The organism is Oceanobacillus profundus (assembly GCF_003515705.1).
Taxonomy (GTDB): Bacteria; Bacillota; Bacilli; order Bacillales; family Amphibacillaceae; genus Oceanobacillus; species Oceanobacillus profundus.
The window spans coordinates 1-57671 of the sequence record NZ_QWEH01000021.1 but is presented as its reverse complement, the minus strand read 5'-3'; the positions used below and the strand labels follow the sequence as shown (position 1 = coordinate 57671).

The 57671-nt window shown below is 35.3% G+C and carries 51 protein-coding genes and 2 pseudogenes; 42 read left to right on the top strand and 11 right to left on the bottom strand.

Annotated features, from left to right (window positions below):
* Positions 1-114: 114 nt before the first annotated feature.
* On the bottom strand, positions 115-741 hold the full coding sequence (locus D1B32_RS20955) for a YesL family protein (RefSeq protein ID WP_187393186.1): 627 nt from the start codon (positions 739-741) through the stop codon (positions 115-117).
* 418 nt (positions 742-1159) lie between these two features.
* Between D1B32_RS20955 and D1B32_RS20950 the strand changes: the two genes are divergently transcribed.
* From D1B32_RS20950 to D1B32_RS20860, 19 genes and pseudogenes are all read left to right on the top strand, one after another.
* Positions 1160-2791: an extracellular solute-binding protein gene (locus tag D1B32_RS20950; RefSeq protein ID WP_118890357.1), complete on the top strand. Its 1632-nt coding sequence runs from the start codon at positions 1160-1162 to the stop codon at positions 2789-2791.
* 323 nt (positions 2792-3114) lie between these two features.
* Positions 3115-4065, top strand: coding sequence for an ABC transporter permease (locus D1B32_RS20945; protein WP_095311484.1), 951 nt, complete (start codon positions 3115-3117; stop codon positions 4063-4065).
* An 11-nt stretch (positions 4066-4076) separates the two neighbouring features.
* Complete coding sequence (locus tag D1B32_RS20940) at positions 4077-4955, top strand: carbohydrate ABC transporter permease (protein WP_095311441.1); 879 nt, start codon at positions 4077-4079, stop codon at positions 4953-4955.
* A 95-nt stretch (positions 4956-5050) separates the two neighbouring features.
* Positions 5051-6150 (top strand): annotated as a pseudogene (gene uxuA / locus D1B32_RS20935) (mannonate dehydratase).
* Complete coding sequence (locus D1B32_RS20930) at positions 6129-6974, top strand: SDR family oxidoreductase (protein ID WP_379600549.1); 846 nt, start codon at positions 6129-6131, stop codon at positions 6972-6974. The pseudogene uxuA and the gene D1B32_RS20930 overlap by 22 nt, the downstream one beginning before the upstream one ends.
* A gap of 123 nt (positions 6975-7097) precedes the next feature.
* Positions 7098-7748 (top strand): ThuA domain-containing protein, encoded by a 651-nt coding sequence (locus tag D1B32_RS20925; RefSeq protein WP_118890356.1) that lies wholly within the window; start codon positions 7098-7100, stop codon positions 7746-7748.
* A gap of 33 nt (positions 7749-7781) precedes the next feature.
* Positions 7782-8861 (top strand): Gfo/Idh/MocA family protein, encoded by a 1080-nt coding sequence (locus D1B32_RS20920; RefSeq protein WP_187393185.1) that lies wholly within the window; start codon positions 7782-7784, stop codon positions 8859-8861.
* 39 nt (positions 8862-8900) lie between these two features.
* On the top strand, positions 8901-9869 hold the full coding sequence (locus D1B32_RS20915; protein ID WP_118890355.1) for a sugar phosphate isomerase/epimerase family protein: 969 nt from the start codon (positions 8901-8903) through the stop codon (positions 9867-9869).
* Positions 9866-11029 (top strand): Gfo/Idh/MocA family protein, encoded by a 1164-nt coding sequence (locus tag D1B32_RS20910; protein WP_095311489.1) that lies wholly within the window; start codon positions 9866-9868, stop codon positions 11027-11029. The genes D1B32_RS20915 and D1B32_RS20910 overlap by 4 nt, the downstream gene beginning before the upstream one ends.
* Positions 11030-11540: 511 nt before the next feature.
* A complete protein-coding gene (locus D1B32_RS20905) occupies positions 11541-12965 on the top strand; it encodes an MFS transporter (RefSeq protein ID WP_095311449.1) in 1425 nt (474 codons plus the stop codon).
* Between the two features lie 113 nt (positions 12966-13078).
* Complete coding sequence (locus D1B32_RS20900) at positions 13079-14128, top strand: aldose epimerase family protein (RefSeq protein WP_095311451.1); 1050 nt, start codon at positions 13079-13081, stop codon at positions 14126-14128.
* A gap of 133 nt (positions 14129-14261) precedes the next feature.
* The gene (locus D1B32_RS20895) at positions 14262-15512 is read left to right on the top strand and encodes a serpin family protein (protein ID WP_095311453.1); all 1251 of its coding nucleotides are present in this window, start codon (positions 14262-14264) and stop codon (positions 15510-15512) included.
* Between the two features lie 412 nt (positions 15513-15924).
* Positions 15925-16830 (top strand): hydroxymethylglutaryl-CoA lyase, encoded by a 906-nt coding sequence (locus D1B32_RS20890; protein ID WP_095311455.1) that lies wholly within the window; start codon positions 15925-15927, stop codon positions 16828-16830.
* 122 nt (positions 16831-16952) lie between these two features.
* Positions 16953-17522 (top strand): type II toxin-antitoxin system RelB family anti-toxin, encoded by a 570-nt coding sequence (locus D1B32_RS20885; protein WP_095311457.1) that lies wholly within the window; start codon positions 16953-16955, stop codon positions 17520-17522.
* Positions 17523-17772: 250 nt separating this feature from the next.
* The gene (locus D1B32_RS20880) at positions 17773-18969 is read left to right on the top strand and encodes a D-alanyl-D-alanine carboxypeptidase family protein (RefSeq protein WP_118890354.1); all 1197 of its coding nucleotides are present in this window, start codon (positions 17773-17775) and stop codon (positions 18967-18969) included.
* A 188-nt stretch (positions 18970-19157) separates the two neighbouring features.
* On the top strand, positions 19158-19835 hold the full coding sequence (locus D1B32_RS20875) for a DUF3889 domain-containing protein (RefSeq protein ID WP_095311460.1): 678 nt from the start codon (positions 19158-19160) through the stop codon (positions 19833-19835).
* Positions 19836-20272: 437 nt separating this feature from the next.
* Positions 20273-20701 carry a VOC family protein gene (locus D1B32_RS20870; protein ID WP_095311461.1) on the top strand — a complete coding sequence of 143 codons (429 nt, stop codon included), beginning with the start codon at positions 20273-20275 and terminating at the stop codon, positions 20699-20701.
* A gap of 146 nt (positions 20702-20847) precedes the next feature.
* The gene (locus D1B32_RS20865; protein ID WP_118890353.1) at positions 20848-22386 is read left to right on the top strand and encodes an AbgT family transporter; all 1539 of its coding nucleotides are present in this window, start codon (positions 20848-20850) and stop codon (positions 22384-22386) included.
* Positions 22387-22404: 18 nt separating this feature from the next.
* On the top strand, positions 22405-22818 hold the full coding sequence (locus D1B32_RS20860) for an OsmC family protein (protein WP_118890352.1): 414 nt from the start codon (positions 22405-22407) through the stop codon (positions 22816-22818).
* A gap of 41 nt (positions 22819-22859) precedes the next feature.
* On the opposite strand, the gene D1B32_RS20855 is transcribed toward D1B32_RS20860, so the two are convergent.
* The 4 genes from D1B32_RS20855 to D1B32_RS20840 all read right to left on the bottom strand — a co-directional run bounded on the left by D1B32_RS20855 (position 22860) and on the right by D1B32_RS20840 (position 27347).
* On the bottom strand, positions 22860-24422 hold the full coding sequence (locus D1B32_RS20855; protein WP_095311494.1) for a flotillin lipid rafts scaffold protein FloT: 1563 nt from the start codon (positions 24420-24422) through the stop codon (positions 22860-22862).
* 151 nt (positions 24423-24573) lie between these two features.
* The gene (locus tag D1B32_RS20850) at positions 24574-25119 is read right to left on the bottom strand and encodes an NfeD family protein (RefSeq protein WP_118890351.1); all 546 of its coding nucleotides are present in this window, start codon (positions 25117-25119) and stop codon (positions 24574-24576) included.
* A gap of 361 nt (positions 25120-25480) precedes the next feature.
* On the bottom strand, positions 25481-26434 hold the full coding sequence (locus D1B32_RS20845) for an ABC transporter permease (RefSeq protein ID WP_095311497.1): 954 nt from the start codon (positions 26432-26434) through the stop codon (positions 25481-25483).
* A complete protein-coding gene (locus tag D1B32_RS20840) occupies positions 26427-27347 on the bottom strand; it encodes an ABC transporter ATP-binding protein (protein WP_118890350.1) in 921 nt (306 codons plus the stop codon). Before D1B32_RS20840 ends, D1B32_RS20845 begins: the two co-directional genes overlap by 8 nt.
* A 211-nt stretch (positions 27348-27558) precedes the next feature.
* Here D1B32_RS20840 and D1B32_RS20835 point away from each other — a divergent pair, with 211 nt between their 5' ends.
* Positions 27559-28566: a serine hydrolase domain-containing protein gene (locus D1B32_RS20835; protein ID WP_118890349.1), complete on the top strand. Its 1008-nt coding sequence runs from the start codon at positions 27559-27561 to the stop codon at positions 28564-28566.
* A gap of 322 nt (positions 28567-28888) precedes the next feature.
* Here D1B32_RS20835 and D1B32_RS20830 read toward each other — a convergent pair.
* The 4 genes and pseudogenes from D1B32_RS20830 to D1B32_RS20815 form a co-directional block, all read right to left on the bottom strand.
* Positions 28889-29488: pseudogene (locus tag D1B32_RS20830) on the bottom strand (YitT family protein); the annotation flags it as partial.
* Between the two features lie 672 nt (positions 29489-30160).
* A complete protein-coding gene (locus tag D1B32_RS20825; protein WP_240033867.1) occupies positions 30161-30979 on the bottom strand; it encodes a CsxC family protein in 819 nt (272 codons plus the stop codon).
* A 397-nt stretch (positions 30980-31376) separates the two neighbouring features.
* Positions 31377-32198 (bottom strand): CsxC family protein, encoded by an 822-nt coding sequence (locus tag D1B32_RS20820; protein WP_240033866.1) that lies wholly within the window; start codon positions 32196-32198, stop codon positions 31377-31379.
* 125 nt (positions 32199-32323) lie between these two features.
* Positions 32324-33157 carry a BC_2427 family protein gene (locus tag D1B32_RS20815; protein WP_118890348.1) on the bottom strand — a complete coding sequence of 278 codons (834 nt, stop codon included), beginning with the start codon at positions 33155-33157 and terminating at the stop codon, positions 32324-32326.
* Between the two features lie 539 nt (positions 33158-33696).
* Between D1B32_RS20815 and D1B32_RS20810 the strand changes: the two genes are divergently transcribed.
* The 17 genes from D1B32_RS20810 to D1B32_RS24485 all read left to right on the top strand — a co-directional run bounded on the left by D1B32_RS20810 (position 33697) and on the right by D1B32_RS24485 (position 51677).
* Complete coding sequence (locus D1B32_RS20810; RefSeq protein ID WP_095314460.1) at positions 33697-34239, top strand: hypothetical protein; 543 nt, start codon at positions 33697-33699, stop codon at positions 34237-34239.
* A gap of 21 nt (positions 34240-34260) precedes the next feature.
* A complete protein-coding gene (locus D1B32_RS20805) occupies positions 34261-34629 on the top strand; it encodes a hypothetical protein (RefSeq protein WP_118890347.1) in 369 nt (122 codons plus the stop codon).
* A 291-nt stretch (positions 34630-34920) separates the two neighbouring features.
* Complete coding sequence (locus tag D1B32_RS20800; RefSeq protein WP_118890346.1) at positions 34921-35403, top strand: hypothetical protein; 483 nt, start codon at positions 34921-34923, stop codon at positions 35401-35403.
* 905 nt (positions 35404-36308) lie between these two features.
* Positions 36309-37307, top strand: a complete 999-nt coding sequence (locus D1B32_RS20795) for an SDR family NAD(P)-dependent oxidoreductase (protein ID WP_118890345.1) — start codon at positions 36309-36311, stop codon at positions 37305-37307.
* Positions 37308-37325: 18 nt separating this feature from the next.
* Positions 37326-38885, top strand: a complete 1560-nt coding sequence (locus D1B32_RS20790) for a hypothetical protein (RefSeq protein WP_118890344.1) — start codon at positions 37326-37328, stop codon at positions 38883-38885.
* A gap of 71 nt (positions 38886-38956) precedes the next feature.
* Positions 38957-40396: a CDP-glycerol glycerophosphotransferase family protein gene (locus D1B32_RS20785; protein WP_118890343.1), complete on the top strand. Its 1440-nt coding sequence runs from the start codon at positions 38957-38959 to the stop codon at positions 40394-40396.
* Between the two features lie 551 nt (positions 40397-40947).
* On the top strand, positions 40948-41535 hold the full coding sequence (locus D1B32_RS20780; RefSeq protein ID WP_240033865.1) for a class I SAM-dependent methyltransferase: 588 nt from the start codon (positions 40948-40950) through the stop codon (positions 41533-41535).
* Positions 41536-41636: 101 nt separating this feature from the next.
* Entirely contained in the window at positions 41637-43064 is a 1428-nt protein-coding gene (locus tag D1B32_RS20775; protein ID WP_118890342.1) for a CDP-glycerol glycerophosphotransferase family protein, read from the top strand.
* Positions 43065-43718: 654 nt separating this feature from the next.
* Positions 43719-44663: a dTDP-glucose 4,6-dehydratase gene (locus D1B32_RS20770; protein WP_095314466.1), complete on the top strand. Its 945-nt coding sequence runs from the start codon at positions 43719-43721 to the stop codon at positions 44661-44663.
* 15 nt (positions 44664-44678) lie between these two features.
* Entirely contained in the window at positions 44679-45887 is a 1209-nt protein-coding gene (gene pseC / locus D1B32_RS20765; protein ID WP_118890360.1) for a UDP-4-amino-4,6-dideoxy-N-acetyl-beta-L-altrosamine transaminase, read from the top strand.
* Between the two features lie 202 nt (positions 45888-46089).
* Positions 46090-47199 (top strand): polysaccharide pyruvyl transferase family protein, encoded by a 1110-nt coding sequence (locus D1B32_RS20760; protein WP_118890341.1) that lies wholly within the window; start codon positions 46090-46092, stop codon positions 47197-47199.
* 208 nt (positions 47200-47407) lie between these two features.
* The gene (locus D1B32_RS20755) at positions 47408-48139 is read left to right on the top strand and encodes a cytidylyltransferase domain-containing protein (RefSeq protein ID WP_118890340.1); all 732 of its coding nucleotides are present in this window, start codon (positions 47408-47410) and stop codon (positions 48137-48139) included.
* A gap of 12 nt (positions 48140-48151) precedes the next feature.
* Positions 48152-49240: a UDP-2,4-diacetamido-2,4,6-trideoxy-beta-L-altropyranose hydrolase gene (gene pseG / locus D1B32_RS20750; protein WP_118890339.1), complete on the top strand. Its 1089-nt coding sequence runs from the start codon at positions 48152-48154 to the stop codon at positions 49238-49240.
* A 2-nt stretch (positions 49241-49242) separates the two neighbouring features.
* Entirely contained in the window at positions 49243-49797 is a 555-nt protein-coding gene (gene pseH, locus D1B32_RS20745) for a UDP-4-amino-4,6-dideoxy-N-acetyl-beta-L-altrosamine N-acetyltransferase (protein WP_095314445.1), read from the top strand.
* Entirely contained in the window at positions 49797-50846 is a 1050-nt protein-coding gene (pseI, locus tag D1B32_RS20740) for a pseudaminic acid synthase (protein WP_095314442.1), read from the top strand. Before pseH ends, pseI begins: the two co-directional genes overlap by 1 nt.
* A gap of 63 nt (positions 50847-50909) precedes the next feature.
* Positions 50910-51089, top strand: coding sequence for a hypothetical protein (locus D1B32_RS20735; RefSeq protein WP_095314440.1), 180 nt, complete (start codon positions 50910-50912; stop codon positions 51087-51089).
* A 456-nt stretch (positions 51090-51545) separates the two neighbouring features.
* Complete coding sequence (locus tag D1B32_RS24485; protein WP_262366405.1) at positions 51546-51677, top strand: hypothetical protein; 132 nt, start codon at positions 51546-51548, stop codon at positions 51675-51677.
* A gap of 96 nt (positions 51678-51773) precedes the next feature.
* On the opposite strand, the gene D1B32_RS20730 is transcribed toward D1B32_RS24485, so the two are convergent.
* Together D1B32_RS20730 and D1B32_RS23915 are read right to left on the bottom strand one after the other, a co-directional pair.
* The gene (locus D1B32_RS20730) at positions 51774-52190 is read right to left on the bottom strand and encodes a M67 family metallopeptidase (protein ID WP_158586306.1); all 417 of its coding nucleotides are present in this window, start codon (positions 52188-52190) and stop codon (positions 51774-51776) included.
* Between the two features lies 1 nt (position 52191).
* Complete coding sequence (locus tag D1B32_RS23915; protein ID WP_158586305.1) at positions 52192-53268, bottom strand: hypothetical protein; 1077 nt, start codon at positions 53266-53268, stop codon at positions 52192-52194.
* A 301-nt stretch (positions 53269-53569) separates the two neighbouring features.
* Between D1B32_RS23915 and D1B32_RS20725 the strand changes: the two genes are divergently transcribed.
* From D1B32_RS20725 to D1B32_RS23910, 5 genes are all read left to right on the top strand, one after another.
* Positions 53570-54256, top strand: a complete 687-nt coding sequence (locus tag D1B32_RS20725) for a BMQ_0737 family morphogenetic spore coat protein (RefSeq protein WP_095314438.1) — start codon at positions 53570-53572, stop codon at positions 54254-54256.
* A 66-nt stretch (positions 54257-54322) separates the two neighbouring features.
* On the top strand, positions 54323-54892 hold the full coding sequence (locus D1B32_RS20720; protein ID WP_118890338.1) for a hypothetical protein: 570 nt from the start codon (positions 54323-54325) through the stop codon (positions 54890-54892).
* The gene (locus D1B32_RS20715) at positions 54885-55199 is read left to right on the top strand and encodes a hypothetical protein (RefSeq protein ID WP_118890337.1); all 315 of its coding nucleotides are present in this window, start codon (positions 54885-54887) and stop codon (positions 55197-55199) included. The genes D1B32_RS20720 and D1B32_RS20715 overlap by 8 nt, the downstream gene beginning before the upstream one ends.
* A gap of 77 nt (positions 55200-55276) precedes the next feature.
* Positions 55277-56554, top strand: coding sequence for a surface carbohydrate biosynthesis protein (locus D1B32_RS20710; RefSeq protein WP_158586304.1), 1278 nt, complete (start codon positions 55277-55279; stop codon positions 56552-56554).
* A 647-nt stretch (positions 56555-57201) separates the two neighbouring features.
* Positions 57202-57351: a hypothetical protein gene (locus D1B32_RS23910; protein WP_158586303.1), complete on the top strand. Its 150-nt coding sequence runs from the start codon at positions 57202-57204 to the stop codon at positions 57349-57351.
* The last annotated feature ends 320 nt before the right edge of the window (positions 57352-57671 follow it).

Here is a 57671-nt window from a genome sequence, read left to right as displayed (position 1 = left end):
TTAGAAAAAATAGAAGGCTGAATTAGAATGGAGCCACCCAATCGCTGGTCATTGGTGTATGGACACATGCAGATTTAGAAAGACGTATGTCCTGAGATAGGGTGGCCATTTAGATTAATTGACCCTTTTTTCTGCTTTAATAAAGGAAAGGTTTGCGTACCACGTAAGTACTAAACTAGAACTTGCTACTAAGAAAAAAGGAATAAGCCCAGGGATTTTCTCCATGACCAGACCAATAATAAAAAGAGATATTAGCATAGAAAAAGTAATGAATGGAGAAGAAAAACCAAGTATAAATGCATTTTTGTAGTATTGGAATATATTCTTGAACTTAAAATGAACATAGGTTGGAAAAATATAAAGTATAGTAATTAAATATAAAATGAGAATATTAACAAACACTACTAATAAAACAAAAAACAGCTGACCATCTACTAACATTATATACTGATAGTCAATATACAATATGTAACCAGCTATAAGTAATGGCCAAATAAGTAGATTCGATTTTACAAATTCTCTTTTATACGTGTTCCAAAAAATAGGTAGTATTTTATCATCCGTATTTCCCTTCAACCACTTTCGTGTAAGTGTAAACATAGAAGTTGTTGCAGGTGCAAATCCAGTAACAATCAAACCAAGAACAGTAAATAATACCCATAGAATATTCAAGTAGGCAATCCTGGTTATCCACTCCATTGTAAGATATATGATACCTAATATGCCTTTTCTTTCTATCATCATCATCACCTCTATATTATTTTAACACTTTGTTCGTCCATTCGATAGACTAAGTTGAAATTTTATGTTAAAATCCCTTTGAAAGGTGAAAGAATATTGTAACAAATCTAAATGATAGACTTCAGCAGTACTTAAATATTGAAACTATTTTCATATACTTGGTGCTTTGTGATCAGGCTTCCATTTAATTTGATAGCTAACGAAATGGAGAATCTTCGCCTAAAGTAATCACAATTATGTAAACGCTTTTATTTGTGAGGCTGTCGAGCAAAATTGGAAATTAGCGACAGCATTTTTGACCCAGAAGAAATATGAAAGGAAAAAAGTATTGGAAAGGGGGGATGGAAGAAGCTGCAGGTTAGTAGGTTGGTTTTAGTTATAGAGAACATCGAACTATTTATTAAAGGGAGGAAACCAGATGTTTAAAAAGTCATTTGCTTTAATTGGAATTACGATAATTTCAATGTTACTTATCGCAGGATGTATGCAAAAACAAGAAACAGAAACCGAAGATGGAAATCCTATTATTACGACAGTTCGTACGCTTGATGATGGGACCGTTTTTAAAGACGGGGAGGATGTCAACAATAATGTTGTTACTCAATGGGCTGAAGATGAGCTTGGCATAAAGTTTAACACTTTATGGACACGGCCAAATGATGAGCAATATAATCAGCAGTTGCGTTTAGCAATGTCTGCGAACGAACCATTACCGGATGTTTTCCAGGTAACAGATGCACAAATGATTTCGGATTTAATTGAATCTGGAAGAGTGATGTCAATTGATGATGCGATTGAAGAACATGCTTCCCCTAGACTGAAAGAGTTATTTGAGCAATTTCCAGAAGCATTCTATCAGGCAACGGTAGATGGTGTACGATATGGAATACCTCGTCTTTCGGGAGGGAACGGATCCGATACAGTGATGTATGTACGTCAGGATTGGCTAGATGAATTTAACTTAGAAGCTCCAAAAACAATTGAAGAACTGGAAGAAGTCATGGAAATTTTCGTTCATGAGGATCCGGATGGAAATGGAGCAGACGATACTATTGGAATTACCCTATCAGCTGGTGACGTTGGTTTTGGACGTACTAATGTAGGGGATACATCTTTTATTTTCGGATCATATGGTAATTTTATGCCAGGTTTGTGGAGTGAAGCAGAAGATGGTTCCATTCAATATGGTTCTATCCAGCCAAATATGAAAGATGCTTTAGCAAAACTAAATGAATGGTTTGAAAAAGGATACCTATCAAAAGAAATTGCTATTGAACCTGAAGACCAGGCACAGCAAAGCTTTATCGCTGGAAAATCCGGGATTATTATTGCACCCCCATGGGCTTTCGACTATCCAATTGGTGATTTATTCTCGAATAATCCAGATGCGGTTGTAAAACCATATGCTCTTCCAGAAGGAATAGATGGTGAGGCAGGGCGAAAAGGTGAACGATTGATGACAGGATCTTTCTTATTCAGCACTGAGTTTGAGCATATGGATAAATACTTCGAATATCTGGACGCAATATATGGATATACATTTGGTGAATCAGATTATTTCGAAAATGGTTTATTTGAAGGCTATGATTATGTGATGCAAGATGGTGATCCTGTTTATGATGCTGCAGGTATAGAAGAAATCACGGGTGAGCAAAAGGTTGACCCCGGGCGCTATTTCTTACCAACCAATGTTCCTGCTATACCATATCAAATGTACGGTATTTTAGAAGAATTTCATGAGACAGAAAGAGCTCCAGAAAGTGCATATGAAGCTAGTCTGGCTGGAAGAGAACCTGAATATGTAGAAGCAGCTGCACTTGTAAACCAGCAAAATGATATACGTGTTGAAAATTTGTTTACTGGTCCTCCAACAGAAACAATGATTAAGAGCTGGGAGAATCTGGAACGAATGGAACTAGAAATATTCGCAAATATTGTTTACGGCAACGAATCGATAGATGCTTTCGATGACTTTGTTGAAAGATGGAAAAGTACTGGCGGAGAACAAGTTACGACAGAAGTAAATGAATGGTACAATTCCGTTCAATAAAATTGCAGATAAATTTTAGGTGCGAACTATATAAAAACGTCACTGATTGATAATCTCGAGAAAATAAAAGGTGCGGACGGACGTATGATGAGGTTGGAACATTAACCGATTGCTTAAAGATTGAAAGTGAACGTTGCAAAAGCTTTGCTTAGGAAGTGTGCGTTTTCTTTTTCCCTTCCTCAGTTTTAAAAAATGCGTATACGCACCAAACCTTTCTAATGGATGTAGATTATAGTTCGAACCTTCCTTTATACAACTAGTAACAGTCTAGTAGAGGAGGAGTTAGTATGGAGGTTAAGGACACAGCAATTAAAGAAAGTCATATGAAAGCAAAATTAAAGCTGGCTCCAGAAAAACAGAAAAATAAAAAGAGGAAACAAAAATGGGCCTTCCGGAACAACTGGCCATTGCATGTATTATTAATACCTGGAGTAATTTTAGCGCTTGTTTTTCAATATGGACCCATGGCAGGTATTGTCATGGCATTCCAGGATTTTAAGCCATGGCTTGGATTTTTTGGTTCCGAGTGGGTCGGGTTCGAACATTTTAGAGCAATGTTTGAGTTTGATTATGCGAGACAAGTTATTTGGAATACATTAATTATTTCTGTAATGAAATTAATTACAGGAATCATTGTTCCGATTACGATCGCATTACTGCTGAATGAAATCTATCGAATGAAATTTAAACGCACAATTCAAACGGTTATCTATCTGCCATATTTCCTTTCTTGGGTTATTTTGGGCGGTATTTTGATTGATATTTTGTCACCAGATGGTGGACTTATTAATAATGTGCTGGGGTTATTTGGTATAAACCCAATCTTTTTTCTTGGAAGTAATGAATGGTTTCGCTCAACTATTATTATGACAGATATTTGGAAGGAGACTGGATTCAATACCATCGTATTTTTGGCAGCGATAACAGCTGTTAATCCGAATCTCTATGAAGCAGCTGCAATTGATGGGGCGAATCGATGGAAACAAACACTTTATGTCACTTTACCTGCAATGCTGCCAATTATAATTGTCGTTGGGACAATATCACTGGGAAATATCCTTAATGCAGGATTTGACCAAATTTTTAACCTTTATAATCCGCTTGTATATGAAACTGGTGACATTATTGATACTTATGTTTATCGAGTTGGTTTAATTGATGGGAATTTCAGTTATGGTGCGGCAGTAGGGTTATTTAAATCCTTCATTAGCTTGATCTTAATTGTTATTGGTTATCGGTTAGCTTATAAGTATGCAAATTACAGGATTTTCTAGGAGGGTGAACGATGCAATACAAAACAAAAGGGTACAAGATTTTTACGGTATTCAATTATACGTTTCTATCAATCTTTGCATTGCTATGTATGTTGCCGCTTATTCATATTTTTGCAGTTTCTTTAAGTGGCAGTGCAGCTGCTTCTGGAAACCTTGTTACATTATGGCCTGTTGACTTTACTTTGGATGCCTATGAAAAAACAATCGGGAATAGTAACTTTTTGAGGTCATTTGGGTTATCGGTGGTTCGTGTTGTTTTAGGCACAGCAATCTCCATGGGTGTCTTGCTTTGTGCTGCATATGCATTAGCCAAAGATGATCATGAATTCAAAGGCAGAAAAATATATATGTGGTTTTTTGTGTTCACGATGCTATTTAATGGCGGGTTAGTTCCAACCTATATTCTTGTGACGAACTTGGGGCTGACCGATACGATATGGGCGCTCGTTTTACCAACAGCAATTAATGCATTTAACTTAATATTACTAGTAAATTTCTTCCGCACTTCTGTTCCAAAAGCATTGGAAGAATCGGCATTTTTAGATGGCGCAGGACATTTCACGATTTTTTTAAAAATTTATCTGCCGATTGCTGTACCAGCTATTGCAACAGTTACCTTGTTCACAATGGTGTTCCATTGGAACCAGTGGTTTGATGGAATGATTTATATGACAAATGAAGCAAATTATCCCCTGCAAACATTTTTGCAATCGATTGTTGTAAAGAAAGATCTGAGTAATATTGCAGATCCGGAAACATTGCGAAATATGTCCCAGCGTACGGTCGAGGCTGCGCAAATTTTTATAACAGCATTGCCGATGTTAATTGTGTATCCATTTCTGCAAAAGTATTTTGTTAAAGGGATTGTATTAGGGGCAGAAAAAGAATAATTTCCTTAAATAAAATCGTGCCGATACATGCTGATTATCTTGTTTAGTGATGATAAAACAAAGATGTCTAACAACGTATAAAGGAGGATGTAAAAATGAAGATGGTATTTCGCTGGTTTGGTGAAGGAAATGACACCGTCCCATTAGACTATATCAAACAAATACCTGGTGTCGAAGGAATTGTTTGGGCACTTCATGATCTTCCAGCAGGAGAAGTCTGGCCGCTTGAAAAGATACTGGAAGTAAAACAGCAGACAGATGATGCTGGACTTCATATGGATGTGGTCGAGAGTGTGAATATTCATGAAGATATTAAGCTTGGGCTGCCTTCAAGAGATATGTATATAGATACTTTTATTCAAACAATTGAAAACCTATCACAAGCTGGTGTTAAGGTTATCTGCTATAATTTCATGCCGGTATTTGACTGGGTGCGAACAGAATTGTCTAAAAAGCTTGAAGATGGATCAACTGCACTTTTTTATGAACATCATAAAGTTGCTGACTTGGATCCGATGGAATTGGTGAAGACTATTTCTCACAATTATGAGTTTACGATGCCGGGCTGGGAGCCAGAGAGACTGGAACTGCTATCGGATTTGTTTGAACAGTATAAAGAAGTAACCGAGGAAAATTTATGGAGAAATCTGCAATACTTTCTCGAACGGGTTATCCCAGCTGCAGAAAAAAGTGAAATCAAGCTCGCCATTCATCCTGATGATCCACCATTTACTGTGTTTGGATTGCCGAGAATTATTACGAACAAAACAAATTTGGCGAGAGTTTTACGTATAGTGGACAGTCCTGCAAATGGTCTAACTCTATGTAGTGGTTCGTTAGGGGTACGCTCAGATAATGATATTGCTGAGATGGTCAGAACATTTGCAGATCGCATACCATTTGCTCATGTACGTAATATTAAAACATATGAAAACGGAGATTTTATCGAAACATCGCACCGTACAACGGATGGTTCAATTGACATTTATGGAATCATGCATGCATTCTATGAAACAGGTTTTACAGGTTATTTACGACCGGATCACGGAAGGCAAGTATGGAATGAAAACTGCCGACCGGGCTATGGGCTATATGACCGTGCCATGGGAATCATGTACCTTTTGGGGATTTGGGATAGCTTTGTACGATCTGGAAAGGAGGCTGAATCATATGTTGCAACAAAATGAGAATTTAAAGGACAAGGTAGCAGTTATCACCGGCGGAAGTGGCGTCTTATGCAGCGCTATGGCTAGGGAATTAGGCAGACAAGGTGTGAAGGTTGCGATATTAGGAAGAAGTCAGGAAAAAGCTGATGCTGTTGTGCAAGCCATTAAAAATATTGGTGGAGAAGCGCTTGGGGTTTCTTGTGATGTACTGGATATAAAAAGTTTAAGGAAAGCTGAGCAAATGATTACAGAAACTTTTGGTACATATGACATTTTAATTAATGGGGCTGGTGGAAATCATCCAAAAGGAACCACAACACATGAAACCCTGAATGCTGAGGACATCGATAATAATGATTTGTTCACCTTTTTTGATCTGGCTCCTGAAGGTTTTCAGTATGTATTTGATTTAAATTTACTAGGAACAATACTCCCTACACAAGTTTTTGCAAAAAATATGATACATCGCAAAGGTGCTGTAGTCATTAATATGTCATCAATGAGCGCACCATCTCCAATGACGAAAGTTCCAGCATACAGCGCGGCCAAAGCAGGAGTTGAAAATATAACCCAATGGTTAGCTGTTCATCTTGCTGATGTCGGAATTAGAGTCAATGCGCTCGCACCAGGCTTTTTCCTAACTGAACAAAATAAAAGGCTGTTAACAAATGAGAATGGATCGCTTACTGAAAGGTCAAAGAAAATTATGACACATACACCGATGAGGCGGTTTGGAGCTCCCGAAGATCTCTTAGGAACAATAATCTGGTTAATAGATGAGAATATGTCTGGTTTTGTAACAGGAATTACAGTACCTGTTGATGGTGGATTTTTAGCTTACTCTGGAGTCTAGGGTGTAGGTTGGAATCCCAGTATACGGTAATGCTTATGACATGGAGATAAGTCATTCCATTATCTCTAATGTAGTGGTTGATTCGTGACTTTTATAATAAAAAAATTATGAAGAGGTGAAACTATGAAAAGAGCTTTACTATTTCAAGGCGGTTGGGAAGGACATGAACCTAGAGAGGTAGCAAATATATTAGCTGAGATTCTTACAGAAGAAAAATTTGATGTGAAAGTTACAGATACATTAACAACATTAGAAGAAGATGACTTAAACGGTTATGACTTAATTGTTCCTAACTGGACACAAGGCACAATTACGAAAGAACAGCTGCAGCCTCTTCTTAAAGCCGTTGCCAATGGCACTGGTTTAGCTGGATTGCATGGTGGCTTAGGTGATTCATTTCGTTGGGAAACAGATTATCAATTTATGGTTGGTGGTCAATGGGTAGCACATCCAGGGAATGACGGGGTCACGTACGACGTGCATATTTCAGACCCTGATCACCCTTTAACAGAAGGCATGAAAGATTTTACAGTTGTATCTGAACAATATTATATGCATGTGGATCCCGCTGTTCAAGTTCTTGCAACAACTAGATTTCCAGTAGCGGATGGTCCGCATCAGCCAAATGGTGAAGTAGAGATGCCAGTAGTATGGACAAAAAAATGGGGGGAAGGGAAAGTCTATTATTGTTCTTTAGGACATGTTGCTGAGGTTGTGAGAATGAAAGAGGTTATGAATTTAATGCGAAAAGGGTTTATTTGGGCAAGCAGATAAAAAGTTTTTTATCGAAAAGATTGGATGTGGATTATGGAAAGCTTAAAAGCAGGAGTTGTTGGATGTGGAACAATCAGTGAAATATACTTTGCAAACGCAAAAAGATTTAAGGAGTTTGATATTGTTGCTTGTGCCGACCTGGATCTAAATCTAGCAAGGCAAAGAGCAAAGGAATTCAATATTTCAAAAGCCTATACAACAGAGGAACTGCTGGCAGATTCTGAGATTGATATAGTTATTAATCTTACTACACCACTTGTGCATGCAAAGATCGCCTTAGATGCTCTTGAATCAGGAAAACATGTTTATGGTGAAAAACCGCTTTCGGTTAAACGCGAGGACGGACTGAGAATATTAGAAACAGCAAATGCCAAAGGTTTGCTTGTGTGCAACGCTCCAGACACTTTTCTAGGTGGTGGTATACAGACTTGCAGGAAGCTTATTGATGACGGTTATATTGGTGAACCTGTTTCTGCGACCGCCTTCATGATGAACCATGGACATGAAAGGTGGCATCCAAATCCTGATTTTTATTATCAAGAAGGTGGGGGACCAATGTTAGACATGGGTCCATACTACCTTACAGCATTAATTGCATTAATGGGTCCTATTAAACGTGTAGCTGGTTCCACAAAGATTACGTTCAGTGAAAGAACTATTACAAGTGAACCAAGATTTGGTAAAAAAATTAAAGTAAATACGCCGACACAAATTAATGGAGTGCTTGATTTTGAAAGTGGGGCAGTTGCTTCAATAATTACCAGTTTTGATACATGGCATCATCATTTACCCAATATTGAAATCTACGGGTCAAAAGGAAGTTTAGTAGTACCTGACCCGAATACATTCGGTGGTCCTGTTTATGTAAGAAGGTATGATGAGAATAGCTGGACGGAGGTCCCTTTAACACACAATTTTACCGATAATTGCAGAGGATTAGGCATTGCCGATATGGCTTCTTCCATTATGGAAGGAAGGACTCCGCGTGCGAACGGCGATCTTGCATTTCATGTTTTAGATGTTATTCAAGGTTTCCAGAATGCTTCAGAAACAAACAGATATTATGAACCAGTTAGTACATGTAACCAACCTAGACCATTTCCAAACATCTAAGACACATGAGCGCTATAAAACTAAAAAGGAGCGGTTAAAATGAAATTAGGTGTTTTTGCTGTTTTATTTGGAGATAAAAAGTTTCAGGAAGCTTTGGATATGATTGCTGAAATGGGATTGGAGTCTGTGGAAATAGGAACTGGTGGCTATCCAGGGGATGCTCATTGCAACCCAAAAGAGCTATTAAGCGATGAAAGTAAATGCCATAAATTTATGAAAGCTATCGATGATCGAGGTTTGAAAATAAGTGCACTAAGCTGTCACGGCAATCCACTTCATCCGAACAAAGAGATTTCTGATATGCATCATGAACAGTTTCAGAATACCGTACGTTTAGCTGAAATGCTTGAGGTGGAAACGGTTATTACCTTTTCAGGATGTCCTGGTGAATCGAATAGCTCTCTTTTTCCAGTTTGGGTAACATGTCCCTGGCCAGAGGATCACACGGAAGTACTGGAATGGCAGTGGAAGGAAAAACTTATTCCTTACTGGTCAGAACAAAGTAAATTCTTAGCAAAGCATAATGTTCGTGTAGCAATAGAGCCACATCCGGGATTTGCAGTATACAATAACGAAACGGCATTACGTCTGCGAAACGAATGTGGTGTCAATATCGGAGTTAATTTTGATCCAAGTCATTTGTTCTGGCAGCAGATGGACCCAGTTTCCTGCATAAAAGAAATTGCCGAACATAATGCATTGTATCACTTTCATGCAAAGGATACAGCAATAGATGCACAAAACACAGCGGTTAACGGCATGCTCGATACAAAATCTTATCGTGAAGAGCTAAGCAGGTCATGGATATTCCGTACAGTTGGTTATGGTCATGGCGAGGAAATGTGGAGGAAGATTATAAGTACTCTGCAGCTAGTAGGCTATGAAGGCACTATTAGCATTGAACATGAAGATAGTCTTCTGTCAGTTGAAGAGGGGTTCCAAAAAAGCGCTGCATTTTTAAAAAATATTCTAATAAAAGAAAGGGTCGGTGAAATATGGTGGGCATAAAACAAAAAGAAATTCGAATTGGAATGATTGGATACCAGTTCATGGGGAAGGCTCACAGTCATGCATACCGTGATCTGCCATTTTTCTTTAATACAAAAATTAAACCGGTACAAAAAGCGATTGCAGGCAGAAACGAGTCCGCTGTAAAAGAAGCTGCCGAGAAAATGGGATGGGAATCATATGAAACGGATTGGCGTCGTTTGGTTGAACGAGATGATATTGATGTAATCGACATTGTAACACCAAATCATACCCATGCAGAAATTGCGATCGCAGCGGCTGAGGCGGGAAAACATATTATTACAGAGAAGCCGCTTGCTCTCACATTAGAAGAAGCGCACCAAATGTATGAAGCGGTGCAAAAAAACGGCGTAACCCATATGATTTGCCATAATTATCGTTTTGCCCCAGCGGTTCAGTTTACTAAAAAGCTAATCGAAGCGGGTCGATTAGGAAGAATTTATCATTTCCGAGCAAATTATTTACAAGATTTTATAATGGATCCCCAATTTCCACTTGTTTGGCGTCTGAAAAAGGAAGTTTCAGGAACGGGGGCACTTGGTGATATAGGAGCACACAGTATTGATTTAGCACGATTTTTAGTTGGCGAGTTTAAAGAAGTGGTTTCGATAATGGAGACCTTTATTAAAGAGCGACCTATGGGAGAAATGTCCAGCGGTCTTCAGGCAAAATCAAATAATAGCACTTTAGGTGAAGTAACAGTCGATGATGCAGCTCTATTTTTAGCGAAATTTGAAAATGGTGCTCTCGGAACATTTGAAGCAACTAGATTTGCAGGTGGAAATCGGAACAAAAATAAGTTTGAAATTAATGGTGAGAAGGGTTCTGTTCGTTGGGATATGGAAAATATGAATAACCTTGAAGTCTATTTCGCAAATGATGAGCCAGGATTACAAGGGTTTCGATTAATAAATTGCACGGAAGAGATTCATCCATATGCAGGAGCTTACTGGCCAAGTGGACATATTATTGGGTATGAGCATACATTTATCCATTTAGTACACGAATTTTTAAATGGAATTGCTAATAACTACCAGCCAGAACCAAATTTTAAGGACGGATTAAAGAACCAACAGGTATTGAAGGCAGTAGAGGAATCGGCTGAATTAAAACAGTGGGTAAACATTGCAGAACAATAAAGTTGATAGCTTGTAATCTGACTTATTATATAAAAAAGAAATCCAATTTAATGGTATAGGAACTCATACCATTATTCCAACTGGCCAGCTATCCGATGCATAAGGATAGAATCAATTCAGAAATACGGTGGAAATAAATATAAAGTATACAGCTTGGATGAATTTTTACTCTATCGATATAGGCATCCCTTACTCTGTTGAATGTATCACGTAGAGATTAAGGGATGTCTATTTTAACTTAATAAATCCTTAAAATAAATTAGTAACTTACTTTGTTCATACAATAGAAAAAGTAAGTTAAGGTTGATATAATAACTATAAAAACGGTTTCGAAAATATGTTTTTGGAGGCGATATGAATAGTACATATTAATAAAATTCAATTTGAAAGTGCTAAATATAGAAATCTCTTTTCCGATTAACAAAATGAGTGAATAAAATAGAATCAGGTTATTAGCTATTATTTTGAAACGCTATTATAATATGAAAACGGTTAATAGATGGGGGTTAAGATGGAGAATTTCAAATTAGATGTACAAGCCACAAAAGAAACAAGTTTCGAAAGAACACCAAAGCTTAAAATGATTGAAAAGCTAACTTTTGGTATAGGTGATTTTGGTGCTAACTTTAGTTGGACGTTTATAGCATCTTTTATTACGATTTACATGACTGATACTGTAGGAATCAGTGCAGGGATTATTGGTATCATTATTTTAGTTTGTCGTATTTTTGATGGGTTCAGCGACATATTTATGGGTACGATTATTGACAACACAAATTCGAGATGGGGAAAAGCAAAGCCGTGGGTTTTCATGACTGCTCCGGTACTTGGGCTATTAACGTTCTTGTTGTTTAATGTCCCAGGAGGATTCGGAGATACATGGAAAATTATTTATGTATTTGTTGTTTACTTTCTGATCTCTGTTATATTCTACACTGCGAATAATGTTGCTTATTCATCACTTACATCGTTTATGACAACAGATGAAAAAGAGCGTGTTTCATTAGGAAGCATCCGATTTATTTTTGCTAATATTGCCGTATTATCCATTAGTGCATTTACGACCGTGTTAGTAACTTCATTTGGTGGTGGGCAACAGGGATGGACGTGGACTGCAGCCATTTTTGCTGTGTTATGTGCGGTTCCGCTAATGATTACGGGTTGGTTTGTCAATGAGCGAAATGTTGCTAAGAGGAAAAATAAAGAGCAAAAGACTTCTTTTATACCTACACTAAAAGTTTTATTCACCAATAAATACTTCATTTTAGCGATTGTTTTATATTTACTTTGGTATTTAAGACAAACGGAAACAGGCGCAAGAATCTATTATGCAACTTATATTTTTGATAATCCGAATGTAATGGGAATTTTGAGTACAGCATCTTTACTTCCTTTAATTATTGGGTTATTCTTTGCTCCACAAATTGTTGGAGCTTATGGACTTAGGAAAAGTGTTAATGCCGGATTGTTGGTTTCTGTACTAGGTACTGGTCTTATGATGTTTTTCTCGGAAAATCTAACTGGTTTAGTTGTGGCAACCGTAATTAACGCATTAGGTCTAGTTCTTTTACAGGCTGGATTAAGTGCTATCGTTGCAGATGTTGGGGATATTGTATATTGGAAATCTGGAGTACCGGTACAGGGATCGGTATTTAGCTTAACTAGTGCAGGTATGAAAATAGGACAAGGATTGACAGCTGCACTGGTGGGGTTTGCTCTTGAATTTGGTGGCTATGTTGCAAACGCTGCTGTTCAACCTGTAGGTGCAATCTATGCGATTAAAACAATGTTTATTTATTTTCCATTAGTAATGATTATTTTAATGTTTATAACAGTGACCTTGTTAAACTATGAGAAGTTCATGCCAAGAATTAGATCGGATATTTCAAACGGTCATGTAGGTAGTGAACGAGATAAAACCATACTAAATAATTAAATTCTCATTAACGGAGAGTGGATGTTTATGAAAGGGATTAGTAGGATTTTCGAAAACAATATGAAGTATTTTATCTGGACAAACACTCTTTAAAATGAAGATCGGAGAAAAAGATGAAGGTGGACGTTAACAATATCAATGTGAATAAAGATCAAGTATGGAAACTTTTTACCTTGACCAATGACAATGGGATGACAGTTGAATTTATGAATTATGGTTGTATCATCACGAAGATTCAGGTACCTGATAAATATGGAAACTTCGAAAATGTAGTCCTTGGTTTTGAAGATTATCAGGATTATAGAGCAGATTCATTCTATTTAGGCGCTTTAATCGGCAGAGTTGCGGGAAGAATTAAAGGAGCATCGTTTCAATTAAATGGAAAAACGTATACTCTTGATGCGAATGATGGAGATTCCTGCCTTCATGGTGGTTCGATTGGATTAAATCAAATTGTATGGGAAGCAAATCCTTTTCAAGATAATAATCGCGTAGGTGTACATTTATGTTATCAATGCGTTGATGGTGAGGCTGGGTTTCCAGGAAGTGTACGTATTCAGGTAACATATAGTTTAGATAATGCTAATCAGTTTACAATTCAGTATAAGGCAGAAACGGATCAGACGACACCTCTTGCATTAACCAATCATTCTTATTTTAACTTGAGTGGAGATTTAAAAAAGACGATTCATAACCATCACCTTGTTTTAGATAGTAATCGTTTTGCTGAATTAGACGACACTATGCTGCCAACTGGAATGCTGCAACATGTTGAAGGAACTTCCTTCGATTTCCGAAAGGGTCGTGAATTAGGGCAGGGGTTGAATGATAGAAGCTGGCAAAATCAAGTTGCAAACAATGGATATGATCATTACTTTATTTTTAATCATAAGTTAGTTCACCAAGTTGTTATGAAAGATTTTGATTCTGGTCGTGTATTAACAATTAAGACGAATGAACCTGGGGTTGTAATGTATACTTCGAATACATTAACGGATGGGCTTCGGTTTGCAGAAGGCATATCAAGGCAATACCTCGGTGTCTGCTTTGAAACACAAGCATCTCCGGCATCTTTGCATCATGAAGGGTTTCCAAGTGCAATACTTCAAGCAGGAGAAACATATGATAAACAAACCATTTTTACATTCTCTGTTGAGGAGTAGAGTGATTCTCATGGTTACAGGGCAACCTTAATAATATTTTCTTTTCACCGTTTTAGATTTCTAACAATTTCTGCAAATAGTCTGTAACGTTTTCGGCTCTTTTTTAGACTAATGAATAAAGGGCGGTGAGCGGATGAAAAAAATAATTGGATATTCTGTGTTTTTGTTGGGTTTTATAGTAGTGGTTAGTGCTTGTGGCACAACAAATGAATTGGATATTTCGAGCGATGTGGACTTTGGTGAGAATGATTATGAGCAAATTGTTTCTCCTAACAATGAACTTGGATTCAACCTTTTAAGAGAAGTTGAGCCAGATGAAGATGGCAACCTATTCATGTCACCAATGAGTTTATTCATGGCATTATCCATGGTATACAATGGGGCAGAAGGTGAGACGAAAGAAGAAATTGCGAAAGTTTTGCAGGCAGAAGGGGTAGATAAGCAGGCTTTAAATCAGGCGAATGCTTCACTAATGTCTTTGCTCCACAAGCATTCAGAACAAGTTGAACTGAATATTGCAAACTCAATTTGGTTAAACGATGAATTCCAATTTCAAGATACATTTGCAGCAAATAATAGAGATTATTTTAATGCTGAAATAGAAGAGATGGATGTAAACGATACGAAGAGCTCTGAGAAAATTAATAAATGGGTAAAAGATGCAACAAATGATAAAATTGAAGACATTGTCGAAGCCCCATTAGATCCCAATCTAGTCACAATTCTCGTTAATGCAATTTACTTTAATGGGAATTGGACATATGAATTTGATAAACAACAAACTGAAAATCGAGCGTTTCATCTAGCTGACGGCACAACAAAAGATGTTCCGCTTATGTCGCTAAAGGAGAATTTAGCTTACTTGGAAAATGAAGATTTTCAGGCAATCGCCCTTCCATATGGTGAAGATGAGTCGATAAGTATGAACATATTTTTACCAAAGGAAAATACAAGTCTTAAAGATTTCCAAAGTCAATTAACAAATGAAAACTGGGAATCATGGAAATCGGAATTTCAGAAAACGGAAGGAACAATTCTACTTCCAAAATTTCAATTAGAATACGAAGCTATACTAAATGACACGTTGAGCAAGCTTGGAATGGCTGATGCATTTAACGAAGAGAATGCAGATTTCTCAACAATGATCAAATCGGAAGATCCACTCTGGATTAGCCAGGTAAAGCAAAAAACATTTATTGATGTAAATGAAAAAGGAACAGAAGCGGCTGCTGCAACTTCGGTTGAAATGGAAACAACATCCGCACCGATTGAAGAGCCATTTTATATGGAAGTTAACCGACCATTCTTTATTGCCATAACAGACGACGAAACAGACGCGATTTTATTTATGGGGCTTATTGCTAATCCGCTAGAGGGAGAATAACTTGTCTGTTAATAAAATAGGAGACTCTTTTCTTTAAAGTCCATCGAGCTGCAATTATAACTTGACGGCTCTCAATTAGAGAAAGGTTATGTAATGTGGAGTAATAAATGTAATCCTACTAGAAGCTGTGATCCATATCGGGTTGCGGCTTTTTAGCAATTTAACAAAGATACTTTTTGGATTGACTTTGTTTGAATATTTATTATATACTATATTCAACAAAGTTGAATCAAAATAAACATAGTTGAATATAATGGTTGTAAGGTTTTCTCTGTGATTAGTATATGTGTTGATGTTAATCAATGTGTAATAAGGGGATATATTTGTAAGCGTATTCAGAACTGATATCTCTGTTTAAAATGCCTCTTTCAGGCAATATGAATTTGTTTCTAACATTGAACGGAGGGCTTGAATGAAACATTTACCGAAGTTTGTCCAATTGAAAGAAGTAGGACCACGTGACGGCTTGCAGAATGAAAAGAAATGGATTTCTACTGCTGATAAGATTGCATGGATTAATATGCTATCAGAGTCTGGTGTGAAAGAAATTGAATATACTTCTTTTGTTAATCCCAAAATGATACCCGCTTTATCCGATGCACGTGAAGTAGGAAAGCAAATCAAGCGAAAGGCGGGAGTGTTGTACTCGGCGCTTGTTCCAAATAGGAAAGGTTTAGAATTTGCGCTAGAGGCAGGAATCGATGCAGCTTCTGTTTTTATGTCAGCCAGCGAAACACATAACCAGAAGAATATTAATAAAACAATTGATGCTACGTATCCTATCCTGCATGAAGTCATTCAGGAAGCAAAACAAGCTGGCAAGCGTGTAACTGGCTATGTTTCAACCGTTTTTGATTGTCCATATGAGGGGAAAATCACTCCGGATAATGTGTTAACTGTATGCGAGCATTTATTTGCTTCTGGTGTTGATGATCTCTCACTTGGTGATACGATTGGCACTGCGGTTCCTACCCAGGTTGAGCAGCTGCTCGAGGTATTGATGAAACATTATCCAAAAGAAAAGCTGATCTTACATTTTCATGATACGAGGGGAATGGCGATCGCAAACATTATGACGTCGATGCATTATGGGATCAACCGGTTTGATAGCACCATTGGTGGGTTAGGCGGTTGTCCATATGCCCCGGGAGCAGCGGGGAATGTTGCTACAAATGATGTGCTTTATCTTTTGAATGGCTTAGGAATTGAAACAGGTATTGATGAAAAGAAAATTCAAGACGCTGGTATATTTATTCAAAATAAACTTGGGAAAATCCTGCCGAGCCGTTCGTTAGCATACTTCGCAAATGCACAGTAAACCTTATAATACCGTCACTACAGCAATCCGATTTTGCTTTGGTGACGGTTTTTCTTCTCTTGACTAGTACTTGCCGCTATCTTATGATTAAAAAAATGCATACATATGATTAGGTGGAAGGAATGAGTTCGATCGATCTTCAGAGCATAGGAAAAAAAGTGAAGCAAATACGATTACGAAATAAAAAAACCCAACAGCAAATAGCTGATGAATGTGGTATTTCAAAAAGTCTTTTATCAAAAATTGAAAATGGCCAAACAGCATCAGCGATAGCAACATTATCCAAAATAAGTGATGCATTGGGTGTACAGCTTTCCTGGGTGTTGGATGATGAAACGGAACAGAATCTTGTACTGCAGCAGAATTCTAATCGGCAATCTAAAGTAGGCGATGAAAGCATGGGGTATTCTTATGAGCTTTTAGCAAACAGATCCAAATATAGTGGGATTGAACCTACTATTGTACATGTGACCCCGAAAAATATAAACCTGCGTCAGGAAAAAACTTATACACATTCCCAGGATGAATTCATTTATATTCTTGAAGGAGCTATTCATTTGCTTTATGATGGTGAAAAGCATTATATGGAAAAAGGGGATAGTGCCTATTTTCAAGGATCTAAGCCTCATCTATTTGTACCAGTGAATGATGAAGAGGCCAAAGTATTAACATGCTTTATTGATCGTGTCTAATAATTGTAATCCGAATATTAACCAGTATACATAGGGAGGTGTATACTGGTTTTCTTTTTATTCAAAAGTTTGAGAAACATAACAAGTTAATTAGCTTAATATTACGTATTAATTACAATTTTAGAAAGGTATTTACACACTTGTTCCATACGTTTAGTTTAGAATAAGGCATGATTTGTTTTTCTAAGCGCATCTTTCCGCAATGTGATAAACCATCGAATGGAAAAACAAATAATGGGGAAGTGTTCGTATGAAAGAAGTTGCTTGGACAATTATGATAATTGTCATCATGAATGTAGTACTTGTTCCCATAGCACACGCTGATTCAAGAGAAGAATCAATGCAGATAGAGAGTGACTCTGCAATCGTAATGGATGCATCGACAGGGAAAGTCTTATATGAAAAACATGCGAAAGAGCCGATGTATCCTGCTAGTTTAACGAAAATAGCAACTGCCATTTATGCAATTGAAAACGGGAAACTTGACGAAGTTGTAACAGTGAGCAGCAATGCTAGAAAGGTAGATGGTACGACTGTCTTTCTGGAAAAAGGGGAACAAGTAACGTTAAAAAAACTCATTCAAGGATTATTGATTAATTCTGGAAATGATGCCGGAGTTGCAATTGCGGAGCATCTGAGTGGGAATGTGAAGACGTTCGCAAAGGATTTGAATACGTATCTAACAGAAGTAATCGGAACAAAACAAACAAACTTTGAAAACCCGCATGGTTTATTTAACGAAGATCATGTAACAACAGCAGAGGACTTAGCAAAAATTACACAGTATGCGATGAACAATGATGTATTTATGGATATCTTTAGCACGAAGGAATTGGAATGGAATGGAAAAACGTGGGATACAACAATACAAACACATCATAAATTAGTCAAAGAGGAGATTCCATATAAGGGAGTTACTGGTGGAAAAAATGGCTTTGTAGCTCAATCGGGTTTTACTTTAGCGACAACTGCGGAAAGAGATGATTTAAAATTAATCACCGTCACCTTAAAAAGTGATGTTGTAGAAGATTCATATAATGATACAATCAAACTATTAGATTATGGATTTGAAAACTTTACGACATCAAGTATCCCTAAGGGGACAACTTTTACGTTTGGTGAGCAGGAATACGCCGCAACTGAGGAATTAGTTTATACACATGCACATAAAGATAAGCTTGAAGAAGAAATGGATGCAGATGGAATATTAAAATTGGTGAATGAAAATGGTGAAATAGTCAATAAATTTCAGTTAGATGAAGTTAACAGGGACAAGCCTGTAGTAGCATCGAAATCATCGAGTAATCAACCAGACATAGCTTCCATTATGGAAAGATTTTTTTCTAGTACCTATCTTTATTTAGCCTTTTTTATTGGTGTGCTTATGATCTTTTATTTTCAAGTGCGCAAGTTAAGGCTAAAAAGGCGAGATAAGTACTTTTATTAATGCATGTTAGCTTAGAAAAATAATGAATCATACGAGACGCCTGTCACAGGTCAACCTTCTTGATACATATGCTATCAGGAAGGTTTTTTTAGTTTGCGAAATTTTTAAACTGTATCATACACAACAAATTTTGTCGATCAGAATATTTTGCAATACAAGGTTTTATATTATGACGGGAGGAAAGAAAGATGAATCCAAATTATCCTTATTGGCCGAATAGGAATTATTATGAAAATACCTCATTTCAATCCATACCATATGGACAGCAATCTACTTATGATTATCAGCATGCTTATCCTACAAACTCTAATCATTATGGTCGTCAGCAATCGGTAAGAGGTCAAGCAACATGGACAGACGGGGGACAAGTAACTAAGTGCGGAATGGCATGGTCAGATAATGAGTATATGACAGCAGCTGTTGGAGAAAATTCCCCATATACATGTGGGCAAACGCTTAAAATCAGAAATATTTCTGCGCCATATGGAAGAGAAATCATTGTAAAGGTTGTCGATCAAGTTGCGGGGTATCCTGCGAATCGGATAAATTTACATCGGAGAGCTTTTCAAGCGTTGGGTGTTAATCCGAGTGTTGGAGTTATCAATATTGAAATAACCCCATCTCCTCAATTGGAGCAAGAAAAATGGGGGAAATATTTGTTGGAAGTTACCGAAGTGGCGTATCCTGGTTATAATGTTACAGACTATCAATCAGTTGGGAAAACGATGATGTCTTCCACTTTAGTGAGAGAAACATATGAATTTGTATTACAATCTCCACAAGAAACATTAAGAGTACAGGGGAATGTTGTTTATAATCCGAACACCGACCGCATTGTGTCTTTTAACTTGCAGGAAGTGCAGTAAATATTGTTCACGAGTCGTAGTTTACAGGGGAAAGTCTAGTGACACCGTGTGCTTCAATTGTAAGGCATGTCAATAGATAGGGTTCTTCAATGCATAAGAATAATAATTTGGAATTCATGATTTATGAAACTGCATAAAAAGCTAGCATTATCAATAGTAGTTGAATGCTAGCTTTTTAAGTTAAATTGTATGGGAGGAATTTATGCAACAATACCCAAATTATCGTTAAATTGGATATATAATCTTAGCTGATTTACCAGCATTTTCACAATTTTGATGATTTCTACTGGTGATCGTACGTACTTAATCATGCTATCTAAACATTATTTGATAATGAACCATATTTTGAAACGAAAATTGACACACCAATAGATTTGAAAATAAAATAGAGGGTAATAATAAACTACATAACAAAAACATGAAATGAGGTAGATGAAATGGGGTTCCATATTAATCCGTATATTATGTTGGATGGTAGAGCAAAAGAAGCGGTAGAATTTTATAAACATTCATTAGGAGCTAATATTGTTGGTATACATACTTATGGAGAAATGCCACAAAGCCCCGAATTCCAACTACCTGCTGAAGCAAAGGACCGTGTCCTCCATGCTAGATTAACGATAGGGAATACGGAACTTATGATATCGGATATTTTTCCGGGACAACCCTATCAGCTTGGATCGCAACTAACAATTGCTTTGATACCAGATAATGAAGACGAAGCGAAAGAAGTATATGAGAAGTTACAAGAAGATGGACAAGTAGTTATGCCTATGCAAGAAACGGATTGGAGTCCAGCTTATGGTCAGGTAATAGATAAATTTGGGGTTACTTGGCAAATATCAATGGAAATAAATGCAAATTAGGGATGAATTTTTGAATCACGTCATGCTTCAGCTTGAAGCTTGACGTGATTTTTATGTGCATTTTCTTGATATTCAAGCAACATTGTAGAAATATTTTTTTGTACATGTATACTAGGTATGAAATAATTTAAAGAAGGAGTTACAGCATGAGTCAACAGAATACATCGAAATCAATTCGATTATTAAATTTTATTGAAGAAAAAGGGAACAAGCTACCGCATCCGGTTACAATCTTTATCCTTTTTACGCTTATTGTTATCGCACTATCTCATGTACTCTATGTATTAGGAGTAAGTGTAAGCTTTGAAGGTGTGAATAATGAAACAGGGCAAATTGAAACACTCAACGTGGAGGCTGTTAGCCTGCTAATACCAGAGGGCATTGCTTATATGTTCTCAAGTGTTGTCACGAATTTCACATCTTTTGTGGCTTTAGGTCCTGTTCTCGTTGCTATGCTTGGTGTAGGTGTTGCAGAGAAGAGTGGTTATATTAGTGCTCTTATGACGAATACAGTGACCAAAGCTCCAAGGAAGCTTGTCACTCCAATCGTTGTATTTATGGGCGTTATGTCCAATGTAGCAGCTTCTGTCGGATATGTCGTGCTTGTACCATTAGGTGCGATTATATTTTTAGGATTCAAAAGACATCCGTTAGCAGGGCTTTCCGCTGCATTTGCTGGAGTTTCTGGTGGTTATTCTGCCAATTTACTGTTGGGGACGAATGATCCGCTACTAAGTGGGATTTCAACCGAAGGTGCACGGATATTAGATGCTAATTACATTGTGAATGCTACAGATAATTGGTTTTTTATGGCTGTATCTACTTTTTTAGTCGTTATTATCGGTACAATTATTACAGATAAGATTATTGAGCCGAAATTAGGGAAATATACGCCTAGTGAAACCGAAGAAAATAAAAATGAAGTAACAAGTATTGAGAAAAAAGGATTATTTTGGGCAAATATTTCTATCCTAATTACAGTTGCTGTTATCGCATCACTTGTCATTCCGGAAAATGCCCCATTACGTGGTGATGAAGGAAGTATTATTGTTTCGCCATTTATGAGCAGTATTATCTTTCTAATGATGCTCATTTTTCTAGTCCCGGGTGTCGTTTACGGAATTGTTACGAGATCGGTAAAAAATGATAAAGATGTAGCACATTTAATGACAGGTTCTTTAGAGACGATGGCAGGATTTATTGTACTCATTTTCTTTGCAGCTCAATTTGTGGCACTCTTTAATTATACGAACTTGGGAACAATCATAGCGGTAAATGGCGCTGCATTTTTACAGTCGATTAATTTTGCTGGTGCTCCATTGCTTGTTGCATTAATTTTTATTACCGCATTTATTAACCTGTTTATCGCTGCAGATTCGGCGAAATGGGCAATTATGGCACCTGTGTTTGTCCCGATGTTTATGCAGATGGGAATCTCTCCTGAAGTTACACAAGTAGCATACAGGGTGGGGGACTCATCAACGAATATCATTTCTCCACTTATGCCATTTTTCCCATTAGTTGTGGCATTTGCACAGCGCTATGGCAAGCAAAATGGAGTAGGGACAGTAATATCTCTCATGCTGCCATATTCAATAACAATTCTTATTTGCTGGAGCCTATTCTTTGTAATATGGTATGTATTGGGAATACCAGTTGGTCCAGGTACGAGTTTAACTTATTAAGAAAGGAAGTTTTAAATAATGAAAGTAACTACAACATGGACAGGTGGACGAGCGTTTGAATCAGTTGGTGATTCTGGTTATGCAACCTATATGGATGCAACAGAAGCCTATGGTGGTTTAGGTAAAGGAGCGACGCCAACTGAAATGCTGCTTGGTTCTTTAGCTGGATGTATTGGAATTGATGTAACGATGATTTTAAGACCACATTTAGAAAAAGTATCAAAAATTGAAATTATCACAGATGGAACGCGTAAAGAAGAGGCGCCAAAGGGTTTCACAGCAATTGAAGTAACATTTATTGTTGATGGAGATATTGATAGCAAGAAAGTTTGGCGTGCAATTAATCTTGGTGAAGAAAAATATTGCTCTGTATCGGATTCATTAAAAGCGAAGATTGATTTTAAGCTGATTTTAAATGGAAAAGAGAGCTAATAAAGAAGGAACGGTCTGTAAAATAGACCGTTCCTTTCAATTTAATTTGAATGATCAGCTTCACTTGCAGCTAATTCATTCTCTTTTTTCGTTTCATAGCGAACACGATCAAAATCGATATCGTCAGGTAAATTGTTCTTTCCTGTGATATTCTCCAGCAAATCTTTCACATCAATACCAGAAGATGCTTTTAGGGATTCCTGTAAAGTTGACATCAGATTTGTTGCATAGCCGGTAACCTTGTTTGCCCCACCATCTGTACCGCTGCTTCCAGTATCAACAACTGTAATTTTATCGATGTTTGCAAGTGGGCTAGCAATTTCCTTCGCATATTCAGGAAGCATTTTCATAACCATATCGAGTACAGCTGCTTGACCGAACTGTTCGAATGCTTCGGCGATTTTTTCTTTTGCTTCTGCTTCTGCAATACCTTTCAGGCGAATGATTTCTGCCTCAGCTTCCCCTTGTGCGCGTTGAGAATCGGCTTTTGCAAGTCCATCTACGCGGACTTGTTCTGCTTCAGCTTTTGCTTGTGATTCAATGCGATATTGATTCGCATCTGCCTCTGCAATTTGTCTAGCCTTTTCGGCAACAGCTGATTGCTCAACTGCATAACGATCGGCATCTGCTTTCTTCTTAACCTCAGAGTCGTATTGTCGTTCACGACGCAGAATTTCTTTTTCTTCCAACTCAATTTGTTTTTGTCGTTCTATAATTTTAATTTGCATTTCTTGCTCTGTAACCTGCTGCTTCGCACGTGCAGTTTCATAGTCATAGGCTTGGTCAGCTCGAGCTTTTGCAATATCCTGTTCACGACGGTATTCAGCTGTCTTTAATTGATTTTCTTTCTCAGCTTCTGCAATTTCTGTTGAGCGTTCTAATTCAGCTTTTTGTGCGTCCTTGGCAGCTTCAGCGCGTTTGATTCGTGTTTCTTTATCCGCTTCAGCAGTTGCGATATCTGCATCACGTTTAACTTGCGCAATCCGTGGTTTACCTAATGAATCAAGATAACCATTTTTATCTTTTACATCTTTAATTGTAAAGGAAACAATGATCAATCCCATTTTTGCCAAATCCTGGGAAGCGACACGCTGCACTTCCTGGGAAAATTTATCCCGGTTTTTATAAATTTCTTCAACAGTCATAGAACCTAGAATGGAACGCAGGTGTCCTTCAAGAACCTCTTTTGCTTCATTCTCGCGGTCTGATCTGGACTTACCTAAAAATTGTTCAGCAGCTGTAGCAATTTCATTGATCGAGCCACCGATTTTAATGATTGCAGTTCCATCTGCCATTACGGGCACACCTTGCTCCGTATAGACTTCTGGGGTGGATACTTCCAGTTTACTAGATAGTAAGCTTAGTGGTTCCGCTTGTTGGAAAACTGGTAATACAAATGTACCACCACCGCGAATGATTTTAATCTTATTCCCAGCTTCATCTGTATGTACATTCTTACCACCTAAATAACTACCCGTTACAATGAGAGCTTCGTCGGGTCCTGCTGTGCGGTACTTTGTCATAAATACAGCAATAAGTGCAATTAATAGAAATACAACAATAGCAATTACGACCCAAATACCAACTGAAATACTTTCTAACATAATTTATCCTCCTTTTTTTGTAGTTGTCAGATAAGAAATTATAAAACTTTCTTATCTGCATAAGTGCAACTAAGGTATTCACCTAAAAGCCTAAAGAATCCCAAGTTTGCTAAAGTTTTTATTAAAATACTTATCCAAATGGATTAGTAGATTAAACAGAGTATTCGGCATCTAAATCTGTTTCATAAGGAACAACATAAAGAACACCGTTTTCTATTTCAATAACAAGCACTTGCATACCAGCTTCAATTGGCTGATGCTCATAAGCTGCAGCAGGCTTTGAAATCATCCCGCTTTTACTATCGATAATAATCTCGCCAAATCCATTCTCTGGAATTGGAATGATAATTTTGCCTACTCTTCCTTTTAAGGAATCCTCTGTATAGCTAAGCGATTCTTCTGCTGAGGAAATGGGAATTAAAACAAATACATTTAGCAATGTAGTTAATAAGAAAGAAAAGACAATCGAGATACCAATAATAAGCAAACTATTAAATGATGTGAGAACTTCAAAAATATAACCTGAGGCAGAGAAAAAGGTTATAAAAGATAAAATGAGAACTGGATGAACAAAGCTGATTGCCTCTGTGATGACTTCTAAAATATCACCAAATAAGAGGTAAAGAATGGTTAATATTCCCGCTACAATTAGCGTTATTAAGTAAATCGTTTCGATCGGTGTATCAAATAGCATCATATGCATCCATCCCTTATTTATAGGTGCTTTACTTTATATACGAATAAACGATAATAAAGGTTTCGTAAAATTTGAAAAAAGTACTTCAAATTATGAAAAATTCGTTATGTATGAAATGAATATTGAATGGACAGGAAAAATCATACATATTAAATATATTCGAAACAATGTTTATTATCAATGATTTTATGAAATTGGGTTACAATTTGTATTTGGGAAGTTGCAAGGGAGAATGCAGGTGATTTCAATGAAGGTGAAACAAGAAAGTATTAAAAGGGGAGGAGAGAGGAAGATGACCTAATGAGGATTTGATCATCATCCTGTGTATAAACTCCAATTTAGACTTAAATGTTTGAAAAAATTAGTTTCCTGCAACATCTCGCTTTGTAAAGAAAATCCATGCAAGCAGCATAAATACAATATAATAGATTAAAAGCATTGTAATTGAAAAACCTAATGTCATGCCCTCGATGAATGGTGTATTTCCATCCGCATACTGACTCAAGTCTGTGTTCGCAAACAGGATATATTTTGCCCATGAGCGTTCTGCAAAAAAGAAGACAATTTGGTTTCCAACAAACATAAGGAAAATCGCTAGTCCGATTGCGAGTGCACTATTACGGAATACACTTGAAATCATAAATGCGAAGGTTGCCATCATAAGTAATATAATAAGTTGATAACCATAACCTGAAATAATCTCACCAATAACAGATACGTACTCCAAGCTGCCATTCTTTTCTAGCAATGTATATGGATTCATCCCCTCGATACCAAAGAGAATAGCACCTGTAATACCAGAGAAAATTAAGACAAATAATAGGGTAAATAAGGCGAATAATAGTACAGATACGTATTTGGAAATTAATATTTTGGTGCGTGAAATAGGACGAATCAGAAGAAGTTTAATTGTTCCCCATCTAAATTCATTCGCTATAATTCCTGCTGCAACAATAATCGTTAATAAACTTACTAAGGATAAGAGCATTTTGTTTTCCATAATAAAATGCCATGCACCATATCCTGAAGGCTGAATATCGTTTTCTAAGTAGTAATTATTTTGCTCGATCACCATCGAGTTATAGGTTTCTAAATAAGTCTCATCTTCCATTTCTTGTGTTAAATTTGCGTTTTCTTCTTCTAGCTGTGTACGCCATGAATCCGATTCATAGCTGTTTTGAATATCCCCAACTGTATTGTTTAATATTCCAGTGCCAACTATAATCACAGCTAATACTATATACATAATCCATGTTGATTTCACAACGTAGATTTTTTTAAGTTCATTCGAAATAAGTTTTAAAAAATTACTCAATCGTATTCTCTCCAATCAAATCAAAGAATTTATCCTCAAGCGATGCTTTTGTAATGCTTACTTGATAAACAGATATATCATGTTTTACAAACACGTTAATAACTTCTGGTATTTTTTCCTTTTCTAGCTGGAAGAGAAGATTTGCACCCTCCAGAGCGGCTTGAATTTTAAACTCAGTTTTTAATATTTCTATTGCCTTTTCGCTAGGTGATACTTCGATTTTAACCTGCATTAAATTATCGGTTGCTACATTTTCATGTACCTGTTGGGTGGCTACGAGCTCACCGTTTTTAATAATACCAATTCGGTCACACATCAACTCGATTTCTGATAAAAGGTGACTTGAAATAATAACCGCAACGTTATTCTCCTCTGCCAATTTTCGAATGTATCTCCGGATCTCACGAATTCCAGCGGGATCAAGGCCATTTGTTGGCTCGTCTAATATTAAAATCGAAGGTTTATGTAAAAGTGCTTGTGCAATACCTAAACGTTGGCGCATCCCTAAGGAATATCTGCCAACTTTTTCCTTCATAGCCTTTTCGAGTCCGACAATTTCTACGACCTCTTTGATTCGGTCCTTTGTTATCCCAGGTATCATTCGGGCATAATGGGCTAGATTTTGTTCACCTGTCATAAATGGATACATTTCTGGGTTTTCAACAATTGCTCCAACCTCGCGTACAGCTTCCTTATAGTTAGATTTAATACTATTCCCTTGGATGAGGACATCACCATCTGTTAGCTTCATCAACCCAACCATCATTCGAATCGTTGTTGTTTTTCCCGCACCATTTGGACCAATAAAGCCAAACACCTCTCCTTTTTGGATTGTAAAAGAGAGTCCTTTAATAATTTCTTTCTTGCCAATTGTCTTCCGTACATCAACTAACTCCATTGCTGCTTCTGACATTGATTAATACCCCTTTTCTTATTTCTTGATAGGTTGTACGTTGAACGAAGATTAGAAGTTTCATATTTTGTATATTTTTATAAAAAATTCAAGAAAAATGTGGTAATGTTATCTATGGGAGTGATTGTAGGAATATTTATAAAATTAATGTTATTTAATCTCTCGCTGTTTGTTAAGCTTATCTCCTAAGTACAAAGAAAGGATTGTCTATATGAAAAATAAGCTTGTGGAATTGCAAAAAAGAAATAATTTTTCAGGAACAATTATTGTTAAAGATAGCAATGGAATGAATGTGGAGCTTAGTTCAGGTTATGCTAATCGATCAGACAAGCTGAAAAACAAACAAAATACGAGGTACGGTATTGCATCCGGCTGTAAGCTTTTCACAGCAATTGCAATTTCTCAACTTGTCCAAGCTGGTAAATTAAGTTTTGAAGAAAATTTAGAAAATACAATTGATGTTGTCTTTCCGCATTGGGATGATTCCATAACAATTCATCATTTGCTAACACATACATCCGGAATTCCAGATTACTTTGATGAAGAAGTTCTGGATGACTTTGAAGCTTTATGGAAAGAGACACCGATGTATATATTGCGTCGTCCAGCTGACTTTTTGCCACTATTTCAAGATAAGCCGATGAAAGGCAAACCAGGGGAAAGGTTTCATTATAATAATGCTGGTTATATATTATTGGGACTTGTAGTTGAAAAGGTGAGTGGGCAGCAGTTTACCGACTATGTACATGAACATATTTTTCAACGAGCTGGCATGTTGAATTCGGGGTATTTTTCTTTTGATGCACTTCCGGCAAGAACTGCCTTCGGTTATATTGATGAGGTGGATGGGTCGTGGCGCACGAATCTGTATTCTTTGCCGATTCGCGGAGGCTCAGATGGAGGTGCATTTGTCACAGCACCAGATATGATTAGGTTTTGGCATGCATTGATTCATCATGAGCTACTTGATGAATCTTTTACGAAAAAGCTATTGACACCTTTTGTTCATGAAGAAGATAGCACATATTATGGTTATGGGATATGGATAGCAAAAGAACCAGAAGGAATTGTGAAATATCACATGATGGGCTATGATCCAGGTGTTAACTTTCACTCAGCGTACTATCCAACTCATGAAATTACATTTGTTGCATGTTCCAATGTATCATCTGGTGCATATAAGGTGATGGAGGTACTAGAAGAGGTTATTAATAATTAACTTACTGTAAAAGCTAATAGTACAAAATTAATAGCAGTTGTACCAAGTAACACATCAATTATAAGACCAAGTCACACATCAATTATAAGACCAAGTCACACAATGATTTGGTCTTTTATTTTGGCTATATAACTTTTATAAAGGTATACCATCTTAAAACAACGTAGTAAATCGTAATCGTGCTAATTCTGTCATCTGATTTTTTAATATATTCTTTGTTAATCATCCATTAGTCGATACTGCATACAAGAATATGAATTCTATATCAAAACTTTTGGCAAGCAATTTGAACAGTAATAGTTACACAATGGGAAGTCTAAAAACTAGTCTTGAACCCTTCAATTGTAAAGTCAATCATTTTTGAGGCAATAAAATATGTTATTAGTGAATACATTGCTCTATCCCAACCGAAAACAAAACCTGCACTGAAAAAAATAAAAACATTAATAAACAAAACAACCTTACCAACAGAGAAGGGTGTCTTTCGATTAAGTAGAATTCCCAAAATTTCTGTACCATCAAGAGAACCACCGGACCTGATTACCATTCCAACACCAACTCCTAAAAAGGCTCCACCAAAAATTGATGCCAGTAATGGATTTTCAGTTGGAACAGGTACGTTCAATAGAAAAAGTGTTCCTAGTGATAAAACGCTTAATCCAAATAAGGTAGTTACCACAAATTTTTTACCGATTTGCCTATAACCTAAATACAGGAAGGGAACGTTTAATATCAACAAAAATAACTCTAATTTAATGCCCGTTAAATAGGACATTATTATTGAAATTCCAACGATCCCACCATCAATGATATTATTCGGAACTAAAAAAATCTCCAATCCAAATGAAACTAAAAGGGCTCCTAAAGTAACCAAAAGGGAACGTACTATTAGTTTCAATATCGGAAATTGGTTTCGTTCCATCCTGATATTTTTTAAAGGGAGGAACTTGATTATGAAGAATGCCGGTAGTAAAAAACCAACTGTTTCTCCAATGAGCGCAACAATCCTAGACCAACCATAAGGGACAATGTAACCATAGCCATCGAAAAATAAAGTTCTTGCACTTAGGTATAGTGAATTCAATAATTTTTGTGAGAATAAGCTCTGTGATTCATTAAATGAAAAGGAATTAACTAAGGTCCCAACATTTAAAATATCTAATAGAAGGTATATACAACTAAATGTGATATAAACGTTTATGTAAAGAATTAAAAAAATCAATAATACGTATACTTTTTCTTCTCTGATTAAAGAAAACATATAATTGCTTTCCTTTCTTATTAACAGGACGGGTCGTTAAAATACTATGATATAAATTCTATTCTTAATACTTGATTTTGAGAAGTAAACTTCAAAGAAACCTCTCTCACGTGTTTTTTGGCTTTGTCGCATCTTTAGACTGTTCATTGATCTTCCTCCCGCATTATTCTAATGCACATGAAATGCTTCATAAAATCAAAAAAACTACAGATTCAAAGGACTAGGATTTGTTACGTTTATCATCATAAGACAAGTTGAGCTATTACTAAGCTCAACTTGTCTTCACCAATAATTAAAAGGATTACATATTAAATCTTTTGTACTAAATAATTCCTAGCAATCGTTTTCGTGTCTGTTTGCAGCGACTCCACCATTAAGTGGAATTTGTTGAACCTGTAACACTTTTAAAGTAAGGTCGGTAACGATTTTTTCACGTAATTTGTTAAAACTGTCGTTATTAGAGCATTTGCCTTTGTGTGAGTCAAATGAATGTGGAGAAAAGTCAAGTTCAAAGAATTCCGCGCTAATAAGTTCACAGAATGGCTGTTCATTGTAAATGACACTATTTTGGAAGTAGTATTTATCCAAACGAGGAGATTCTCCGTGTTTAGGATCAAGAAATTGTGCTCTTCTTTGCTCTCCAAAGCCGAAAATCGGTAAATTCATTAGATCACCAGTTAAATCTGCAAAACCAGAAAATGGAACCTTGGCTGTTAAAGTACGTAGTGCGCTATTACAGCCATATGGTGCGTACTCGATGTTTTTACGAATATACCCTTCTACGAATAACTTGGCTCCTTCAGAAGTGAAGAATCCTGAGTCGTTTATTTCTGTAAATGGACCTACAGGAACGAGTTTGCATTGTGTTAAGAAAACATCCTTTAATACTCTTTTAATTTCCGTTGCTGGCGGATCAAGCGGAATGTCAGCTTCTACTACCACTTGAAGCGTTGTCTCAGCTAGAACAAGCGGGACTTTAATAAGTGCACCAGTTAGATCTGGATTAACGACAGGAGTAGCTGGAGTATCCTGAAGTTGAACCTCTGTACGTGCTTTAACATCACAGTTTACTTTACCGGGATCTGGAGCCTTCTTCGTGTTATTTCTATTCACGATAGTATTATTTAAATAGCTTTTACCAAAGCCTACCATAATAAAAATTCCTCCTATTTATTATTGTTAATAGTCTATTACCTTTACATTAATAAGATATTCGATTAGTAAGATTATGACTAGACTAATAATAGGAGTCAATCGTTGATTTTTATTAGTAAATTGAAATTTCATCATCTCAGATTCTATGGAATTTATTAAGTTGAACTAAAGGCCTACTCCAAAAAATAATTTTTAATCATTCTTATGGTGACAATTAATAGCAATAAGAAATAGCATTGGCTCTTGAATAAAGCCTTCGATAAATACATCATTTGACCTTGTCCGTTCCATCAATACATGTAATCATAAAACAAGTTGAGCCATTACTAAGCTCAACTTGTTTTCACCAATAATTAAATGGCATATTTATTAATCTTTTTGTGTTAAATAAATCTTAGCAATCGTCTTCGTGTCTGTTTCCAGCGACTCCGCCACCATTAAGTGGAATTTGTTGAACTTGTAACACTTTTAAAGTAAGATCGGTAACGATTTTTTCCCGTAATTTGTTAAAACTGTCGTTATTAGAGCATTTGCCTTTGTGTGAGTCAAATGAATTCGGAGAAAAGTCAAGCTCAAAGAATTCCGCGCTAATAAGTTCACAGAATGGCTGTTCATTGTAAACGACACTATTCTGGAAGTAATATTTATCCAAACGAGGAGATTCTCCATGTTTAGGATCAAGAAATTGTGCTCTTCTTTGCTCTCCAAAGCCGAAAATCGGTAAATTCATCAGATCACCAGTTAAATCTGCAAAACCGGAAAATGGAACCTTGGCTGTTAAAGTACGTAATGCGCTATTACAGCCTTTTGGTGCGTACTCGATGTTTTTACGGATATATCCTTCTATGAATAACTTAGCTCCTTCAGAAGTGAAGAATCCTGAGTCGTTTATTTCTGTAAATGGACCTACAGGAACGAGTTTACATTGTGTTAAGAAGACATCCTTTAATACTCTTTTAATTTCACATGCTGGCGGATCAAGCGGAATGTCAGCTTCTACTACGACTTGAAGTGTTGTCTCAGCTAGAACAAGCGGGACTTTAATAAACGCACCAGTTAAATCTGGATTAACGACAGGAGTAGCGGGAGTATCTGGAAGTTGAACCTCTGTACGCGCTTTAACTCCACAATTTACTTTGCCGGGATCTGAAGCTTTCTTCGTGTAATTTCTATTCACGATAGTATTATTTAAATAGCTTTGACCAAAACCTACCATAATAAAATTCCTCCTATTTATTATTGTTAACAATCTAGTAGTTTTACATTAATAAGATATTCGGTAAGTAGAATTATGAATGGACAAATAGTAAGAGTTTAACGTGGAATTTTATTATGGCAATCTTAGAATTGAACTAATTGCAGCAATTGAATCTTTAGATCTACCGCTATTTTCTGATCTACTCGATAATAAACTTTTTTTAACCATTCCCTTGGTGACATCTTTTCCCAATTAATTGCCGGGAGATATTCCATTGATTCTTGAATAAAGCCTTCAATAAATAAGACGCCATTTGAAGCTGTCCGTTTCGTTTGATCTGACGAATAATTGAATTTGGAAGGTAAGAATTTACAATTTGTCAATACAACCTCTGTTGAAACTTCCAAAATCTCCATGATTCCTTTATCCATTAATGTGTTTTCCTCTAATGCGATTTCAATATCATATTCCCCAAGTACTATTGGAATAAGAAACTTTGCATATGGAAATGCATTCCTAAAAACGTCATGCTCTTCTAGTGAGTTTGATTTCTGTTTAAAAGGTTTCGTTATTTCTTGCTGGATGTTGTTACTATTCTTAGATACTTTAGAAGACTCTTTATTTAAATTCATCATTGCATGTACGTTAGAAAAAGCCAATCTGCCATATGGCTGCTCATGATAATAAGTGGATGTATTAAGGTGATATGTCTCAAAGTCAGGATTCATCCCAGTTTGATCTTTGAAGTTAAATGAACGCTCTGCTGTATGAACGAAAATTGGCTGTTGAAGGAAATCGTCAATTTTTATATAAGTGGAAAATGGAACTTTAATGTGTTTCACTTGGTTACCAATAGATGTATTATACCCTGCTAAAACAGTGTTTTTGTTAACATTATTATGGTTAGATATCTCTACTGCTTTTGTATTGTTTGTTGCAGAGAGAGACGTAATCTGATAATTATTATTAAATTTCATTTCAATTTCACTCCTTGAACAATCCTGTTTGCCTACTATTTATTTATGCAGTTAATCATCTTTCGTCCCTGTTTACACGAATTTTAGCTCGTCCAAAACGGGCTGTAAGAGTGAAGGACGGTTAGAAGCAGAATTTGAGTATGAGATGTAAGAAAAAATTTAACCGTTTGTAAAAAAGCTCCGTGATTTTACTTCTTGTGGATATTATAAAATTGAGGTTAGTGGTGTATGAAACTATATTATGAATTATCAATCTGGTGGTCATTGCTGTCACAACACTGAGTGGTTTAAATGGGATAACAAACATCTCTCAGAGAGCTAGAACAGATGATAATCTCACCCATACAACAAAATGAGAAGCTGAACTAGAGCATTATCTCAGTTTCGTGTGTTTTGCAAAAAGTGGCCATTATTGAACGACACCTACCAGGTAATCTGACTACTATAACGATAATATTTTTCTAGTTTGCAGCATATGTTTAAAGAGAGAAATCACATTTCTACTTTTTCCATCAATACAAAAGGGAGGATTGTTTGTTATGGTTACGAATACGGATTTAAAAATTAGGTTTTCCCAGCTGGAAGCTGAATTAGGACAAACCCAGAATTATATAAAGGAAAAGTTAAAAAATCTTAATAAATCAAGCTTCGAAGGTGCAGCATTCTGTTATTTTAATCAAACTGTCGTATTGGATTATGAGCAGTATTCAACACATCAAATTACTGGAGATTTTCACATAAAAAACTTGTCAGCAACTCCAGTGGAATTACCAAGAATACTTCTCAAAATTACTACAGAAGATGAATTTAAGTTTACTGGAAAATATAAGTCGTCTAACCAAAATCAACAAACCCATAATTTTGAATGGGAGCGTATTGAATTAGGAAATGTTGACCCAATTACCCATTACTTATTAAAGCCTGTCCAAGCAAAAGAAATTTACCCTACTGAGCAATTGTCATTTCAGGACTTTCAAATCATCATTCCATTCGGTACTACTATACGTGTTGACGGTTTTGTTTATTTTGAAGGGAAGCAAGATGGTATCTCTGCAATTAATTCCATTAATATTGCAGGTTAAAAGAAGGAGAGGGAAGTTGAAGTGAATCATAAAATAAAAGAATTATTGGAACGTTCAGTTATTAAAATGCTTGAAGAAGAATTAGAAAATAGTCCATCGGTAATGTCCAGTAGCGATGGCAAAACAATAGTAACGATGAAACAGAATAGTATGGTTTCTCTCTTGCTTTATCTTCATTTAATCAATAGGGAGAGTGTACAAAGCAATCATAAAGAGAGTCATAACAATGTGGATGAAACAAAAGTCATGAATGAAACTGCTTCTGAATCTGGAGTTAAGGATATGAATGATGAAGAGACAGAGGATTTATTTCAGATAATTAATGATTTACAACAAAAAAATAACAACTTTCATCAGGAAATAGCTGATTATTTTAAAGATAAAACATAATAATTGATTGTTTGCTTGTCGCTTCTGCTCAAAAGATCGTCATGATCACCTTGGGGCAGATTTTTTTGTGTTGATAAAACTTCTCTTATGTTTTAAAAGTTGAATAACGTAGTCTTTAATCTTATAAATTCAAATTATCTGGTTTAATCCTCTCAAGAATTTGTCACGGCAAATAATCCTACTTCATTGTGGATTTTCGTAAAAATTATTACAAAACTAGACGTATACACGGGCAAATTAATTATAGTCGCGTAACTATGTAAAGAGGATCAAAAGGGGTGGGTGAAGCAGTTGAAATATAATCGTGTTATGCATTTAGAAAGAACTTCTTCCGGCAGATTTCGTGAGGTAAGAAATCCAGTGGTACGTAGTACACAAACGAAAGGACAGCAGGAGGATAATAGTATGTCGGAACTATACGATAAAGTGAAAGGAATTATGAAAACCTTAAATACGTCAGAGGTTAAATTAGCTGGAAATATGGCTAAAGATTATATCAAACAATTTTTCCAAAATGATTCAATAAGTCAGGAGGAACAATACTCGGAAGAAGAGGATGAACATAAATCACAGCAAGAGACAGAGTCAATCGATGAAGATAAAAGCCAGCAAAAAATAGCATCCAAGGATGTTATTTTGATAATGTTACGCCATGCTTTAGATGACCCTGCGGTGCAAGAACAGATTAGACACTATATTAGGAAGCTAGGAAACGATGAGGAAAGGTTTAATCAGTTGATATTGATTATGTCAGATATACTTCAAAAGAAATAAGTTATGAAAAGGAGTCTTAAGGTCACTTCTTACTTTATGAGCTATACTGGATAGCTATAAAATAATAAAGTTTATTTTATTTTATTATAGATTGATAAACTTTTCCTGTAAGAGTGTCTCCACTAAACTAGTTGAATACAGTTTTCCAATGAAGCTATGTTAAGCAGCTTCTTTTTTTATGGTTACATGCTTTGTAGAAACTGCATAAACCAAGTGTGTGAGAAATTGCTTTTAGGGGCAAATGATTCCTTATGGCAGAAAGCTCTGTTGTGCTTGAAGTTGTTAATTTCACATATCATCAACCACTGCTATTATAACTTAAATTTTCTCTGCTTCTAAATATTCATAGAACCGATTCCCTTCTATTAGGAGGATCGATTTTGAGCCAAAATGATATGAACAGTTGTCCGTGTTAATAAAACACTTGATGAGGTGTATATTTTAAATTCCCACAAGCGTTTTACTGAACGTTTAATATAATTTTTAAATATATCAAGGTGCCTATTTGAATTTTATATAGTATTAATGAAAAGAAACAACGACCAAATTACATATGCAATGCTGGGAAATCCGCACATATATAAGAAAAAAAGTGATTAATAGGTTAGAGTCTTTAACTCATATTCTCTTTATGAATATATATAGTATCACACTGTACAAGACTAAAATTGTTTAAAGTGCATCATAAATTTAGTGAAAATAATAGAAAAATTCAACATAGCACAGCGTATGCGCTAGATTGTAAGCTCGAAGGGAGCCAAAGACTTTCGCAGACCATGGACGATTTTGATTTTAGCAGATATATTTTGAGATTAACTTAGAACTTTGCTGTGTTATTTTTACCGTATTTATGGAATCACCTATGGCAGTATACGAATATTTAAATAAAGAGAGTAGGAACTAATGTGTATTTTAGTGAAAAAAAAGTATTGGTTATCGGAGGTACCGGAACGATAGGTAAAAGTATAGTGCAATCGATCATGAAAGAAAATCCAACATTAATAAAAATATTTAGCAGAGATGAATTTAAGCAGCACAAACTTCGATATGAGCTAGATAATAATGAAAAATTACGGTTGGTAATTGGAGATATTCGTGATTATGATAGCTTGTTTGCTGCTATGCATGATATTGATTATGTATTGCATTTAGCAGCAATGAAGCATGTTGATCTGTGTGAATACAATCCATATGAAGCTATTAAAACGAATGTACAGGGAACTAATAATGTAATTAAAGCTGCAATTTCACAAAACGTAAAAAAAGTAGTGTTTACGAGTTCAGATAAAGCTATTTCTCCTACTAATACGTATGGTGCGACTAAACTTATTGCAGAACGGTTAATTTCTTCTACTGAATATAGCACAAACGGGAAACAGACGATATTCGCAAGTGTTCGATTTGGTAATGTAATGGGATCAAGAGGTTCAGTAATCCCACTTTTTAAGGAGCAAATTCTTAAAAATAGGAAAATTACAGTTACTGATAAGGATATGACTCGTTTTATGATGTCGTTGAATCAGGCCACACAGTTGACAATAAAGGCTTTGAAAGAAGCAAAAGGTGGGGAGGTTTTTGTATTAAAAATGCCTGTTATTAGACTAGGAGATTTAGCTGATATTTTAATAGGAGAAACATGTAAAGAACACGATATGAAAATGGATGAAATTAATGTTGAGGTGATGGGGTTGCGACCAGGGGAAAAAATGTATGAAGAATTGATGACCTACGATGAGTCTAGGGAGGCTTGGGAATTAAAAGATATGTATATTATTCCAGGAACTGAAAAGGTAAGATACAACAATGCGAAAAAGTGTAATCATGGAACATACAGTTCGATGAATCAAGCACCATTAAACGTTAATGAATTACGTGAATTGCTAAAGGAAGAAGAACTAATTTAAAGGAGGTTATGAAGTCATATGGATACTTTTGTGAAAAATTATTGGTCTTTATACCTTGACTTTCTAAAGGATTTTGAGAAGTTAAATTATAAAGGTTTTTCATTACCGTATTTATGTCATTTGCCTAGCTTTATTATAAACAGAGAACCAATTTGGGAGGAACTGCAGGATGCTAAGTTTGCTAGAAAGTTAAAAAATCAAGTTAATGATCAAAGTGAATTTCAAGAGGTATTTAATAAGTTTGTATACTCACACAAGAAAAAAGCATCTGTGAAAAATAAGGATGGTAAAGTAGTATTACATGTTGACAAATTGCTCCGTTTTCCACAGGATACAGTTACCGATTATTTTGATCCGTCGAATACAATCCAATTATTTTCAACTGGCAAAAGTAAGGGCCAAAAGGCTAAGCCACCAGCCGCAGCCGTTAGCAAGACTAAAGGAAATAAACCTGAATCAACAACTAAAATTAAGAAGAAGAAAAAAGCTGTACCTCTATCAAACACCATAATTATAAAAAAAGAAAATGTAAAGAGAAAGAATGTTGTAAGACCAAACAAAATAATGAATAAGTTACCCGTATATTACTTTAATAATTACGCAACGAATACAGAAAAAGTGGTCTCACAAGTTCAAAACCAGGCAAAAGTTATGCTTAAAGCTTATAAAAATCATCATCTCTATAAGCATAATCAATTTCAAGAATGGTTGCTAAATAATATAGCAACGGTTATTAATCAAATTGAAATGTCGATAAACTTTCTGAATGATGTTTCTGTCTCTTGTATTGTTGTATCAACAACGCATAGTTATAAAAGTCGGGTATTAGCTTTAGTAGCAGCAAAAAAAGGAATACCTACTATTTGTATGCAGCACGGAATTATTTCGAGTGAACTTGGTTATATACCGAAAATTGCCACAATTGATGCTGTATACGGGAACTTTGAAAGAGACTGGTTTAAAAAAATAGGCTCACCTGGTAAATCACTTGAAATTATTGGTCACCCTAGATTTGACCAGGTATATAAACGTTCTGTTATTACTCGGGATAAGTTCAATCGTACATTAGGATTGAATCCAAATAGACAGACATTAATGATTGTTGTCAGAGGAGACAAAGATAATAACAGTTGGAGATCATTAATTAAAACAATCTCCAAAAAAGTTAATCTTAATATAGTAATTAAGAATTATCCAAGTAAAAAACCTCATGCTTTAACAAAAGAATTCCCATTTGTTTATTCAACGCAGGGTTATAATATTTATGACATATTCCCTAATGTTGATGCTGTGGTTGCTTATTCTTCTACAGTAGGTTTGGAAGCAATGTTAGCAAAGAAGCCCGTATTTATCTTAGAGGAGACCTTCGTCGGCTATACAGGATATTATACAAGTCTTGGTAATTTGGTTCAGTCAGATGCAAGAAAATTAGGTGATGAAGTAAGGAAATACTTTACAGATGTTCAGTCAAGAAGCTACGCAGAGAATAAGAGGAACAAGTTTCTTCGATACGCGTACCCGAGTTCCACCAAGTCTGGGGAGCGATTGAAAAACTTGATTAATAGGCTGATAAGTTAAAAGTAGATGTACGCTTTCCGAGATCTAACTTGGTGGATTCCAACAGTTTAGGAATACAAAGGAGTAATCGAATGAATACAACTTCACGTAATTATTGGTCATTGTATGTAGAGTTTTTAGAAGCCTTTAAGGATTTAAAGTATAAAGGGTTTTCTATCCCCTACTTATGTCATTTTCGTAGTCTGAATCATAGAAATAATTATATCTGGGAACATTTATCATCAGAGGAATTTATAAAATCTTTATCGCATGAAGTGAAAGATAAAAAAACAATGCAACAAATTTTCAGTTCATATAAACAAACCCACATAAACCGAAAAGGCAGCAAATTATTCAAGAAGGCAAGCCATGCAAATGGAAAAGTAGTTTTATATGATGTCTATAATTTGATGCGTTTTCCGAAAGAGATAATGACAAAACATTTTCCTTCTGCAGACACTATTTTTCTTCAAGACTATAACCCTAAGGAACAGCCGAAAGTAATTGAAGGTATTCCAGAAGCAGGGATTCCCTCTCATTATTTAGATGAATACAGGGTTAATGTAAGTTCGAATATCCAAATTTTAAAAGGTAAAGTGGATGAAATTATATCGACTTACACCGATCATCCAATGTTTAATAACGAAACATTCAAACAATATTTTTATATGCAAATAGAGGGTATAGTCAATCGTATTGAGGAGACCAATAGGTATTTTAGAATGAATCCAGTCTCCTGTATTGTTTTTTCTTCTACACATTATTACCAGAGTAGAACAATTGCCATGGTCGCAGCTGAGATGGGAATTCCTACGATATGTATGCAGCATGGCATTATTGGAGATGAAATTGGTTACATGCCCAAGATAGCGGATGTAGATGCTGTTTATTCAAACTTTGAAGTCAACTGGTTTAAGCAATTAGGTTTATCGGATCAAGCTGTAGAAATAATTGGACATCCAAGGTTTGATGCTATTCATCAAGGTCCTTCTATCTCTAAAAATGAGCTCGAAAAACAATTAGAATTAAAGCCAAATAAGAAAATGATATTAATGATTGTCAGGGGTAAAATACAAATGGAGAAATGGGAAACTTTCATTGATAATTTTGATGGTATAGACAATTATAATATTGTCATTAAAGATTTTCGGTACTTGAAGCCACATGAACTGACTGCTAAATCTCCCGACGTCTATCCATCTAAACACTTTCAATTATATGATTTAATTCATCATAGTGACTTAGTCGTTTCTTATATTTCTACTGTAGGATTAGAGGCTATGATTGCTAAAAAGCCAGTTTTTGTTTTGTCCACCCCTTTTCCGACGTATACCGGTTATTTTGACTTTTTAGGTGAATTAGCACAACCAGACCCTTTAATAATCACTGAAATGATCAATAATTATTTTATAGATGAAAAGTTTAAAGAGCTAGTTGAAGAAAAACGAGAAGCATTTTTATCCCAAGCATATCCTGCAGCGAAACCCTCTGGTGATAGGCTGGTCGACTTAATTAATCGGTTGGCAAATTAGGGTATAGGTACTTCTAGTTCAACTTCACTATCTAATTTGTGAAAAGTAAGGGGTTAACCAATTGGAACAGAATTATTAATCCTCATATAGAGACTTTGTGAAATTCTTAAATGATTAAATTAGTTATAGCAGATACAGAGATAATCCTAGCAAATTAGTGAAAGCTCTGACAACCGATTTAGAAGCTAAATTTAACGTTAAAAAAGTGGAAAAAATGAAAGATGATTTTATTGCTTATAAATACTATGATCCATCAAGGACACCCGTTGATAAATTGAAAGCATTATTTCACAAGCTACTTTATAAAAATGATTTAGCTCTCAATATCTTTAGGGATAGAGGGCTTTTTTGAAAAAGTAATGGCTTTTTCAAACAATATTTTTAGGAAACTAAAAAATATGACCAACAAGCCTATTAAACCATTTTATCAAACCAATAAAATGAGGATAAGTCGATCATTTTTAGGTTGTTACCCTCTATCATATGCCAATACGCTTTCTTTTTTTTTACATATTATATTGTATCCTGTATGAAAAAGTGGAGGTATTAACGTGACAGAATCAAAACTTAACGAAATTCATGATCATTGGGTTAAAAACAGTACTCCAATGAGATATGCGAATAAACTGGAAAGAAGCGAGTTTTTATTGAAGTATGTAGAAAAATATGTAGAGAAAAAGGGAAAGGTTCTTGAGATTGGCTGTAACGTTGGTCGTAATCTGAATCACCTCTATGAGCATGGTTATAAAGGAATGACTGGCATTGAAATTAGTCAAGAAGCGGCTACATGTCTACAGGAAATGTACCCAAAACTTGCGGACGATGCGGTAATTATTAATTCTCCAGTAGAGGATGTAATTAAAAAGTTTCTTCCTGATACTTTTAACTTAGTATTTTCGATGGCAGTTTTTGAACATATCCATCCAGACAGTGAGTGGATTTTTGAGGAAATAGCTAGAATTACAGGGGATTACCTAATAACCGTTGAAGCAGAAAAAACTTCACATTGGCACATTTTTGCAAGAAACTATAAGAAAATTTTCGAAAATTTTGGTTTTAAACAGGTGGCGGAAAGTAACTGTAAAGAAGCTGGTTTAGAACTCTATACGCTTCGTGTATTTAAAAAAGTAAGAAAATAACTTTTCTTACTCCCACAAGAGAATACGTATTGAACAGCGTAATTGCTGTTGATTTTGAGTTGAAAATGTCATCGAGGGATATATTGATATAGGAGGATACTATGAATACCTATGTAAAAAATTACTGGTCACTATACCTTGATTTTCTTCGCGACTTTCAAAAGTTGAATTATAGAGGATTTTCCTTATCATTTATATGTCATTTTCCTAGTTTAATCCGAAAAAATACAGAGCTTTGGAAGGATTTGTATGATGATAAATTCACAGCACGATTAAAAAATGAGGTGAAAGATCAACAGGAAATTCAGGAGGTATTTAATAACTACATGCAGTCTCATAAGAAAAAACAATTAGTCAAAGGTAAAAACGGAAAAATAGTAGTAAATTATGATACAATACTCCGGTTTCCGGCAAAGACATTCGATGATTATTTTGATCGCTCAAAAACAATGATTGTAATGGCGGGCAGTAAAAACAATAAAAAAAAATCTAGTAGTGGTGTTACAAAGAGAACGCTATTTAATCTTCAAGTCAACTATTTAAGTAACTATAAAATAGATACAAAAAAGGCTATAATTAGGCTGCAAAATCAAGCGAAATCCATGTTCAAAACCTATAAAAATCACCATCTATATAAGGATGCAAATTTCCAAACGTTATTCTTGAAAAAAATAGCTGAAATAGTAAATTGTATTGAACGGTCCATTCATTTTTATGATGAAGTTCTTGTCTCTTGTTTACTTGTAGCTAGTACGCATAGTTATATAAGTCGTATCTTATTGTTAGTTGCTGCGGAAAGGGGCATACCAACTATTTGTATACAGCATGGAATCCTTGCAAATGAGTTTGGTTTTATACCTAAAATCGCTACGATTGATGCTGTATATGGCAATTATGAGGTGGAATGGTATAAGCGATTGGGTGTCTCAAAAAAAACTGTTGCCATTACTGGGCATCCAAGATTTGATCAAGCATTTCAGCCATCCACAGTAAAAAAGTCTACGTTTTATAAACAACTAGGGCTTGATAAAAATAAAAAAACAATAATGATTGTCGTTAGGGGGAATCGCGATATTGCTAAATGGAGGATCTTAATTGATACAATTTCTAAAAGACTACATTTAAATATAGTGATTAAAGACTATCCTATTAAAACTCCACACGATCTCACTAAAGAGTTTCCATTTGTTTATTCATCACAAGACTACGATTTATATGACATCCTTCCAAATGTTGACGTTATCGTTTCTTATCCTTCTACAGTGTGCTTAGAAACTATGCTTGCAAAAAAACCTTTATTTGTATTGGAAAAGAAATTACCAAGTTATACAGGTTATTATAATAGTTTGGATGATTTGGTTCAAAAAGATCCTAAAAAGTTAGGAGAATTAGTAATAAAATATTTCACTGATTTAAACTATAAAAATAAAGTAGAAGAGAAAAAAGAAAATTTCCTTCGTGTTGCTTATCCTGATTTCAGCATGTCTGGTGAACGACTAAAAAGGTTAATTAGTAGGCTAATAAGCTAGGGTTTAATTAGGAAGTCACCATTTTTATTCATGTTTACTCATATACTGATGTAAGTGCAAGCAAGAAATGGAGCTAAATGATGTATCAAGATATTTGGGCAATAGGGGAAGGTAATACAAAAGAAAAGCAGAGAATTCGAGAAAAGGCATAATTTTATAAAACAGTCATTAGAATGATAAGAAAGAAGCTGATTGTGTCCATTTACTGGATTCAGTTAGCTTTTACTTTAGATGGTTTGATTTTTGGCATTTCTCTTTCGTTGTTTTTAAAACCATTAAAGATTTTTATGTGCATTCTTTGTGATATGTTCTCAGGTTAACAGTTTTCCAGGGCTAAGGTGTTAGTTTTTTGAAACTGAGGATGTCAATCCATCGTCTTAATAAAAACAAACAAGCTTGTATAATTTTAAATTGAATGACCGGTAATAGTTATTCAGTGAAGATTAATTAATGTCGGATTCACGATGTATTTTTTATTTATAATTGCATGATAAATATATCACTAAGCATAATATTCTATTCTATATAAATTGATCTGGATATCACCAGTCTCCCAAGACCTTTTCAAATAGTTGAACTTTAAGTTGAACCCGAACATATTTTGTCAGCTGTAAATATGATGTTTTAGAGGGGTTTTATGAAAGGGTGAAGGTATTGAAAATTCTTGTAACAGGCGGTGCGGGATTCATCGGAAGATGGGTAGTCGACCGACTATTAAAAGATGGTCATCAAGTATGGGTCTTGGATGATCTTTCAAATGGACGCATAGAAAATGTAAAGGATATGAGAAACGAAAAGAATTTTATGGAGTTTATCAATGGAGATATAAAAGATATTCGCATTCTCAATCATTTGTTCATCAATAAGTTTGATATTTGTTATCACTTAGCTGCGAGTATAAATGTGCAAGATAGTATTGATGATCCGCGAACTACTTTCAATAACGATGTAATTGGCACCTTCAATATTCTGGAGCAATGTAAAAAAAATGATGTAAAGGTTGTATTTATGAGCACATGTATGGTGTATGAACGTGCTTGGAGTGAAGAGGGAATAAATGAAGCGAATGCGGTTAAACCCGCTTCACCATACGCCGGATCGAAACTGGCTGCAGAAAATATGGTGTTGTCTTATTATTATGCCTACGATCTTCCCGTAACAATTATACGTCCATTCAATACGTATGGACCATATCAAAAAACAGGGGGAGAAGGCGGGGTGGTCGCAATCTTTTTAAAAAACAAGTTAGCTGGTAAGCCATTGCAAATATATGGTGATGGAAAACAAACCCGCGACTTGCTGTATGTAGAAGACTGTGCACGCTTTGTTGTTGAATCTGGTTATTCTAACAAAGTAGATGGCGAAATTGTTAATGCCGGTCTTGGCAAAGATATCAGTATAAATGCTTTAGCAAAGTTAATGGTTGAGGATGAAGACCATATTAAACATATCACGCATATCCATCCTCAGAGTGAAATACCGAAATTGTTATGTGATTACAGTAAAGCTAAGAAACTATTGAACTGGGAACCAAAATATAGTTTAGAAGAAGGGATTAAAAAGACAGAAGAATGGATTAAAACAACGAATCTAATCTAAAGGAAGGAGTAAATGATGAATAAAAAAGAAGAATTAGCACTTAATGGCGGCACTCCAATAAGAGATTCCTATTTGCCGTATGGCAAGCAGTGTATTGATGATGAAGATATTAAAGCCGTAAACAATGTATTAAAAAGTGATTTTATTACAACTGGACCAGCCATTTCTCAATTTGAGAAGGAGATTGCGGATTTTGTAGGAGCAAAATATGCAGTAGCATTCTCCAGTGGTACTGCAGCATTACATGCTGCGTGCTTTGCGGCAGGAGTCAAAGACAATGATGAAGTGATAACCACACCTATGACTTTCGCAGCAAGCTCTAATTGTATTCTGTACGTTGGAGGTCAGCCGGTATTTGCAGACATCGATCCCAAAACCTATAATATATCCCCTAAGTCCATTAAATCCCTTATCACAGAAAAAACCAAAGCGATAATAACAGTTGACTTTACTGGTCAACCAGCGGAGTATGATGAAATTATTTCGCTGGCAAAAAAATATGGACTTATTATCATTGATGATGCTGCGCATGCATTAGGTGCTACCTACAAAGATAGGCGTATCGGATCCATTGGTGATATGACGATGTTCAGTTTTCACCCTGTAAAACACATTACTACAGGTGAAGGTGGAATTATCACGACGTGCAATGAAGATTATTATGAAAGGTTGCAACTGTTTAGAAGTCATGGAATAACTCGTGATTCCTCGAAGCTAAAAAACAACCAGGGACCTTGGTATTATGAAATGCAAGAACTGGGATATAATTACCGGATGACAGACATTCAAGCAGCGTTAGGTTCAAATCAGCTTAAAAAGTTAAGCAGATTTCTTGAAAAAAGAAAAGAGTATGCGAAAAAATATACTGAAGCTTTTTCAGGTATAGACGCAATTACAACTCCATATCAGCAAGATGAATGTATTTCTAGCTGGCATTTATATATTGTTCGATTGGATACAGAGAAATTAAAAACAAATCGGCTCGAAATATTTAAAGCTTTACAAATGGAGAATATTGGGGTGAACGTTCATTACATTCCGGTACATTTGCATCCATATTATCAACAGTTGGGTTACAAAAATGGTTTGTGCCCTAATGCTGAAAAAATATATGAAGAAATCATAACACTACCATTGTTTCCGACAATGTCTGAACAAGACCATTATGATGTAATAGCTGGAGTGAAAAAGGTAATTTCCTATTATTCTGGTGACCTGAGGTAAGAAAATGAAGGTGGTACAGTAGTAGCAACTATCAAAGCTTCGAAGAGTTCATCTCAATTATCCAGAAAAGTTTTTAAACAAATACTTGGGGTCTCTGTGAGTATCATTGAGATATAAATAACACTTAGTGTTAAATCTCGACTTTCTTCAATAAAATCCCAAAGTTTTGTCTGCTATTAAACAGTTTGGGGAGGTCAAAAAGTTGAAATATTTAATGCTGTCTACGTACCCCTCAAAAGGGTCGAGAAATTCTGGAGATGATTTAATTGGAAAAAGTCTAATAAAACTTTTAAAAAAGCTTAAAGGAAATGATATCCAAATAGATACCGCATATATTGCAGATGCAAATCTTACCGATAATTTAAAGTTTAATTATAGCGCTATATTAGCTCCAGCTTTAAGACCAACGGCACTAGGCGAAGTTGTTGCACCAAAATTCCGAAATGATTATGTGAAAATAGCTCTTGATCATAAAATACCGTTTTACACTATCGGCGCTGGATGGAGTCAGTATCCTGGTACTGTTTCTCAGTCAAAAACCCTTAAGCTAAATCCAACTGAAATTGGAACCTTTAAAAAACTTTTTAACCAAAAGATGGGGACAAATAAAATATCGTGCAGAGATATTTATACGGAAAATGTTTTAAAAGGTAATGGTATTTCATGTTATGGTACTACTGGAGACCTGGGGTTGTTTGATACTGATTTTTTAGGATTACCGTTTAAACATCCTAATAAAATTAAAAATATTGCCGTTTCGATGCCACATAATAAGCATCACCTCTCAAAGGCATACGAAATAGCTATGAACCTAAAAAAAAGGTACTTCTGCAATGTTAAATTGGTATTTCACGGCTATTTTGGAAAGTTAGGTTCTTTATTACCAAAAGACTGGTTAGATAACCAAATTCAAATTATTGATTTAGCTGGAGGAGCAGAAAAGTTAAATTACTACGATAAAATTGATTTGCATGTTGGATTTAGACTTCATGCACATATTTGGTTCTTAAGAACTCGTAAACCTAGCTTACTTATTGCTGAAGACGGTAGGGGGACTGGGCATCTTACCACAATTAATGGGCTGGGCTATTCAGCTGCTCCTAATTCTGTTTTTAGTTTGGCAGAATTTCTACCTGATAAAATTAATGAGTGGAGGAAATATTTAAGTGAAATTCCTCCTTCTGACGATGTTTATAATATGTTAGATAGCGAGATTAATTCTGGATTTGATCAAACAAAGAATTCATTAAAAATTATTGATCATCTATGGAAAGAAAAAATGAAACCATTTTTAAATAGCATCCCTGAGTAACTTTGCGTCTTTTTTCATAAATTATTTACCAAAAGACAATTTAAATTTATTACATTAATAAGTTATTATAAGTTCAAATTAACAATAATGGTTAAATATATTGAAAAATGCAATAAGGAAATGCTTTAACTTTTACAGAATTTGATAACCTAATAGCTGGAGTAAAAAAAGTGATTTCCTATTATTCTGGTGACCTGAGGTGAGAAAAATGAAGGTAGTAGCAATTATACAGGCACGAATGGGTTCGACTCGATTACCAGGAAAAGTTCTTAAAAAAGTACTTGGCAGGCCTTTGTTAGCGTATCAGTTGGAGAGGGTAAGTAGATCTAACTATATAGATGGAATCCTTGTCGCAACAACTGACCAACTTCAGGATGATGCGATTGTTTCTTTCTGCCAGATGGCAAAAATACCGTATTACAGAGGGTCAGAGAGTGATGTACTAAAAAGATATTATAAAGCAGCTAGTCATGTAAAGGCAGATGCAGTAGTCCGTTTAACCTCTGATTGTCCAATTATTGATCCAACACAGATAGATAAAGTTATACAAGATTATTTCCTCCATAAACATCCTCTGCAATACTCTTCAAATGTATTAAAACGGACATTGCCAAGAGGTATGGATACTGAAGTATTTTCTTTACAGGCCTTAAAAAAGGCATATGACAAGGCAACATCTAAAACAGATCGTGAGCATGTAACAAGATATATGATAAACAATCCTTTAGATTTCAATTTAACGAATGTTTCCAATAACGAAGACTATAGCCACCACCGTTGGACGGTAGATACGATTGAGGACTTTATACTCATAAATAAAATTTTTGAAACTCTTTATCCATATAATCCGGAGTTTACAATGGAAGATACCATCGAATTACTCGATACATTTCCAGAATGGCAGTTGATTAATACGAATATCCAACAAAAAGAAGATTGAAAGTGTGAATCCATGAATATTTTTATAAGAGCTGATGCATCGACCAATATTGGAACTGGCCATGTCATGAGATGCCTGGTTTTGGCAGAGGATCTTCGTAAGAGAAGCGTAAATGTCACGTTTATTTGTCGGATATTACCCGGTGACTTAATCGCACATATAGAAAACAAAGGGTTTTCCGTCATTTCCTTACCACCAACCGAAAATAATATATCGGCTAACGAAGATGAGATTAGCAATGAAAATTGGTTAGATCTAAATTGGAAAACAGACGCACTACAAACGATTGAGGCGATATGCAAGAAGCCTGAAATTGACTGGTTAATAATTGATCACTATGGCATCGAAAAAAAATGGGAACGTAGCGTAAGACCGGGAGTAAAAAGAATAATGGTGATTGATGATTTGGCCAATCGTTCGCATGACTGTGACATATTGTTAGATCAAAATCTTTATAGAAATCTAGAAAAGCGATATGAAGAATTGATACCTGAATCTACCTCAACGTTATTGGGGCCAAAATATCTCTTATTAAGACAGGAATTTAGGGATTTACAATTTGTAAAAAATAAGAATGTCACCGTAAAACGCATCCTGATATCGTTTGGTGGGAGTGATCCTACAAATGAAACAATGAAAGCAATCAAGGCTATAAAAATAATCAATCGTCCAGAGATTGCTGTCGATGTTGTTGTCGGGATTTCTAATGAGAAATATTCAATTATCAAGAAATACTGTGAAAAACTCCCTAATATAAAAATCCACTATCAGATTGACTATTTAGCCAAACTTATGTCAGAAGCTGATTTGGCAATTGGAGCAGGCGGAAGTACAACGTGGGAAAGATGTTATGTAGGCTTACCTGCTATCACAATTGAAACTGCTGAGAATCAATCTGAAATTTTGGCGTATTTATCAGAAATAGGTGCAGTATGGCATTTAGGTGTTAGTGAGAAGGTGGATGAAGAGGATATCGCAAACAATATATTAAAATTAATCAATTTTCCAACTGTGCTGGTTGAGATGGTGAATGCTACAGCGTCAATTATGGGTGACTTTAGTGATAATCTTGTTGTTGAACGGTTACTTGAAGGAGAATAGCGATGATTAATCAGGAAGATTTTCAATTGAAACCAATCCATTCTGAGAATCTGAAAATTGTACTTCAATGGCGTAATTCTCAGCGGGTTAAATCATTTATGTATACGGATCACCAAATCACATGGGATGAACATTGCAAGTGGTTTGAAAGTCTGAAAACAGATCCGCTTAGGGAAACTTTTTTGTATTATCATAAAAACCTTCCTTTAGGATTAGTTAATTTTACGAATATTAATAAAGAAAACGCTCGATGTTATTGGGGTTTTTATATAGGCGAAGAAACTGCACCTAAAGGATCTGGAACCATTATGGGAATATTGGCTCTGGATAAAATTTTTAATGAAGTAGGGATGAACAAGGTATGTGCGGAAGTTATTCATACGAATAGTGGAAGCTTTCGTTATCATAAGAAATTGGGATTTATAGTTGAAGGCAGATTTGTCGACCATGTGTGGAAAGATAATCAATACTTGGATGTTATCCCTATGGCACTATTCAAAGAAAATTGGGCAAAAGTGAGAATTGAACTTTTAACTGATCTGAAAGGAGGTACATGATGAAAAAGATAAGCTTGGGGGGGAGGGAAGTAGGTCCGGACACCCCTCCATTTATAATAGCAGAAATGTCCGGAAATCATAACCAGTCGTTAGAACGCGCCCTGGAAATAGTGGAAACGGCAGCGAAGGCTGGAGCAAATGCGTTAAAAATACAAACATATACAGCAGATACAATGACATTAAATGAGGCCAAGGATGACTTCATGATTCATGACTCGAAAAGTATTTGGAAAAACAAATCGCTATATGAGCTATATCAGGAAGCATATACACCTTGGGAATGGCATCAGCCTATATTTGAACGCTGTAAACAATTGGGTATGATTGGTTTTAGCTCCCCATTTGATGAAACAGCAGTTGATTTTTTGGAATCGCTGAACGTTCCCTGTTATAAGATTGCTTCATTTGAATGTACTGATTTGCCTTTAATACGAAAAGTAGCTAGAACCAAAAAGCCAATGATCATTTCAACAGGGATGTGCTCTGCTGCAGAAATAGAGGAAGCTGTAAATGCTGCAAGAGAAGCAGGCAGTGAGGATCTAATCTTACTCAAATGCACAAGCACGTACCCAGCGTCACCAGAAAACACCAATATAAGTACAATTCCGCATATGAAGGATTTATTTCAATGTCAGATTGGCTTATCTGATCACACCATGGGGAGTGGAGTAGCTGTTGCAAGTGTTGCATTAGGAGCAACTATTATTGAAAAGCATTTTACTATTTCCAGAAAAGATGGTGGAGTAGATGCAAGTTTTTCCCTCGAACCTCATGAATTGGAAGCATTGGTTACGGAAACAAAAAGAGCTTGGCAATCACTTGGGAAAGTACAATATGGTCCATCTGATGCTGAAAAATCATCAGGAAAGTATCGGCGTTCTCTATATGTAACTCAGGATATGAAAGCTGGTGAGATATTAACAAAGGAAAATCTTAGAGTAATACGTCCTGGCTATGGTCTCCCACCGAAGTATTATGATATAGTATTAGGAAAGACAGTAGTTCGAGATGTGGAAAAGGGCACTCCGGTCAGTTGGGATATACTCTAGATTCTAATCTTTTCATTAGAAAACTTTTGAATTATCGTTTGAACTTATGGGAAGGAGTTTAGAGTGTTTTATCCTTCAACTAAAAATACCTACTTTCATTTAATCAGCAAAAAGCAGTTTTTTGATAAATTTTATCAAAAAACTGCTTTTTTAACTAGCTGGGAATGGATTTTTGAAGTGATTTTAGCCTCTATAAATAGAGCGGGATTTCCATTTATAAAAGGTCAAGATTTGTATCTATAATTATTCAGCACTCAACTCTGTAATTTTTTAGGGAGTTTTAATCTATTATACTCTATTAATATATAGTTATTGTTACCTGCTCTCTTTTTTATGTAAGTTGCTCTATAATGTATTCTGTTAATGGTAGATTAAGATTATTTTCATTTGTTTTATTCTCATATTATATGTGTTTACTTTCTCTGAATTGCTAGACCTCTTCGTTTCATTACTCTCTCAACTTTTTAGGTTCCATTGGTATAACTATTAACTATTAATTACTGTATAAATATTGCTCAGAGTATAGAAGAGGCTTTCTTGGAAGGGACTGAAATCCTATACTAGACACTGTGGATAAGTAGGTAATCGACTTTCTCTATATCCAGATATTGATAATCAGCCCTTCGTTTAATAGCCTCAAATCTATATGTTAAACACTAGTTCATATACAAGACCGCACAATTAATCCTATTCGGAGGAATGAATAATGGTCTTCTTAATTACCTTATTTTCATGCAGCACCCACTTCTTCCACTTACTTCTATCGGTCTTCTTTTAATGGATGACGAATCGATCACAATTGGTGTATTAGAAGGTTTTATCATTTTATGATTATTTTTTTGATTAATCAGTTTTTTGGATTTCAAATTTATCAACTCCTTGGATGTTATACTGCATTATAGTATATATGTTGTAAAAAAGGTCGGGCTATAGCGAGGGATTTATACAAAAAAGGCATTCTTCATAGCTGTTTTTTTCAATTTGATAACATTTAGTAAATGGAGGATTTGTTTTAAAAGAAATAATCACCATTTTTACTTTATTATCAGGGTGATTGGTAATATCATAAACTGAAGGAACAGGTGCTGTAGTAGGGTGGGAGTGATAGACAGCTAATACCTGCTCGCTCAGTTTTTTAATTTCTTGAATGGTTTTTTCAATCGTTCTTTTTTCTACAAAAAATCGTCTATCAGACCTTAGCCTATTTTCTAACTGCCAAATTGAATTTATTTTATGATTATTACCCGATAACAAACCACATGCCTCGAAAGGTAAACTCGACCTCCCATGTTTCAGCATATTATTATATATACCCTGAGGAATAATTATCTTTTTCTCTTCCATGCTAAACCTTACTTTTGAAGAGAGAAAAAAAGGAAGTGAATTCTTTTTTATTGTCGGATTTTTTTTCTTGATTATTCGATTTCTTCTCTTCATCATTGGAGGTTTCATTAGCAGGAATTTCTTTGGCAGTAGTTTCTCTTGGCTGTGTCGAAACACTGGAATAATCATCTTGTTGTTTATTCGTTTCAAAATGATTCTCAACATCTATGTGATCTGTTTGATGTTCCATAACTATATTTTCGTCAGTTAGAGCCAGATTATCGCTATGAGTAGTTAAAGAATCATTTTCTTGAATAATATTATCGTCTTTTTTTTTCTCTTGATTATTTGATGCTGTGGTTTTGGTAATGATATTTTTATTTAATTCATACGGATTATGCCGATAAGTCTTCCTCCCTTTACTCTTTAGAGTAGGTTTTTGAACATCATTATGAGAGTCAATTGGATGAACGATTTGATCTCTGGTTGTTGATTGCATGAAATTTCGGAACTTTGTTACCTCATTTTTTTTTTGGTTTGGTGCTTGCTCAATATATCTGGAAGATTCAAGCATATTCTGTAATTGTCTGTACTCTGATTGTCTAGGGGAATGTTGAATGTTGTTTGTATGGTGCTTTTGAGTATTTGATTGCATGTGTTCTTTTAATTGTAAAATTTCTCCTCTTAATCGATTGATATCATTTTTACCTTCTACCAACATGTTATCTTGCTTTAAAATAACATGATTTATATTTTCAAGCAGTTCCGTAAAACGGACTTGATTGACCTTTTCCATTATCTTATTAATATCTTGCTTTAATTGAATTACCGAATCATTCATGGAATTAATCTTTGCGGAAAGTTCTTTTTCCTGATGTTCGTATTCATTTATTTTATGCTGGAAATTATCTTCCATTATTCTCACTTCTCCTTCAAATTCAGTAAATTTTAATTTTAAAAGATGAAAATCATTTTTCGTCTTAACGTAATCATCTATCATATCTCCGATTTCTAATGATTCGAGCGTATATTTGTAGAAATTGAGTCTTTGATTCAATTCTTCAATCTCCTGAGCATTGTATAATTTGAATTGCTCCATCATTAATCACCCTTTTACAGCACATTAATATACTATTGATGAAACACCAATACGTGACAAATGTGCAGAATTTAAATACTTCTTTTTCTGATCTCTCATTATTCTAATCGTATGCATCGTTTATTTTTTTTAAGCTAAAGAAAATCACGTATGATTTGTGTTTGCAGCAGACCGCTTTGATATTTATGATATTTTCCTTACTTAATATCATGAAATTCCGCTAAATCATTATACGGCTTGGTGCATTTGTTCATATGCTACGAATGAAAGAAAATAAACTTATTCGGAGGTGTTTGCAGCTATGCAAGCAGAAAACTTAACAGGGGGTCAAGAACTCCTATGTATCAACACAGAAAAGGTATATGACTGGATTCTAAACGAAGCAACGTTTGATTTAAGCCTGGCTGATTTGGAATTACCAGTTAACCCTGCTACTGGCGCTCAATTAGAGTGTGACGACATTGACATCGATACGGTAACCTGTGCAGTTGCTCCTACTGCTGTGGATCCAATTGTCATTTTAGATCGAGTAGATCAGCAATTCGTTATCGATGGTGCACAGGTAACACTTCAGCTGGTGAACATTCGTAAGAACTTTGAAGTAACAATTTTCGTAGACTTAATACCAGAACTTGGAGGTGCGACTGTAGAAGTCGGTACTGCCGAATTTACACGTTGTGAACAAGTAATTCTGTGTGCACCAGAAGGTACAGATGTTAATGTAACTTACACAGATTTAGATTGCTTTGTTTGTACAGCAATTTGTGATCCTACAACAACAGCAACTCCTGATGAGCTAGATGTGACAGTTACTGTTCGTCTTTGCCAAAGTATTCAATCAGTTTTTGATGTAACACTGGAGATTGTTGCAGACTTCTGTCAACCAAGGGATATACTTCCAATCCCTCCATGCCCTGCACCTACAATCCCACCTCAATGCCCGGTAATTTTCCCAAGTAATAATACTGTCAGTGGTGATAAGTGTTAATCTTCAAGCATAGAAATAAAGAGAGGATTATTTCTCTCTTTATTTTTTATGGAGGTGAATTATTACATGAAAAGAACTGATGAAATACGACAAAAAATCGTAAAATGGCAGGAAATGAATACTTCATATCTAAATGAAATTAAATCTTTGGTAACAGAAAGGAAAGCATTGAACGAGTTCCACGTAATCAGCTACTTCTCATATTCACTAAATATATTTCATAAACCGGGAATCGAAAATTACTGCCTAGGTTCTTTTCATATACAGAATGTAGGAGGAAGACCGCTCACTAATCCATATATATGTATAAAAGTGTCCCAAGATTCTCCCTTTGACTTTTCTGGGAAATATTTATATAAGGATTCCAAGCAAAAAATGAGACTGACAAATGCGTGGGAACGGATAAATGATCCAATGGATAAACAGGAGTATTGGCTAAAGCCTGTTGGGAAAAGTGTGCTTAATCCTTCTGAAACACTTACTTTCTCAAATTTTCAAATGAAATGGTTACCGAAATCTACCTATGCAGGCAGTATAATGGGATTTACTTATGGGGATGAAGCAAAAGATGGAATTAGTTCCTTCAACCAGATTAATGTCAATGGAACAATAGTGGAGGAGGAGGGGAATGAATAATAACCAAAACAATTCAAACATAGAAAAATTAATTAAACAATTAATAGATGGGTATAAGAAGGAACATTTGGAGGAATTAGGAAGTGACAATAGGAAAGAAAACAACAGTTTTGTTTTTTTGGAAAAAAATACATTACATATGTTTATTAGTTTTATGTTAATACTTTTGGAAAAACAACATGATATAGGTGTAAGAAGTGATGAATCGGAATCATCTGTTAAAGAATTATCGTCTTACCTGGATTCCATAATCGAAGATAATCAAAAGGATTTTGAGGAACTTATTGATATATTAAAAAAAACCTAATCTTAGCTTATGCTAAAAATAAAAATTACTTTCTGCCGACTATGTTGTTTCTATAGAAAGGTTACGAGGTGATTAAATTGGGTAATCATAAAGGCTGGTTATATCTCCCGGTAGAAATAAAAGTCAGAGAATTAGATGCTAAGTTGCTTTTAGCATATTATGCTGTAAAAGAAGGTTACCGTGTCATTATTGGTGAACATAGAATGGTTGAGTTAGCATCAGCAACATATCCTAATGGAATCTTTTTTTCAAAAGGTTATCCAAAAGGATTTAGAAAAAGAATTATAACAAATGCAAAAAATAACGGACATATGATAGTTGAACTGGACGAAGAGGGGTTAATTTTGAGCAATACAACACAGTACCTAGATGACAGGATGAGGTCAGAAATGCTTGAATTGGTAACACAAGAATATTGTTGGGGAGAATTTCAAAAAGAAACCATTACCAAAGTTACACAGGAATTTGCAAGTAAATGCCATATTGTAGGCCATCCAAGGTTCGATCTTTTAAAATCAAAGTTCCAACCTTTCTATGAAAAAGAGGTTGAAGATATAAGAAAAAAATATCATGACTTTGTTTTGATCAATACTAGGTTTACACTGTATAATTCTATAACAGAAAAGAAAAACCAAAATACAGATGAGCTTACTTTGTATATAAAGCGCTTATACGATTATTTCTTGAATCTGATCAAAGATGTGTGTGTGAGATTTCCTGATACTAACTTTGTTGTTAGACCACATCCAGGAGAGAATATAAACGCTTATCGGGAAACATTCTCCCAACACCATAATGTACATGTAATTCATGAAGGAAGTATTGTTAAGTGGCTTATGGCTGCTAAAGTAATTATCCAAAATGGTTGTACTTCAAGCATCGAGGCTTTTTTAGTTGGAAGCCCGATCATTTCATATATACCAGTTACTTCAAAAGAATTTGACGTGGAATTTCCAAATGAATTAGGGTTCAAAGCTAAAAACAAACACGAGGTTAATAACATATTAAAGAATATACTAAATAAGCATTCCGCTGATCATCTATACAAACAACACGTAATAGAGAGTGAAAAATATTTAAATCAGTACTATGAATGGTCGAACGAAGAATTTTCCTACGTTGAAATATTACGTTTATTAAGTACCATTAAACTAACACCATCTTCCAGAAGATTATCTTCCTCACAAAAAACATTCTATTTAAAAGAAAACAAGAAAGTGAAGCATTTTTTTCCATCGCTTACAAATACGGAGATTGTGCATTTTTTTAGTAAATTAAATGAAGTAGAGAAATCTAATAGTGGTTTTATTATTAAGAAATTAGGAAAGAATCTTTATGATATATACCAAAAATAAATTTTGAGATTTAGACATGCCAATTTTTTTAGGAAAAAAATATAAACACCTTGTTTCCCTTCCGTAATGTAATAAATGTACAAAGCTTGGCTTGTGGTTGCATAATACCCTCCTCTAAATTGTATTTTTTTAACCATATTTCTTTCACAACTTTATGTTTATATCAAAACACTATAAAATTACTTATCGACCTTGATGAATGCAAAAAAAAAAGATACTTTTAATGAGTATCTTTTGTTGTCAACATATGAGATGACTACTGGAAATAAGCTAGCCTAAAAAAGAGGTTTGACATATGAAATGAGAAACGTAATGGCTCAGTCAGGAGATGAAGGAGCAGCCATATGCAGCTTTGCAGAAAAAACATCGTCAGATAATTTATTTTCCATAACGTCGTAATTAACAGAAGGCTATCGGTAAGTTTGTGCTTAACGATTCTTTATCTCTATGCCGTGTTTTACAACGTAGTGAGTTCGATACGCTTATCATATATCGATACTCATTATATTCTATGTAAATATGTATAGCTTGTTCAGGCGAACGACCTAATTTAAATGAATATTGACTAATTGGACGTATACTATCGCCTTTACCTTTATTTATTGGAAACATATACTAATTTAGTGAATAGGAAAAGAGGTGTCAAGATGAGTGGAATTTCTGTAAAAGCACAGAAGATTCGAAAAAAAGGTTGTGGATGTGGATCAAGTCAAGTATTAAAGTCACGTCGCCTTGATGGTGCAACGAATAGTAGATGGGCAATAAATCGACCAATTAAAGCAAGAAATTTACGATAAGTTTACAAGAAACAAATTGAATAAATAACAAACCAATGGTGGTTACCATTGGTTTGTTATTTAAAAAGAAATCCAATTAAAAAATCGGTAGCAATACTGAAAGGCTGTTCAAAAGGCGGATTTGCTACTTTATCAAATACATTCCATCAAAAGGGACTACTTGTCTTGTTAAACCCATCAATATCCAATCGAAGGGTTTGTCAAATAAAGTGTGTAAGTCCCTCTTACTCAAGGTACTTTAACACTCTATCTTTTAGCTCAACTTGAAGAAGAAGTTGGTTCATAACCATTGCCCAGTTTTGGATATGACCACCCTCCCA

Coding starts and splice junctions, on each gene's coding strand:
- D1B32_RS20890 (WP_095311455.1), top strand. CDS start 15,925: ATGAAACATTTACCGAAGTTTGTCCAATTGAAAGAAGTAGGACCACGT.
- D1B32_RS23910 (WP_158586303.1), top strand. CDS start 57,202: ATGAGTGGAATTTCTGTAAAAGCACAGAAGATTCGAAAAAAAGGTTGT.
- D1B32_RS20860 (WP_118890352.1), top strand. CDS start 22,405: ATGAAAGTAACTACAACATGGACAGGTGGACGAGCGTTTGAATCAGTT.
- D1B32_RS20900 (WP_095311451.1), top strand. CDS start 13,079: ATGAAGGTGGACGTTAACAATATCAATGTGAATAAAGATCAAGTATGG.
- D1B32_RS20810 (WP_095314460.1), top strand. CDS start 33,697: ATGGTTACGAATACGGATTTAAAAATTAGGTTTTCCCAGCTGGAAGCT.
- D1B32_RS20875 (WP_095311460.1), top strand. CDS start 19,158: ATGAATCCAAATTATCCTTATTGGCCGAATAGGAATTATTATGAAAAT.
- D1B32_RS24485 (WP_262366405.1), top strand. CDS start 51,546: ATGAATAATGGTCTTCTTAATTACCTTATTTTCATGCAGCACCCACTT.
- D1B32_RS20840 (WP_118890350.1), bottom strand. CDS start 27,347: ATGTCAGAAGCAGCAATGGAGTTAGTTGATGTACGGAAGACAATTGGC.
- D1B32_RS20895 (WP_095311453.1), top strand. CDS start 14,262: ATGAAAAAAATAATTGGATATTCTGTGTTTTTGTTGGGTTTTATAGTA.
- D1B32_RS20950 (WP_118890357.1), top strand. CDS start 1,160: ATGTTTAAAAAGTCATTTGCTTTAATTGGAATTACGATAATTTCAATG.
- pseH (WP_095314445.1), top strand. CDS start 49,243: ATGATTAATCAGGAAGATTTTCAATTGAAACCAATCCATTCTGAGAAT.
- D1B32_RS20720 (WP_118890338.1), top strand. CDS start 54,323: ATGAAAAGAACTGATGAAATACGACAAAAAATCGTAAAATGGCAGGAA.
- D1B32_RS20880 (WP_118890354.1), top strand. CDS start 17,773: ATGAAAGAAGTTGCTTGGACAATTATGATAATTGTCATCATGAATGTA.
- D1B32_RS20925 (WP_118890356.1), top strand. CDS start 7,098: ATGAAAAGAGCTTTACTATTTCAAGGCGGTTGGGAAGGACATGAACCT.
- D1B32_RS23915 (WP_158586305.1), bottom strand. CDS start 53,268: ATGGAGCAATTCAAATTATACAATGCTCAGGAGATTGAAGAATTGAAT.
- D1B32_RS20855 (WP_095311494.1), bottom strand. CDS start 24,422: ATGTTAGAAAGTATTTCAGTTGGTATTTGGGTCGTAATTGCTATTGTT.
- D1B32_RS20835 (WP_118890349.1), top strand. CDS start 27,559: ATGAAAAATAAGCTTGTGGAATTGCAAAAAAGAAATAATTTTTCAGGA.
- D1B32_RS20725 (WP_095314438.1), top strand. CDS start 53,570: ATGCAAGCAGAAAACTTAACAGGGGGTCAAGAACTCCTATGTATCAAC.
- pseI (WP_095314442.1), top strand. CDS start 49,797: ATGAAAAAGATAAGCTTGGGGGGGAGGGAAGTAGGTCCGGACACCCCT.
- D1B32_RS20755 (WP_118890340.1), top strand. CDS start 47,408: ATGAAGGTAGTAGCAATTATACAGGCACGAATGGGTTCGACTCGATTA.
- D1B32_RS20915 (WP_118890355.1), top strand. CDS start 8,901: ATGAAATTAGGTGTTTTTGCTGTTTTATTTGGAGATAAAAAGTTTCAG.
- D1B32_RS20885 (WP_095311457.1), top strand. CDS start 16,953: ATGAGTTCGATCGATCTTCAGAGCATAGGAAAAAAAGTGAAGCAAATA.
- D1B32_RS20905 (WP_095311449.1), top strand. CDS start 11,541: ATGGAGAATTTCAAATTAGATGTACAAGCCACAAAAGAAACAAGTTTC.
- D1B32_RS20820 (WP_240033866.1), bottom strand. CDS start 32,198: ATGGTAGGTTTTGGTCAAAGCTATTTAAATAATACTATCGTGAATAGA.
- D1B32_RS20920 (WP_187393185.1), top strand. CDS start 7,782: ATGGAAAGCTTAAAAGCAGGAGTTGTTGGATGTGGAACAATCAGTGAA.
- D1B32_RS20945 (WP_095311484.1), top strand. CDS start 3,115: ATGAAAGCAAAATTAAAGCTGGCTCCAGAAAAACAGAAAAATAAAAAG.
- pseC (WP_118890360.1), top strand. CDS start 44,679: ATGAATAAAAAAGAAGAATTAGCACTTAATGGCGGCACTCCAATAAGA.
- D1B32_RS20790 (WP_118890344.1), top strand. CDS start 37,326: ATGGATACTTTTGTGAAAAATTATTGGTCTTTATACCTTGACTTTCTA.
- D1B32_RS20715 (WP_118890337.1), top strand. CDS start 54,885: ATGAATAATAACCAAAACAATTCAAACATAGAAAAATTAATTAAACAA.
- D1B32_RS20825 (WP_240033867.1), bottom strand. CDS start 30,979: ATGGTAGGCTTTGGTAAAAGCTATTTAAATAATACTATCGTGAATAGA.
- D1B32_RS20775 (WP_118890342.1), top strand. CDS start 41,637: ATGAATACCTATGTAAAAAATTACTGGTCACTATACCTTGATTTTCTT.
- D1B32_RS20785 (WP_118890343.1), top strand. CDS start 38,957: ATGAATACAACTTCACGTAATTATTGGTCATTGTATGTAGAGTTTTTA.
- D1B32_RS20730 (WP_158586306.1), bottom strand. CDS start 52,190: ATGGAAGAGAAAAAGATAATTATTCCTCAGGGTATATATAATAATATG.
- D1B32_RS20865 (WP_118890353.1), top strand. CDS start 20,848: ATGAGTCAACAGAATACATCGAAATCAATTCGATTATTAAATTTTATT.
- D1B32_RS20815 (WP_118890348.1), bottom strand. CDS start 33,157: ATGAAATTTAATAATAATTATCAGATTACGTCTCTCTCTGCAACAAAC.
- D1B32_RS20955 (WP_187393186.1), bottom strand. CDS start 741: ATGATAGAAAGAAAAGGCATATTAGGTATCATATATCTTACAATGGAG.
- pseG (WP_118890339.1), top strand. CDS start 48,152: ATGAATATTTTTATAAGAGCTGATGCATCGACCAATATTGGAACTGGC.
- D1B32_RS20870 (WP_095311461.1), top strand. CDS start 20,273: ATGGGGTTCCATATTAATCCGTATATTATGTTGGATGGTAGAGCAAAA.
- D1B32_RS20850 (WP_118890351.1), bottom strand. CDS start 25,119: ATGATGCTATTTGATACACCGATCGAAACGATTTACTTAATAACGCTA.
- D1B32_RS20940 (WP_095311441.1), top strand. CDS start 4,077: ATGCAATACAAAACAAAAGGGTACAAGATTTTTACGGTATTCAATTAT.